Below are 57,671 nucleotides of genomic sequence, written 5' to 3'. Positions count from 1 at the left end.
AACTCCTGACACTACTTGTGAAATTACTCTACCACTATCTACTTTTAAACAATTTACCAATTCTGGGTGAGATGCTATCAAATTAATTGAATCTTCTACTAAATGACTTTGTATTATAGCAATAACGGTAGCTCCAACACATACTAAAATGTGTGTTATAAAACCAGCAGGTCTATTCTGGTATTCTCTTTCATACCCAATAATTCCACCTACAAATATTGATAGAATAAATCTAGCTATTATTTCTACATGCAACATATCCCCTCCATCGTCATCAATTTAGTGATTTAGTGTTTACTTTTTGGAAAACGTTTGCCATGTTTTGATTTTATTGATTAATTTTTATAATTATTATAACTCTCTAAATCATTAATGTTTGAAAATAATTATAACATAATCAACAATTTTGTCAAACAGCTTAAACTCAATTACAAACTTTACGTGCAAATAAAACAAAGAATTATATCAGTTGTTTGAACTAGAGTGAAAATAGTAGCAATCAAGAAGTTCGCATAGTTTATGTTTTGTCCTTTGCTCTAAAAATAAGTTTAAAAAATTTTTTGCGTCTTTTGTTTTTTAATAAACTATATTTTATCTAATTCTATAACTGAAAAAAGTTAATTAAGAGGTTTTCTCTAATAAAGACAAAAACTTAGAATATACTAACAAGGAAAAAGTTTAATGTGATAATATATGGGGTTCGGCCTATTTTAGTTTATATTTAATCAATTTGGCTTGCAATTTTGTATAAAAAATATTTTAATATCCTTGGCATTCTTAGTATCAAGAAGTTTACAGGGTTTATTTTACGTTTATAAACATTTAATATACGAACTATTTTAAAATATAACATACTGAACGTTCGCATTAATACATAAAAAAGAAAAAAATAACATATAAATATTCGTAAAACATATTGACTAGTATATAAGTCTTTGTTATTATATTAATATAATTTGCAAAAGGCATAAATTTTTATAATTAAATAACTCATATAATTTTCAGGATGTGGCTGATAAGTTTCTACCGAGCGACCGTAAATTGCTCGACTATGAGTGAAGAATACTTAGGGAGTATATAAACAGGTTTGTTTATATACAGCTATTATAATGACCCAAATGGTAGGTTTCACTTATGACCTCTATTTGGGTTTTATTATTTAGAATAAGGAATTTTATATTAGGAGGTAACTTTAATGCAATCTTTATTTAAGTTAAAGGAAAACAAGACAAATGTAAGAACAGAGATTATGGCAGGTATTACGACTTTTGTAACTATGGCGTATATAATCTTTGTTAATCCGAATGTTCTAAAGCTAGCAGGTATGAATTCACAGGGATTATTAGGAGACGCAGCAGCAAAAATAGGTTTTGATGATCCAGTAGTAGGAGCAATATTTGTGGCAACTTGTATATCAGCAGTTATAGGCTGTTTGATAATGGGTATATTCGCGAATTTACCTTTCGCATTAGCACCAGGGATGGGACTTAATGCATTTTTTACTTACGGAGTAGTTTTGACTCTAGGGTATACGTGGCAACAAGCGCTAGCAGCAGTATTTATATCAGGAATATTATTTATTATACTTACAGTAACAGGTCTTAGAGAAACTATAGTAGATGCTTTGCCAGATTCGCTAAAGAGAGCAATCGGTGGAGGTATAGGATTATTTATAGCATTGATAGGATTAAAAGGAGCACATATAATAATTGCAAATCCAGCAACATTAGTTGGATTTGGAGATTTTACTCAAGCGCAAGCTTATGTTCCATTAGCAGGATTAACATTAACAGGCATATTAATGGCTAGGAAACAAAAAGGTGCAATATTAATAGGAATCATATTTACAACACTTATAGGGATACCAGCAGGGATTACCCATATACCAGATACATTTAATTGGTCAATACCTAGCTTAAAGCCAACATTATTTGCACTTGATTTTAAAGGATTATTGAAATTAGGTGGCGAAGTATCACTAATCGGAGCAATAACAAGTGTTTTAACAGTAGTTATATCATTTAGCTTAGTAGACTTATTTGATACAATTGGAACACTTATAGGAACTGGCGAAAAAGCAGGATTTATAAATGAACAGGGTAAACTTAAAAATATGAATAAAGCATTATTTGCAGATGCTATAGCAACATCAGTTGGTGCATTAATAGGAACATCAACTACGACAACTTATGTAGAAAGTGCTTCAGGAGTAAGTGAAGGTGGTAGAACAGGACTTACATCAGTAACGGTAGCAGTAATGTTCTTGTTATCAATATTCTTAGCACCATTTGTTGGGATAGTACCTGGAGAAGCAACAGCTCCGGCGTTGATAATAGTAGGGGTATTGATGATGACATCAGTGAAACATATTGATTTTGAAGATTTTACAGAAGCATTGCCTGCATTCTTAACAATTGCAATAATGCCATTTAGCTATAGTATCGCTAATGGTATTGCAGCAGGTATAATATTTTACCCAATAACTAAATTAGTAACAGGCAAAGGCAAGGAAGTACATCCAATAATATATATTCTTGCAGCTCTGTTTATAGCACGATTCACAGTACTGCCACATTAGTATAAAAAGCCCGATATATCGCCTCGGGCTTTTTTAAACTCGATTTACTAAGTTAAACCTAAATTATTCATAGAAAATCAATAACTATACGCCATATTTGAGGCGTTCCATAAATAATTCAGGTTAAAGTGTTATTTATATAACCATTAGCAAAGGAGATTTAATATGACATTGTACAACAATAGGATTTATGTAGAAAAAAAAGAACAATACAGAGTAGAAGCAAAACATTTGCAAAATGACTTAAAGAAAGTTCTTGGTATAGAAGCAATAGAAGAATTGAGAGTTATCAATAGGTATGATATATCAGGTATAAATAAAGAATTTATTAAAGAAGTAACAAATACAATACTTTCAGAGCCTAATGTTGATATAGTATGCCAAGAATTAAAGTTAGAAGATTATGATGTATTTGCTGTAGAGTACTTACCAGGACAGTATGATCAACGCGCTGATCAGGCTATACAGTGTATTCAAATATTAACAAAAAATAAACCACTAGTTAAATCAGCAAAAATCATTGCTATAAAAGGAGATTTGAATAAAACAGATTTAGATAAAATTAAAAAATATATCATAAATCCAGTAGATTCTAGAGAAGCCTCATTAGATGGATATGAATCATTGTTAAGCGTGAATGAACAACCAGAGGAAATTTCTGTAGTAATAGGATTTATAGATAAAGATATGCAGGAGTTAGCTAGATATAAAGAAGATATGGGTTTTGCAATGAGCATAGAAGACATAACACTTTGTAGAGATTACTTTAGAGATACAGAAAAGAGAAATCCAACTGTAACAGAGTTAAAAGTAATTGACACATATTGGTCTGATCACTGTAGACATACGACATTTCAAACTAATATCAGGGAAGTAATAATAGATGAAGGAAAATATACACTTCCTATAAAGAAAGCATATGAAGAATATTTAAATTCGAGAAATTATGTATATGGTGATAAACAAAAAGATATGTGTTTAATGGATATTGCTACTTTAGCTATGAAAGAATTGAGAAAGAACGGTAATCTAGAGAAAATGGATATATCAGAAGAGATTAATGCATGTAGCGTTGTAGTAAATGCAAAAGTTGATGGAAAAGACGAAGAATATCTTGTAATGTTCAAAAATGAGACACATAACCATCCAACAGAGATAGAACCTTTTGGAGGGGCAGCTACATGTTTAGGCGGGGCTATAAGAGATCCATTGTCAGGTAGATCTTATGTATATCAAGCAATGAGAGTAACAGGGGCAGGAGATCCTACTTTACCAATAAATATGTCGATAGTCGGAAAGTTGCCACAAAGAAAAATATGTACAGAATCAGCTAGTGGGTACAGCTCATATGGGAATCAGATAGGACTTGCTACAGGTCAGGTAAGAGAATACTACCATGGTGGTTACGTAGCAAAAAGAATGGAGATAGGAGCAGTTGTTGGGGCAGCCAAGAAAGAAAATGTTATTAGAAAGACCCCACAAAATACAGATGTAGTATTGTTAGTTGGAGGAAGAACAGGACGTGATGGTTGCGGAGGAGCTACAGGATCGTCAAAAGCTCATACAGAAGATTCACTATTAACATGTGGCGCAGAAGTCCAGAAAGGAAATCCGCCAGAGGAACGAAAAATACAGAGACTATTTAGAAATCCTAATGTAAGTAGATTAATAAAGAGATGTAATGACTTTGGTGCAGGTGGAGTATGTGTTGCTGTTGGAGAGTTAGCAGATGGTTTAGATATAAACTTAGACAAAGTAACAAAAAAATACGAAGGACTAGATGGAACAGAGCTTGCTATATCTGAGTCACAAGAAAGAATGGCAGTAGTTATAGACAATAAAAATGTAGATGAATTTATTAAGCTCGCAGAGCAAGAGAATCTAGAGGCAACAGTTATAGCATCTGTAACAGATAACAGAAGATTAAAAATGAAGTGGAGAGGAACGTGTATACTCGATTTGAGTAGAGATTTTTTAGATACAAATGGTGCTAAACAACATACAAAAGTAGTAGTGACAAGTCCTAGCGGAGAAGACAATTATTTCAAAAAATCATGTATAGAGGAAAATGATTCAATAAAAGAAAGATGGATTAAGAATTTAAAACAGTTAAATGTAACATGTCAAAAAGGACTGGTAGAAAGATTTGACAGTACAGTAGGAGCGGGTACAGTATTGATGCCATATGGAGGGAAATATCAGCTTTCACCTGCAATAGGTATGGTTGCAAAACTTCCAGCTGTAGGAGAAACTAATACATGTACTATAATGTCACATGGTTTTAATCCTGAGATAGCGAGTTGGAGTCCATTTCATGGGGCAATGTATGCAGTAATAGAGTCAATAGCAAAGGTTGTACTTATGGGAGGTAACTATAATGAAATCTATCTTAGTTTCCAAGAGTATTTCGAGAAGTTAAATAATGATGAAAAAAAATGGGGAAAGCCTTTCAGTGCATTATTAGGAGGATTCTATGTGCAGAAGATGCTAGGTAAAGCTGCAATAGGAGGTAAAGATAGTATGTCAGGAAGCTTTAAAGACATACATGTTCCACCTACTTTAGTAAGTTTTGCAGTTGGAATAGGTGACAGTAATAAAGTAGTATCAACTGAATTTAAGAAACCGGGAAGTAATATTGTATTGATACCAGTAGAAAGAAATGAAGAAGAAGTGCCAAATCTAAAAATATTAGATAAAATATTTAAAACTATAAGTGAATTGATAAAGAATGAGAAAATACTATCAGCTTCAATAGTTAAGTTTGGAGGAGTAGCAGCAAGTATTAGTAAGATGGCGTTTGGAAATAAGATAGGTGTCAATATATCAAGTAAGTTAAATTACGATGTGTTTAGCAATGACTATGGTTCATTAATATTGGAAATAGATGATAAATACAACATAAACGAATTATTAACAGGCTTAGATTTTATAAAAATAGGAAAGACAACCAAAGAAAGTACAATAATTATAGATGGTGAAGTTATAACTTTAGACGAAGCTATAAAATCTTGGCAAGAAAAGTTATCAGATGTTTACAAAATAAAAGAAGATGCAGAAGGTGGTATTAATAATGTATCTTATAATAATGGTAATAAGATAAAGTCACAGATTAAAATTGCTAAACCAAGAGTCTTTGTACCAGTTTTTCCAGGGACTAATTGTGAGTATGATACTGAAAAAGCCTTCACAGGAGCAGGAGGTAAAGTATTATCAAGTGTATTTAAAAACTTAAATCCTAGTCTCATAGAAGAATCGATAGAAGATTTTATTTCTAAAATTAAACAAAGTCAAATTATAGCACTCCCTGGAGGTTTCAGCGCAGGAGATGAACCAGAAGGTTCAGCAAAATTTATAGCAACTATATTTAGAAATGAAAAAGTTAAATCAGCAGTAATGGAGTTGCTTTATAAAAGAGATGGTTTAATGCTTGGTATATGTAATGGCTTTCAAGCACTGATAAAACTTGGATTATTGCCATATGGAGAAATAAGAAACACTGATGAAAATAGCCCAACATTGACATTCAACAAAATTGGTAGACACATATCATGTATGGCTATGACAAAGATTACATCGAACTTATCTCCTTGGCTCAGCAACACAAAAGTAGGAGATATATATAATATTCCATTATCACATGGAGAAGGCAGATTTATAGCGACCGATGGTGTGATAAAAGAACTTATAGAAAGAGGACAGATATCTACTCAATATGTAGACTATGATGGCAATGCAAGTTATGATGGCGAGTTTAATCCTAATGGATCATATTTTGGAGTAGAATCAATAACAAGTCCAGATGGAAGAATACTCGGTAAGATGGGGCATTCAGAAAGAATAGGAAAAGACATAAGTAAAAATGTTTCAGGCTCAAAAGATCAACAATTGTTTAAAGCAGGTATAAATTATTTTAGCTAAGGAGGAATTATTATCATGAAAATTGCAGTAATAATGGGAAGTGATTCAGATTTTCCAGTAGTAGAGAAGGGTTTAAAAATCCTAAAAGAGTTCAATGTACAGGCAGATGTAAGAGTACTTTCTGCTCATAGAACACCATTTAAAGCCATAGAATTTGCAAACAATGCAGAGGATATGGGATATGATTTAATAATAGGGGCAGCAGGAAAAGCTGCACACTTACCAGGGGTATTAGCAGGCGTTTCTGTATTACCAGTAATAGGATTACCAATAAAATCATCAACTATGGATGGACTTGATTCCCTTTTATCTATAGTGCAAATGCCAAAGGGAATACCTGTTGCTACGGTAGCAATAAATGGAGCAGAAAATGCAGCACTTCTAGCTATTCAGATACTGTCAGTGAAACATGAAGAATTAAGAGAAAAACTGAAGCAATATAGAGTTGAAATGGCTAAACAAGTAGAAGAAAAAGATCAAGCTGTAATAGAGCTTGCTAAAAATGTGGGGTGTGAATAATGAAAAGAGCAGAGATGTTATATGAAGGAAAAGCAAAAAAGGTATTTAAAACAGATGATGAGTTAACGTATATAGTAGAGTACAAAGATGATGCGACTGCATTTAATGGAGAAAAGAAAGGCACAATTGCTGGTAAAGGTATGGTTAATAATAAAATGTCAGCTTTATTATTTAAACTTTTAGAAGAAGAAAATATACCAACACATTTCATAGAGCTTCTAAGTGATAGAGAAATGTCAGTAAAATCAGTAGAAATACTTCCATTAGAAGTTATAGTTAGAAATGTTGCAGCAGGATCTCTTGCAAAGAGATTAGGTTTAGAAGAAGGAACAGAGCTTAAAAGTACAGTACTAGAATTTTGTTACAAGGATGATGATTTAGGAGATCCAATGATTAATGAGTATCATATTGAATCAATAGAACTAGCAGCTAAAGATCAAGTTAAGATAATTAAAGAATATGCATTTAAAGTTAACGAAGTATTATGTGATTACTTTAAAGCTAAAGGTATGAAACTAATAGACTTTAAACTTGAGTTTGGTACTCATCAAGGAGAAGTAATATTGGCAGACGAAATATCTCCGGATACATGTAGATTATGGGATGTAGAGACTAATAAAAAGCTTGATAAAGACAGATTCAGAAGAGACCTTGGGGATGTAGAAGAAGCTTATACAGAAGTATTGAGTAGATTAAGCTAACCTATATTTCTACTTTGGGAAGAGCAAAGTGTTAAGGAATTACCCTCCTTCTAGTTAAAACGCTTTGCATTCCTAGAGTAGTAATGGTATCCTAGGTAAAAGAGGAGGCAAAAGCATGGAAGATAAGCTACATGAAGAATGTGGAGTTATAGGAATTTATTCAGAGAATAGTGATGATATAGCAGGTCATCTATATTATGGATTATACGCATTACAGCATAGAGGACAAGAAAGTGCTGGGATAGCAATAAACAGAAATGGTCAGATAGACTATCATAAGGATATGGGATTAGTACCAGAGGTATTTAATGATAAAATAATAAATAAATTAACAGGAAATATTGGAATTGGACATGTAAGATACTCCACTACTGGAGAAAGTTATGTAGAAAATGCACAACCATTGGTTGTTAAATATAAAAAAGGTGATATAGCTTTAGCGCACAACGGTAATTTAGTAAATGCTGAAGCTTTAAAAGGTATGTTAGAGGATTCTGGTGTAGTATTTCAGACATCTATAGATACAGAAGTTATAGCTAACTTACTAGCAAGACATCATAAAAGTGACGTAGTGGCATCTATTAGAAAAGTTATGGAAGTAGTAAAAGGTTCATATGCATTAGTTATGTTGTCAGATAACCAATTGATAGGGGTAAGAGATCCTCATGGATTAAGACCACTTTGTATAGGAAAATTAAGTGATGGGTATGTTTTAGCATCAGAAAGCTGTGTCTTAGATACTATAGGAGCTGAGTTCTATAGAGATATAGAGCCAGGAGAGATAATCATAATAGATAAAAATGGAATGCAAAGTTATAAGAGTGATAAATGGTGTAAAAAAAACCTATGTATATTTGAATTAATCTATTTTGCTAGACCTGATAGTACAATAGATGGTATTAACATGTATTTATTTAGAAGCAGGACAGGAAAGATACTTGCAAAAGAAGCTCCAGTTGATGCAGATATAGTAATTTCTGTTCCTGATTCAGGAACACCTGCAGCAATAGGATATGCAGAGGAGTCAGGAATACCATATGGTATAGGGCTTATAAAAAACAAATATATAGGGAGAACATTTATACAGCCGAATCAAGAGATGAGAGAACAAGGAGTAAAAATCAAGCTTAACGTATTAAAGCAAAACATAGAGGGGAAAAGAGTCATTATGGTTGATGATTCTATAGTAAGAGGAACTACAAGTAAAAGGATAGTAGAGATGCTAAAAAAAGCTGGTGCTAAAGAAGTTCATGTCAGAGTTAGTTCTCCACCAGTAGCGTATTCATGTCATTTTGGCATAGACACTCCTTACAGAAACCAATTAGTGGGTGCTAATAATACTGTTGAAGAAATTAGAGAACTTATTGGTGCTGACTCATTAGCATATATATCACTAGAAGGGTTATCTAAAGCAGGTGGAGATCAAGGATTTTGCAAGGCTTGTTTCAATGGAGATTATCCAATGGAAGTACCATTAGAAGGAAATAATAAGAAATACTAAGTAGTAAATTACCTATTGAGGAGGAATAGCATGAGTTTAACTTACAAATCTTCAGGAGTAGACATAGAAGCAGGATATGAGTCTGTAAAACTTATAAAAGAAAGTGTAAAAAAGACGTTTACAAAAAATGTAGTTTCTGATCTAGGTGGCTTTGGAGGATTGTTTGCGATAAATAAGGATGATTATGAAGAGCCTATATTGGTTTCAGGAACAGATGGAGTGGGAACAAAGCTCAAAATTGCATTCATGATGGATAAGCATGATACGATAGGTAGAGACTGTGTGGCAATGTGTGTAAATGACATACTATGCCAAGGTGCAAAGCCACTATTCTTTTTAGATTATATTGCTACAGGAAAACTAAAGCCAACAGTGGTTTCTGATATAGTGAAAGGCATAGCAGATGGCTGTATAGATTGTGGAGCTTCTCTAATAGGTGGAGAAACAGCAGAAATGCCAGGTTTTTATAGCGACGGAGAATATGATGTAGCAGGATTTTCAGTTGGTATAGCTGATAAGAAAAAAATAATTAATGGAGCTACTATAAAAGCAGGAGATGTAATAATCGGATTACCTTCTTCAGGACTTCATAGTAATGGATATTCATTAGTTAGAAAAGTACTATTTGATGTAAATAGATTAGATGTAAATAAGAAATATGATGGTCTTAAAGGGACATTAGGAGAAGAGATATTAAAGCCTACAAGAATATACTTTAAACCCGTTTATGATATTGTACAAAAGTTTAACGTAAAAGGAATCAGTCATATAACTGGCGGTGGTTTTTATGAGAATATACCTAGAATGTTTGAGGAAAATCTTACAGCAAAGATTGATACAAGCGTTATAGAAACACCACCAATATTTGATTTCATAAGAAAGTTAGGAAATATTGAAATAGATGAAATGTATAATACATTTAATATGGGTGTTGGGATGGTTTTAGTAGTGTCTAAAGATGATAGTAGTCAATTAATGAAGTATTTAGATGAAGTTAATGAAAAAGCATTTATGCTCGGAGAAATAGTAGAAGGCAATGATGGAGTGATATTATGTCACGAGTAAAAATTGGAGTTTTGGTTTCAGGGGGAGGAACGAACTTACAAGCTATAATAGACGCAATATATAACAATAATATAAATGCAGAGATAGCTGTGGTTATATCTAACAAATTTGGTGTTTACAGTTTAGAGAGAGCTAAAAAACACAGTATAGAGAGTTTAGTTATAGACAGCAAAAAATATAACAATATCTATCAATATAATGAAGACATACTACATGAGATGAAAGAAAGAGGAGTAGAGCTTGTAGTGTTAGCGGGATATCTTAAGATATTAACACCTAATTTTATAAAAGAGTATAAAAATAGGATTATTAATATTCATCCTTCATTAATACCTAGTTTTTGTGGTGGAGGGTATTATGGAGAGAATGTACATAAAGCTGTATTAAAAAAGGGTGTAAAGCTTACAGGGGCAACCGTTCATTTTGTAGATGAGGGTACGGATACTGGTCCAATAGTATTGCAAGAATGTGTTAAGATAAGTGACCATGAGACATTAGAGTCATTAAAGAAAAAGGTACTCAAGATTGAGCATAAAATATTAGTCGACGCGGTTAAGCTGTATTGTCAGGGAAAGTTAAGCGTGAAAGAAAATAAAGTTTATATAGAAAAATAGACTATACCTTAGGAGGATTAATATGAGAAGGGCGCTAATTAGTGTTTTTGATAAAACTGGCATAGTAGAATTTTCAAAAGAGCTAGTAAAATTAGGATGGGAAATAATATCAACAGGCGGTACTAAAAGAACATTAAAAGAAGCAGGATTAGATGTGATTGATATATCAGATATCACTGAGTTTCCAGAGTGTTTTGATGGTAGAGTAAAGACACTTCATCCAAGAATACATGGAGGATTGCTAGCAGTAAGAGATAACCAATCACATGTAGAAAAAATGAAAGAATTAGATATCAATACAATAGATCTAGTGGTTAATAACTTATATCCTTTTAAAGCTACAATATTAAAAGAAGGGGTTACCCATAATGAAGTTATAGAGAATATAGACATAGGTGGGCCTTCAATGCTTAGAGCAGCAGCTAAGAACTATAAGTTTGTAACAGTTGCAGTAGATCCTTCAGATTATGACATGATTTTAAATGAATATAAAAATGAAGGAGACACTTCATTAGAAACAAAAGAAAGATTAGCAGCTAAAGTTTTTCAGCACACTAGTCATTATGATACATTGATAGCAGATTATTTTAATAAAAAACTAAATATAGAACTACCGGATACAATAACTCTGACATTTGAGAAAAAACAAGAACTTAGATATGGAGAAAATCCACACCAAAAAGCTGCATTCTATGCTCAGATTGATAAAGTAGAAGGAACATTAATAAAAGCTAAACAGCTTCACGGCAAAGAACTATCCTTTAATAATATAAATGATACTAATGGAGCATTAGAGATATTAAAAGAATATGATGAGCCTACAGTAGTAGCTGTAAAACATGCAAATCCTTGTGGAATTGGAAGTGCAGATACTATATATCAAGCGTATAAGAAGGCATACGAGGGAGATACATTGTCTATTTTCGGAGGGATAGTTGCTTGCAATGGAGAGATAGATGCAGATACAGCTAAAATGATAAATGATATATATATAGAAGTGCTAGTTGCACCTAAATACAGTAATGAAGCATTAGAGATATTAAAATCAAAAAAGAACATAAGGATATTACAACTTGATAATATAAATAAAAATGATTATAACACATATGATGCAAAAAAAGTGTTAGGTGGACTATTAGTACAAGATAGAAACAATGGACTTTTAAACGGAGAATTAAAAGTAGTATCAAAGACAAAACCAACCCAAGAAATGTTAGAAGATTTAATATTTGCATGGAAAGCAGTTAAGAATACTAAATCAAATGGTATAGTACTTGCAAAAGATAAGGGTACAGTTGGCGTTGGTCCGGGACAAGTGAGTAGAATATGGGCGTTAGAGAATGCTCTAAAGCAAAGTAGTGGCAAAGCAGATGGAGCAGTTATGGCATCGGATGCATTTTTCCCATTTGCAGATTGTGTTTTGGCAGCTGCTAAAGCGGGGATAAAGGCAATAATTCAACCCGGTGGTTCTATTAGAGATGAGGAATCAATAAAAGCTTGTGATGAACATGGTATAGTAATGGTATTTACAAACATTCGACACTTTAAACATTAAAATAGTATAAAAGCTTCATATTACCGGGGAAATGACACAATTCATTGCTAAATTTAAAATAATAGGAAAAGAGGTGTTTAAATGAAGGTTTTAGTTATCGGAAGTGGTGCAAGAGAACATACTTTAGTTTGGAAGCTAAGTAAAAGCCCAAATGTAGATGAAATATTTTGTGCTCCAGGTAATGCAGGGATTAGTGATTTAGCTAAATGCGTGGATATAAAAGTAGATGATATAAATGGGCTATGTGATTTTGCTAAAAAAAGTGGTATAGATTTAACAGTAGTAGGTCCTGAAGGTCCTTTAGTAGCAGGAATAGTGGATTTGTTTGTGGAAAATAACCTATGTATATTTGGGCCTAATAAAAAAGCTGCAAAACTAGAAGGAAGTAAAATATTCGCAAAAGATTTCATGAAAAAGCATGGTATACCAACTGCAAGATATGAGGTATTTAGTGATGAAAAAGAAGCTATAAAAGAGTTAGATAACTTCGATATGCCAATAGTTATTAAAGCAGATGGTTTAGCAGCTGGTAAAGGAGTAGTTATTTGTAACAATAGAGATGAAGCAATAGTTACTATAAAGGAAATGGTTAATGATAAGAAATTCGGAGATGCAGGAAGCAATATAGTAATAGAAGAATTTTTAGAGGGAACAGAGATATCACTCTTATGTTTCGTAAATGGAAAAGATATAATACCTATGGAGAGCGCACGAGACTATAAAAAAGCATTTGATAATGATGAAGGACCAAATACAGGTGGTATGGGGTGCTTTTCACCTAATAATATATTGACACATGCTTTACATGATGAGATAAATGAAAAAGTACTAAAAAAATTTATGGCAGGTCTAAAAAAAGACAATATAGATTATAAAGGGATATTATTCATAGGTTTTATGGTAGGAGAGAACGGAGCTAAAGTATTAGAGTTTAATGTGAGGTTTGGAGATCCAGAAACAGAGGTTGTACTCAGAAGGTTAGAGAGTGACTTAGTTGATGTTTTACTTAAAACTATAAATGGAACTTTAAAACAAAGTGATTTAATATGGTCGGACAAAAAATCAGTATGTGTTATAATTGCTTCAGGAGGGTATCCTAAAGGATATGAGAAAAATAAAGAAATACAAAATTTACAAAGCAATATTGATGATATATTGGTGTTTCATGCAGGTACTAAGAAAGAGGATGACAAGATACTTACAAATGGAGGTAGAGTATTAGCAGTAACAGCGTTAGCTGATACATTAAAGGAAGCTAGAGACAAGGTGTATAATAAAGCAAAAGAGATAACATTTGAAAATATGCATTATAGAAGAGATATAGCTAAATTATAAAGATTTAGGATAAAAAAAGGAGCAATCTTAGTAAGTATTTTAAGATTGCTCTTATTGGATTCTTTAAAATCAAATTACATATAGGATTTGGTTTATAGAAAAGCAAAATAGATATGAATCTGTTTTAATTACCACTATAATGACATTAGATTACAAAATAAACTATAGTTTTGTATATTTATACGATTGATTCATACTTAATCTGAAAAATAATATCTCAAAAAGTAATCATATTTAAACAGATCAGATAACTATTATGTCGTTAAATGGTAATCTAAGCAAATGTTAATTTTTTTTAACATTGAGTTACAAAAGCTTAATTTATCATAAATCGACAATAAATTTGCGCTATTTTAGATTATTGAACTCTTCATCTAACTCCTTTTGACAAAATTTCATCGTATCAATAATATCACTACCGTTCTGTAATTTCCAAGGAAAAGTAAGTGCGTTAATTTGGTTTTCGATTATGGGATATTTATATTTGTTATAAGTGTCTAAAATTATATCGTATCCATTTGTCGAAATTTGCTTTTGTTTAGTATTGTGATTATCCATAGTTCCTCCTAAAAGTTGTTGAATATATAGTTAGTTAATGATAAATTATTAATATAATAAAACACTAATATTTAAACGTAGTATAATAATACATGAGTAAAACATATTGTGTTTTATAAAAATAGTATGAACAACACCTAGGTATAATATTACAAATTAATACAGATAGTGTGGAGGTGATCTTGTGGGATACCAATCAAAGGTTAAGGATAAGATGGTTGACGAACTATTTGAAGCTATTTTGCTATTAAATGATGAAGAAGAATGTTACAGATTTTTTGATGATATTTGTACTGTAAATGAACTGAAATCGATTGCACAGAGATTATATGTAGCAAAATTACTAAGAATGAATAAGACCTATAATTATATTGAAAAGGAAACCGGTGCTAGTACGGCAACAATTAGTAGAGTAAGTAGATGCTTGAACTATGGTTCAGATGGTTATAAGAGTATTCTAGATAGGCTAGGAATTGAAGAAGAATATTAATAAACGTAATCATAATTTATATTTTAACAAAAATACACCATGGCAAAATACAGCGTTATTGAAATTTAGACTATAATTACATATCTTTTATATGTTATATAATAAATTTCAATCTTTATAACTTAAATAATTAAAAAAATGAGAGGGGTGTCGATGGGGACATCCCTCTCATACTGCTTAAAAGCTCAATTTTTTGCATTGGTCTAACGTTGCTTGCTTACTTCTAAGTAAGCTCTGCTACTCAATTTTAACACGCTCCCGAATTAAACTCTTACTACACTTTGCTATCTTGATAACTTTGTCATCAAGATAAGCTAGATTACAATACTCAAAATAGCAGTTTTATTTTTTACCTGAACCATAGCAGTCAATTACTGGTACAACAAACATAAATCCAATGCCTTGTTTATTAAAGTTATCTAGTTTTTGGTTAATCTTTTCAACAGCTTCATCTAATACTTCTTTTTCTTTAATGACACTAACAATAGTTTTATTGTATGGCTTATTTCCGTCTATTAATTTTCTAATACTAGAGAAAAAAGGTACACTTACGTTATGTTCAAGTAAAACCTTACCCATTCCTATACTATCAAAAGAAGTAGCGCCAACCTTTAACTCATAGAAAATTTCAAAAATATCATCTAACATATAAACATCATTTAATATAAGAAAAAGTGCATACATTCTTGCTCCCTCCTATCTTGTTATGAATTAGTTTGTATATTAATCTCCTTAGCTCTTATTATAGCATTTTTTGTGGCAATAGGGCCAATTATTTCAGTAATAATTGTAGTAGCTAATAATATAGTGATAACAATTGTCCCTAAATTTGAAGAAGCAAAGTCATTGCTAACTGCAATGGCAAGTCCTATAGCAACACCAACCTGTGAAAATAAACCCAGACCTATATTTTTAGTTACAACAGCAGGTGATTTAGATATAATCCCACCTATAGAAGCTCCAAAAACTTTGCCTAAAATTCTAAATACTAAATAAGCTACACCTATTATACCTATATGAGGCAGCAGGGATATATCAAGCCTTGAGCCGGCAAGTATGAAAAATAGAGTTATAATTGGTGGTGAAAAATTTTCTATTATAGAGAATGTTTTGTGGCTCTTGCTTGATACATTTGATACCATTACACCCATAGCCATAGAGCAAAGAAGCGTGGATAAATCAAATTTCTGAGCTATTCCACTGATCAATAATATAATACCTACAGTAAAACATAAAAGTTCAGTTTCAGTTTTAGCCTTATTGACTAGATATGATAACATTATGCCACAAATAGCTCCAACAAATAGAGATAAACATATTTCCATTAATGGGTGAAATGCCACCTTATAAATAGTAATCATTTCATGCTTAATGAAAACCTTAGCTATTGCAGAAGCAACAGCATATATCATCAAACATATAGCATCATCTACAGCAACAACTCCTAATAAAGTACTAGTTAGAGGGCCTTTAGCTTTATATTGCTTAATTACCATAACTGTAGCAGCAGGAGCAGTAGCAGATGAAACAGCACCTAAAATAAGAGCTGTAGACATGTCTTGTTTTAATAAAAGCATTATACCAGTTACTAAAATAAAAGCTCCAGAGGCCTCACATAAGGCAATTATAAAAATTGACTTACCAAGTTTTTTTAGAGTAGTGATTTTAAGTTCACTTCCAATATTAAAAGCAATTATACTTAAAGCTATAGTGCTTAAAAAAGACAAATTGTTAATCATACTATCATTAATAATATTAAAACCTGAAATACCAACTATTAATCCGGTGATAACATAACCTGCTACAGCAGGTATTTTAAGTAAATTCATAGATTTGCCTATTACTATACCAATAAGTAACGCAATACCTATGCTTAAAAAAGAATTCATATCAATACACCTCACAAATATATAAAATAGTGCACATTACTTACTAAAATAGTTACAACTTATTATTTCGAATACTCACAAAAAACACAGTTGTATTATTTGGGCAAAGCTGAATTTATTGCCAATTATATGTGCAAACCTGTCTTAGACCATCTAATATAGTACTCCTGTATAAGAAATTAGTAAAACTCTGTTTGTATTCATAAAAGTTTAAATTAATTTATTGAACACAATAATAATCAAATAAGTCACTAGAGCTTACAAATGCTCAATATTTCATAGTAATTAAAAAATTGATATACATTAGTATAATATAAAAAAAGACAATGTACACAAGGAAAACATTTGCCTAAAACTTGTAATATTGAACGAATTAAAATAAAAAACATTTACTATATACATAATAATAAAAATAAGATATTATATCTAATTGGTAAGACATAAGTCATATGGGAAAAGAGGGAGTGAAAATGACAGAACAGGAAAAAAAGGAAATACTTAGAATAGCGCTATATGCTGGTGAAATAATTCTCGCAAATGGTGGAGAGACTTATAGAACAGAAGAGACTATAAATATGATTTGCAAATCAAAAAATATGAAGCATGTTAATTCATTTGTTACACCAACAGGCTTATTTATATCAGATGATAGATTAGATGGGATAAGCTTTATAAAAAGAGTAAAGAACAGAACAAATAATTTAGATAAAATAGCAAAAGTTAATAATTTTTCAAGGCAATTTGTTAACGGAGAAATTAAACAGTCAGAAGCAATAGAAATATTAAATGGTATTAATAATGAACAGAAGTATCCAGAATTAATAAGAATAGTATCTACAGGACTTGCTTCAGCGTTTTTTTCATTGCTGTTTGGAGCTAATATAATAGAGTTCATAGTGGCTTTTGTAGCGGGTGTTGTTGGGATATTTGTAAATTGGAAAATAGAACGAGTTAGCAATACGAGTTTTTTAGCCAACATGGTAAGCGGAGCTATAACAGCTTGCATAGTAATAGTTACAAAAAAGCTTCATATCGTTAATAATATAGATGTGATAATAGTAGGTGGGATAATGCCATTAGTGCCAGGAGTAGCACTAAATAATGGTCTTAGAGACTTTATATCTGGAGATTTAGTAGCAGGAATTACAAGAGTAGCAGAAGCTGTTATGATTGCTATATCAATAGCTGCAGGAGTAGGTGCAGTTCTTAAGCTATCAGTATATATTACAGGGGGGGTAATATAATGATATTTGTAAAAGAGTTTATATTTGCCTTATTTGCTACAGTTGGTTTTTCAGTTATGTTTAATGTGCCAAAAAAACTACTCTTTCATGTAGGATTTACAGGGGCTATAGGATGGGTGGTATACAGCTATATAAATAGTTTCGCAAATCCAATAATTGCATCATTTATTGCATCTATTGCAATCAGTATATTAGGAGAAATACTTGCTCGTATAAAGAAAACACCTGTCACGATTTTTGTGATACCTGGAATTGTACCGATAGTACCAGGTTTTGCGATGTATTTATCAGTTGCAAATATGATAAACAACAATTATTCAAAGGCTATCGACATAACAATACAAACAGCATTTACAGCAGTATCAATATCAGTTGGTATAATACTAGTAACATCAATCTCTAAGATACTCAAACATAGTAAGAGCAAATATTAATTTAAATTAATTTGAAGGATTAAAATAAATTATATATAATAGATTGTGATAATAAATCAACTGGAGGTGTATAGATGAAAAAAGGTGATTTTGTATGGGGATTGGCATTAATCGGATTTATACTTATTATGGTTTTACCAGCAACTCATGTAGTATTTGTTAAATTAACTACAGAGCATAAATTTATTGGAGGATTTATCAAATTTGCTATACTTTCAACTATGGGTGAATTATTAGCTATAAGGATTACATCATCAGAGTGGAAGATACCTAAAGGAATAATTTATAGAGCGTTAATATGGGGATTATTAGGTATGATTATAGTTTTAATGTTTGCAACTTATACAGGAGGAGTTAAGGGACTATTAATAACTGGTTTATTACCAGGAGGAGACTCGAAATTCTTATTTGCATTCTTTGTAAGTACAATAATGAATCTTACATTTGCACCAACTATGATGGCTTTTCATAGGATTACAGACACATATATTGACCTCAAATATGAACGTAAAGGTAAAGTATCTTTAAAAGAAGTAGTAACAAAAGTAGAATGGAGTAGTTTTGTTTCTTTTGTAATTTTAAAAACTGTACCATTTTTCTGGATACCAGCTCATACTATAACGTTTTTATTGCCAGAAGAATATAGAGTATTAGTAGCAGCAAGTCTATCTATAGCGTTAGGAGCTATACTTGCTTTCAGTAAAAAGAAAGCACAAACTGTAGAGCAATAATAAGCTATGGAAATTAAGACATGAAGCGAAGTAAACAGCTCGCTTATACATGTCTTTTTTTATTTGCTATAATAATAAAATATTACTCAAAAAAAATACATAATTATGATATACTTAACTTCAGAAGTAGCCAAGAGTTTTAGGAAGGAGTATGAAATGAATTGCTTAGAAGGCCTTAATGATAAACAAAAAGAAGCTGTCATGAAGACAGAAGGAGCAACATTAATACTGGCAGGAGCAGGTTCTGGTAAAACTAGAGTACTGACTCATAGAATTGCATATTTAATAACAGAGAAGGGGGTACGCCCCAATAATATATTAGCTCTAACATTTACAAACAAAGCCGCAAAAGAGATGAAGGAAAGAATAGAAAACCTATTACAGATGAACACATATAGCTTATGGGCAGGAACATTTCATTCAATATGTGTTAGAATTCTTAGAAGAGATATAGAAAGACTAGGATATAATACTAACTTTGTTATCTTCGATTATACAGATCAAAAGACAGTAGTGAAAAATTGTATAAAAGAATTAGATGTAAACCCAAAACATTATGAAGTAAAATCGATGATTAGCTTTATAAGCAATCAAAAGAATAAACTAACTAGTCCACAGGAGTACATCAAAGAGTTTTTTGGCGATTTTAGAGAACGCCAAAAAGGAGAAATATATGAGCTATACCAAAGCAAATTAAAATCAAATAATGCACTCGATTTTGATGATTTGATTACTAAAACTATAGAGTTATTTATAAATAATGAAGATATTTTAGACTATTATCAAGAAAAGTTTAGATATATACTTGTAGATGAGTACCAAGATACAAATTCAGCACAGTATGAGTTGATTAGATTGATAGGCAAAAAATACAAAAACGTTTGTGTAGTAGGAGATGCAGATCAATCAATATATGGGTGGAGAGGTGCTGATATCTCAAATATACTAGAGTTTGAAAAAGAATACACTAATTCAAAGATAATAAAACTAGAGCAGAACTATAGATCCACAAAGAATATACTGAACGCCGCAAATTATGTTATAGATAATAATATGAACAGAAAGAAAAAAAATCTTTGGACAGAACAAGAAGATGGTAAACCACTATGTTTATATAATGCAGAAAGCGAATTGCAGGAAGCTAGTTTTGTAGTAGACAGAATACAGAATATCAGAGATATAGAGAACTACTTTTATAAGGATTTTTGTATACTTTACAGGACAAATGCACAGTCTCGTATACTAGAGGAAATGTTAATAAAGAGAAATATTCCATATAAGATAGTTGGAGGGCTAAAATTCTACGATAGAAAAGAAATAAAGGATATAGTAGCATATTTGAGATTAATACAAAATCCACTTGATGATGTAAGTTTTAAGAGAATAGTTAATACACCAAAGCGTGGTATAGGATTAAAAACAGTAGAAAAAGTTCAGGATTATTGCAATAATACAGGAGAAAGTTTATATAGCGCTATATTAGACGTACAAGATATAGGAGGTCTATCAAAAGGGGCAATAGCCAAGCTTGAGAAGTTTTCATTATTAATAAGCAAGTTCATTGCGATGAAAGAAATAATGGGAGTAAAAGAACTAATCGAAGCAATAATAAATGATATAGGATATATTAAAGAGTTAGAAGAACAGCAAACGTTAGAAGCAGAAAGTAGGATAGAAAATATTAAGGAATTTATATCAGTTGCAGTTAACTATGAAGAAAATGAAGGAGAGAAATCTTTAGAAGATTTTCTAGCAAATATTTCTCTGTTATCAGATATTGATAAAACCGATGAAACAGTGAACAATTCAGTTACACTCATGACTTTTCATAGCTCTAAAGGGTTAGAATTTCCTATAGTATTTATGACTGGAATGGAGGAAAATGTCTTTCCGTTGTCTAGAGCTATATTTGAAGACGATGAGCTAGAAGAAGAAAGAAGACTCTGCTATGTGGGAATAACAAGAGCAGAAAAACAACTGTTTCTAACTCATACAGATAGAAGAATGTTGCATGGGAAGAGTCAATTTAATGCACCCTCAAGATTTTTAGAGGAAATACCTAGAAATTTGATAGAAGAGTATCTAGGAGAAAAAGCAAATAAAAGAAAACAGATAAGAGAAGGAATGAAAAAACGAGAAGGAAAACTCTTTAAAGGTCATGTATATAGGCATGAAACCATTAAACCAGCAATAAATGATATAGAAAATAGTACTAACATAGCAATAGGTACAAAAGTTAACCATAAAGTGTGGGGAATAGGAACGATTGTTCAAGTTAAAGGAGAAGGAGAAAAAACAGAAGTAACAGTTGCATTCAAGAACAAAGGTATAAAAAAGCTAATGCTTTCATTTGCACCTATTGAGATAATATAGGTCACACGTTAACAAGAGGAGGTTGAGTAAAATAGATAAGATGGATAGAGTAAACTGGCTAATAGATAAATTAAACACATACAATTATCATTATTATACATTAGATAACCCAATAGTCAGTGATAGTGAATATGATGCATTATATGATGAACTAGTTAAATTAGAGAAAGAGACAGGATATATAGCAAACAATTCTCCAACACAAAGAGTAGGAGGCAACATCCTAGAAAAATTTCAAAAACACAACCATTTAGCACCGCTCTTTAGTCTTGACAAAGCCCAAAGCTATGAAGAACTTAAAGACTGGGATAAACGCGCAAAAAAATTAATAAACCAATATAATACATCAAACGAAGACAAACTTCCTAGTCCTATATATATTATGGAGTATAAGTTTGATGGACTCAGATTAATTTTGACATACCAAAACGGATTGTTAATCCAAGGTGCGACAAGAGGGAACGGTATAACAGGAGAAGGTATATTACCACAGATAAAAACAATAAAATCAGTTCCTCTAGATATAGATTTTAAGGGTACAATTGAAGTACAAGGAGAAGGAATGATGCCACTTTCTGCCCTAGAAGAATACAACAAAATAGCTGATGAGCCTTTAAAAAATGCTAGAAATGGTGCAGCTGGTGCGCTGAGAAATTTAGACCCTAGTGTTACAGCAAAGAGAAATTTAATAGCATATTTTTATAACATAGGTTATATAGAAGGTAAAGAATTTAAAACACATTTAGAGATGATAGATTTCTTAAAAGAGAATAGATTTAACGTAAGTAAATATATTAAGAAATTTGACAATATAGAAGATGTAATAAAAGAAATAGAGATAGCTAAAGAAGAAAGAGAAAAATTAGATGTATTAACAGATGGCTTAGTAATCAAAGTAAACGATATGAAAACAAGAGAGATATTAGGTTACACACAAAAATTCCCTAGATGGGCAGTTGCATATAAATTCAAGGCAGAAGAGGTAACTACAGAGCTTTTAGATGTAGTATGGAATGTTGGTAGAACAGGTAAAGTTACACCTACAGCATTGTTAGAACCTGTAGATATTGGAGGGGTTACAGTTAAAAGAGCCACTCTCAATAACTGTGATGATATAACACGAAAAAAAGTTAAAATTGGATCTAGAGTATGGATAAGAAGATCAAATGATGTTATTCCTGAAATTATGGGAATCGTACAAGAAGACGAAGCTAGGACTACAGATATTAAAAAACCAAATCATTGTCCTTCTTGTGGGAGTGAGTTAGTTAAAGAAGGAGTGCACATTTTTTGTCCTAACTCATTATCATGTAAACCACAATTAATATCAAGATTAGTTCATTTTGCAAGTAGAGATGCAATGAACATAGAAGGATTTAGTGAAAAAACTGCAAGACAGCTATTCGAAGAAATACACTTAAAAGATATACCTGGGTTATATGAGTTAAAAATTGAGGACTTAATAGGACTTGAACGATTTGGAGAAAAGAAAGCAGATAATTTAATAAATGCTATAAATGCAAGTAAACAATGCAAATTGGAATCATTCATATACGCACTGGGGATTCCAAATGTAGGAAAAAAGACAGCTAGTGATTTGGCAAATAACTTTAAATCATTAGAAAATATTAAGAAATCTTCATATGATGAATTAATATTAATAAACGATATCGGTAATAAAGTAGCTGAAGATATCATAGAATTCTTTAACGATGAAAAAATAAACAAGAGCATAGAAAAAATGTTACAAATGGGTATTAAACCGGTTTACGAAGAAATAGAGAAGAGTACTGATTCGATTTTCTCAGGAAAAACTATAGTTGTTACAGGGACATTAGAGGGGATTTCTAGAAAAGAAATCAAAAATATCATAACTAAATTAGGTGGAAATGTCTCAAGTAGTGTCAGTAAAAAGACAGATTATGTTATAGTTGGAGAAAATCCAGGATCTAAATTCATAAAAGCAGAACAACTAGGAATAAAGATAATAGACTTTGATGAGTTCACTGGTATTATGAGAAATATAGACAGATAAAGATAAAGGGCTAATATGCCGTGGCGAATTACGACTAAATCAGACAAAATTCAAGAATATATATTAAAATAAATGTATTAATATACCTTCAATAAGCCTAAATTACGCATATTAGCTCATAAATTACGAAAAATTAATAAATATTTAAAGAAAATTCTATTGTAAAATCTTCAAATTTACAGTATCCTTAAATAAGGATGCACTAATCAAATTTATTTCGACGCATAGTTAAAAGGAGTGTCTGTTGTTTGTTTTCAGAAAATTTGAAACTTACAATCAATTACAAGGTTTAGACATATGGCTGTCTATTTATCTGATTGACACATCAAAATTTAGCTTTTTTTAACGTACGAAATATTCAGAAATTTTTTAATTTTTCAAACTTTATAAAAATGGAGGGGTGTTATATGTTATGTTAAGGTATATTATTAAAAGAACTTCAATTGCAATTCTAACTCTTTGGGTAATAATAACGATTACCTTTATCTTAATGAATTCAATTCCAGGTGATCCTTTCACAAGCGAAAAGAAAATTGATCCAGAAATACTAAAACTAATGAAACAAAAGTATGGACTGGACAAGCCGCTAATTCAGCAGTATGGAATTTATTTAAAAAACTTATTAAAAGGAGATTTAGGGCATTCACTAAAGTATAAGACAAGAACGGTTAACGAGATGTTGCTAGATGGTTTTAAAAATTCTTCTAGGCTTGGAGTGCTTGCATTGTCATTAGGTTTATTAGTAGGAATAACCTTTGGTATTATAGCAGGTATAAATCGGGGGAGATTTTTTGACTTTTTTGTAATACTAATAGCCATAGTAGGAGTATCCGTTCCAAACTTTGTTTATTCGGCATTGTTCCAATATTTCTTTGCAGTAAAGATTAGATTATTTCCGGTTGCCAGATGGGGAACAAAGATGCACTATGTATTACCAGTACTTGCATTAGGTTCAAGGTATATAGCAAGTATAGCTAGGATGATGAGAACTAGTATGTTGGATGTACTAGGACAAGATTACATTAAGACTGCAAAAGCTAAAGGATTATCAAAATTTGTAGTTATAACAAAGCATGCAATAAGAAATGCGATATTACCAATAATCACAATGGTTGGAGTTTATTTAGCGGGTATACTTGTAGGTTCATTTATCGTTGAAAAAGTATTTGCAGTACCTGGTATGGGTAAATATTTGATAATGGCAATAAAACAGAATGACTACACAGTTATTATGGGTACAACTATTTTCTATGCAGCAATACTGGTATTCATGATGCTTGTTATAGATATATTATATGGGTTGATAGACCCACGTATAAAACTGGACTAAAGGAGGGATAAAGGAATGGAAAATGTTAAACTGGAAAAAGACATGTTTAAAGTAATAGGAAAAGATATAGAAAAGGCTGACAAGATAGTTAGACCAAGTATGACATACTGGCAAGATGCAAGAAGAAGATTAAAAGCAAATAAGATGGCAATGTTAGCTTTGGTAATACTTAGCGTGGTCATTCTATTTACAATATTTGCACCGATGTTATCAGAACATACCTATGATCATCAAGATTTTGCCCACAAAAACGAGTTTTCGTCCTCTAGTCACTTCTTTGGAACTGATAATTTGGGTAGAGATTTATGGGTAAGATGTTGGAGAGGTGCAAGAGTTTCATTGTTTATAGCTGTTGTTGCAACAGCGATTAACGTAACAATTGGAATACTATATGGAGGTATAGCTGGATATCTAGGAGGATATGTAGATATAATCATGATGCGTATAGTAGAGGTAATATACTCAATACCATCAATGCTATGGATGATACTTTTACTGTTAGTTTTAAAACCGGGTTTAAAAACTATAATAATCACAATATCAGCAACGGGTTGGGGAGGAATGGCTCGTTTAGTTAGAGGGCAGGTACTCCAAATTAAACAAATGGAATTTGTAATGGCTTCAAAAACTTTAGGGGCTAGCTCGATTAGAGTTATATTAAGGCATCTAATACCGAATGCAATGGGGCCAATAATAATCAGTCTTACATTCCAAGTACCTGGAGCTATTTTTACTGAAGCTATGCTTAGTTATTTAGGACTTGGTATACAGCCACCAAATACAAGTTGGGGATCACTTGCTAATGCAGGAACAAAAATGTTACTTGTTTTCCCTTATCAATTATTTTTCCCAGCACTTTTAATCTGCATAACAATGCTAGCTTTTAATCTTTTTGGTGATGGATTAAGAGATGCGTTAGATCCAAGGTTGAGGAAATAAGGAGGGAGGACAAATATGAGTAAAGGAAAACAATTATTAAAGGTAGATAATCTAAAAGTGTCCTTTGACACTTATGCTGGAGAAGTTCAAGCAGTAAGAGGCGTTAGTTTTTATGTTAATGTTGGAGAAACATTAGCTATAGTTGGAGAATCTGGGTGTGGAAAATCGGTAACAGCTCAGAGTATAATGCAATTAATCCCTATGCCTCCAGGACGTATAAAAGAAGGTAGTGCAGTATTTAACGGCAAAGATCTGGTGAAGTTTTCAGATAGACAGATGGAGTCAGTAAGAGGAAGAGACATCAGTATGATTTTCCAAGATCCTATGACGTCTTTAAATCCAACAATGAAAATAGGAGATCAAATAGTAGAAGGCCTTATAAAACACCAAAAAATGAAAAAATCAAAAGCATGGAAGAAAGCAGTTGAAATGTTACATCTAGTTGGAATACCAAAGCCAGATAAGAGAGCTAAACAATATCCACATGAATTTAGTGGTGGTATGAGACAGAGAGCAATGATAGCTATAGCACTAGCTTGTAATCCGAAGTTATTAATAGCTGATGAGCCGACTACTGCATTGGATGTTACTATTCAAGCTCAGATAATAGATTTAATGCAAGATTTACAAAAGAAAATGGACACCGCAATAATAATAATAACACATGACTTGGGTGTTGTAGCAGATATAGCTGATAGAATAGCAGTTATGTATGCTGGAATAATTATAGAAACTGGTACTGCAAACGAGGTGTTTTATAACCCACAGCATCCTTATACATGGGGATTATTACAATCAGTTCCTAGATTAGATATAGGAGATAAGATGAGGTTAGTTCCAATAGATGGAACACCACCAGATTTATTCGCTCCTCCAGTTGGATGTCCTTTTGCTGCAAGGTGTGATTATGCAATGCAAATTTGTAAAAAGGAAATGCCAGATCATACAAACATGACTGATAGTCACAGTGTACGCTGTTGGTTAAAACATGATATGGCACCTGATGTTGAAAATCCATTCAGTAAGGGGGCGAAATAATGAGTTTGGATATAAATAAGATTGAGTACGAAAATAATGAAACACTTATACAGGTAAGAAATCTTAAGAAATATTTTAACGTAGGTAGAGGCTTAAAGCTAAAAGCAGTGGATGATTTATCTTTTGACATAAAAAAAGGAGAAACTTTAGGTCTTGTTGGAGAATCAGGTTGTGGTAAATCAACAACAGGTAGAACAATAATCAGGCTATACGAGGCAACAGGTGGAGAAGTAATATTTGATGGAATGAACGTTCATAAATTGAATGATGATCAACGTATAAATTTCACAAGAAGTGCACAGATGATATTTCAAGACCCGTATGCTTGTCTAAATCCTAGGATGACCGTTACAGATATTATTGGTGAAGGAATAGATATACACAGACTGTATACTGGTGAAGAGAGACAAAAGAGAATATATGAATTGCTAGAGTTAGTTGGTCTTAATAGAGAGCATGCTAGTAGATTCCCTCATGAATTTAGTGGTGGTCAAAGACAGCGTATAGGTATAGCAAGAGCGCTAGCTATAGAGCCAAAATTTATAGTTTGTGATGAGCCTATATCAGCGTTAGATGTTTCAATACAAGCTCAGGTTGTAAACTTACTAGAGGATTTACAAAAAGAACTTGGTTTAACATACTTGTTTATAGCGCATGACTTGAGTATGGTAAAACATATATCCGATAGGATTGCAGTTATGTATCTAGGTTCTATGATGGAACTTACTACAAGTGATAAGTTATATAACAATCCGATGCATCCATATACTAAAGCGCTATTATCAGCAGTACCGATACCAGACCCTGAGAAATCAAAATCACGTAACAGAATCATGTTAGATGGAGACGTACCAAGTCCAATAAACCCACCGCCAGGGTGTAAGTTTCAAGCAAGATGTAGCTTATGCAGTGATATATGCAAAAAAGAAGCTCCAAAACTAAAAGAAGTAGAAAGTGGTCATTTTGTGGCGTGTCATAAAGTAGGATAGTATGTGTAGAAACACATGTCATAAGAAGCCTAGTGAAACCTAGCTTCTTATGGTGTTGATTATTACGCTTTTGTAACAATGATATGAATGTTACGATACAAAACTATTTGTATATGCAACTTAGAACTGATGGAATTCATTATTTTGGCAAAATTTGTTACATTATGAGATTCTAAACGCGGTAAAGCGCCTTATAAACATGTTTTTAGAATAAGCTAAATTTTTCAACAATTCTAAAAATTGAAACATTAGCTTGACAGCATTTAAAAAAATACCTATAATAATCTTATATGGTGTAGTATTATTAAATGTATTATATACGTAAATGCTGAAATAATAAATATCAATCTTGTGAATAGACCAAAAGTCGCTAGGAGGTGGATACTTATTACAAAAATGTAACTTGATTTGCAGATTTGTAACAAAATAATTTTATGAATTTTAAGGGGGATATTATTATGACAAAAAGCAAAATAATGGCTTTGATGCTTGTTTTTGTTATGTTATTTACTGTAGTATTAGTTGGATGTGGAGAAGACAAACCTGTTGATAAACCAAATAACCAACCATCAGGAGATGACAAGGATAATAATGATAATAATGATGAAGAAAGTAACACAAATCAAGATGGTGAAGAACTTGCGGAAGAGCAAGTATTAAGAATTAACTATGGAACAGAACCTCCAGGGTTAGACCCACAAGTAGTAACTGGAACTACTTCTTTCTCAATTATAAAGGCTACAAGAGAGGGTCTTATAAGACTAGGAGCAAATGGTGAAATAACAAAAGGTTCTGGTCTAGCAGAAGATTGGACAATAAGTGAAGACGGTCTGAAATATACATTTAAATTAAAAGATGTTAAATGGTCAGACGGAACACCTATAACATCTGAAGATTTTAAATTTGCATGGTTAAGAGCACTTTCACCAGAGACAGCTTCAGAGTATGCATATATGTTATATCATATTAAAGGTGGAGAGGCATATCACGACAAAAAAGGAAGCAGAGAAGATGTTGCAATAAAGACTCCGGATGCTAAGACTATTGAAGTTGAACTAGTTAGACCAACTCCTTTCTTCTTAGAGTTGACTGCTTTTGGTACGTATGTTCCAGCACAAAAAGCTGCTGTTGAGAAATACGGTGACCAATATGCTGCAGATGCAGACAAGATGGTATATAGTGGTCCATTTATTATAAAAGAGTGGAACCATGATCAAAATATAGTACTTGAAAAGAACCCTAATTACTGGGATAAAGATTCAGTTAAATTAGAGCGTATCGAAGGAGATATGATTGGAGATAACAACTCTATAGCAAACTTATATGATACAGGCGGATTAGATTTTATAGCTGTAGCTGATGAATTTATAGATAAGTATAAAAGCACTGATGAATACGCTATAGTTCCATCTGCAACTACTTGGTGGTTACAATATAACTTAACAGACAAAATCATGTCAAACTACCATATAAGAGCAGCTTTATCTCAAGCACTAGATGCAGAGGGATTTGTTAAGAATGTTAAGAATGGTGTTGGATTAGCAGCTAAAGGGTTAACTGTTCCGACGTTTGCAGGAAAAGGTGGCAAGACTTTTGGTGAATGTTTAGAGAGTAAGAGACTACCATTTGATGTTGCAGCTGCAAAAGACCATCTTGAAAAAGGTTTAGCAGAGTTAGGTATGACTAAAGAAGAGTTACAAGAAGAGTTAACATTCTTAGCTGGAGATACTGGTGGATGGATGTTAATGACAGAAGCATTCCAACAAATGTGGAAAGATAACTTAGGTTTAGATATATTTGTTCAAAATGTTTCCTTTGCAATCAGACTTGATAAATACAACAAGAAAGACTATAAATTTAGTTTAGCTGGTTGGGGAGCTGACTACAATGATGCATTGACATTTATGGATATGTTTGTTACAGATGGAGGAAACAATGATGCATACTTCAGTAACAAAGAATATGATGAATGTATAAAAACTGCTATAGAAGGTACAGGAGACGAGAGAATAGATGCTATGTTAAGAGCGGAAGATATATTATCAGAGGAACTTGCTATATATCCTGTATACCATACAGTAGCAGATATAGTTCAAAGACCATACGTAAAAGGTATAATAAGACCTGCATGTGGTACATCTGAATACAAGTGGGCATATTTATTAAAGCATTAATTTGAGATTAAAGGATCCCAAAAAATTTGGGGTCCTTTTTATTGCTTATTAGTATAGAAACATTATTAATATCACAAATTAGCATACTGATTATGAAACATTAAATAGAGTGACACCCTGTCACTCTATTTAATGTTTCATAATAAAAAAATATACTTAGTTAATAATAAGATTAAATGATAGTTTAGAGGTGATAAATTGTTTAAAGAAAGATTATACGAGAATATAGTTTACCATATAGCACCAATACATGATTTAGATAAGATATTGACAAAAGGTATAGTTTTTGATGATAAAATTACATATGAAGTAAAATACAAGAAATTTCATGAATTTATTGATAACTGTAAGACAGATTATGTACCAGAGTGGGTAATACGAAAAAAAGCAATTTTCGCAAGTTTAGAGCTTAGTGATCATTCAGGGTGGCATTCACATAGTGTCATATTAGCTTTAAAAGTTGATCCTAAAAAATGTTGGATAGCTAATGAAAATATAGCAAATGAATGCTATGAACCATTTATTCTAAAAAACGTAAAAGACTTTAGCAAATCCGAAAATTATATAATAGAAACATGCAAACGCAAAGCAAAGTCGTATTGGAGTACGTCATGTAGCTACGAACAAAATCTTAGTGAGAGACATGACATGAAGTGTGGCTATGATTGTGAAGTAATGGTATTTCATGAAATTAAGCCTGAAAATATTATACCTCTTGCAATAGTTTCAGATCATAAAATTATGAGTATAGATCAATGGAAAGAATTGCTGTATGTGTAAAATACAATACGATTCATAACGAATACATTACAAATATATCAGAATATTACAAATGGTCGCAAAACAGTTAAGATACCGTTACAAACTAAGCATATTGATTGACTGTAATAAGTAGAAATGTTATAAGTAATTAAAGAAGTATGTAATTAAGTTAGCATATTATCCCATATACAAAACAATTGGATAGGTGATGATATGAAAAAAATATTTATAACAGCTTTACTATGTATAGTAATGATATTTGCTTTTTCTGTAATGAGTTATTCTGCATATAATCAATCTTTTGAAGAAGTTCAGGTTGATGGGCAAAATGTCAAGTTAGAAAAGATTGATGTGTTAATAAATGGAGAAATGCTAAACTCTGATGTACCTCCACTCTTATACCAATCCAGAACTATTATTCCAATAAGATTCGTTGCTGAAAAACTCAATTCGAAAGTTTACTGGGATAATAAAAGCAAAGAAGCAACTATAATAACTGCAAACAAAAACATTGTAATCAAAATTGACAGTAAATACATATTAGTCAATGGAAAAAATAAAACACTTCCTTATGATGTTCCTGCAAAAATTATGAATAGTAGAACAATGATACCTTTAAGATTTGTTGCTGAGGAGTTAGGATATAAAGTTGGTTGGGATAACAATTTAAGAAAAGGGTTAATAACTAGCGCCCCTATTATAAAACCAGTAGCTAATACTATAATAAATATTGACAATAAAATGGTAGATGATAGAAGAGCGGTTATTATAGAAAGTACAAGTATGCCACTATATAATGTTTTAATGCTTGGAAATCCAAATAGACTAGTCCTAGACATGCTAGATACATCAATAGGAAAAGCTAAAAATCAATATGAATATAAAACAGACAAGCTCAAAGGAGTAAGAGTCTCTCAGTTTGAACCAGATAATTTATATGATAGCGATGATATAATCGTTAGAACGGTATTTGATTTAGATAGTAATCTAAATAATACTAATTTAATAATAGAACAAGATCAAAATAAAATATATTTTTATGCGGATAATAAGCTATTAAAAGGACTTAATTACAAAAACAACAATGATATTGGTAGATTAATAATAGACAGCAGAACATCTAGTGATGACATAGTAGAATATAACGCAAATACAAACTCACTAAGCTTGATTATGAATAGTAATGATAATAATCTAAATAACAGTGTACTTATTCTAAATGATTCTATGATTGAAAATATTGTAGTAAAGAATAAAGATGGTCAAAAAAACATAAATATTATATTAAAAAATAATATAAGTTACAATATTAAAAAAGCAGATAATAGTATAGAGTTAGAATTTAAAAAGATAACTGATACAAAGAATAAATATACTATAGTAGTAGATGCTGGACATGGTGGACAAGATCCAGGAGCTATTTCGCCAATCAATGGTGTAAAAGAAAAGGATTTAAATCTAAAAACAGCATTGTTACTAGAAGAAAAGCTAAAAAGTATGGGTTTTAATGTAATTATGACTAGAAGAACAGATGTATTGATAAATCTGTATGAGAGAGCGTATATTGCAAATAGAAATAATGCAGATGCATTTATAAGTATCCATTATAATTATAACAATGATAGTTCTATAGATGGCATACAAACTCTCTATTGTCCATCGTACAAAAGTGAAGTCAAGCAAAATGACCAATATCCTTTTGCAGAGTATATGCATAGAAACTTATTGACTGGATTAAATGCGCAAGATAAGGGGATAGAAAGAAGACCAGAATTAGTAGTAACTAGAGAAACAGCAATGGATGCAGCGCTTTTAGAGCTTGGATTTCTGAGTAATGCATCTGATACGTATAAGGTATGTTCGCCCCAATATAGAAAGAAAATAGTCAATACTATAGCAGATGCAATAGCAAGAAAATTTAAAATTAAATAATTCATATAAAAGAGCGTTGTACTGCAAATTTTATTTGTTAATGCAATAGCTCTTTTTTCATCTAAAAGACATATTGCAGTAAGATTATGCATATTATAAAAAAAGTGTACAAAGCCTGAATTATATAGATTCATCAAAGTTCCATTAATAATTCAGGCATAGTATTTGTTGTTGCTTAATATAATTTATATATAGTGTAGTAAATTCCAAGGGGGGATAGCATGAATATTAAGAAAATAAGCATATTTTTACTGTTAATCGCTATGATGGTATCTTGTATAAGTGGTTGCAATATTATTAATAAGGCAGATGATGTAAGTGACAATGAAGAAGATATCAAGGTAGTAAAAAGTGATGATGAATTTGAAGTAACAACTGATGAAAACATGAGAAACACAGTATTATACTATAAGAATGAAAATGGTTTTATAGTACCTGTTATGAGAAAAATACCTTGGGAAGAAGGAATAGCAAAGGCAGCGTTAAGAAATATAACGGATAGTCCTACAGTAAGAGAGGATATTAATGCAATAGGTTTAGAACCAATAATACCAGCAGGAGTAGGTATCAAAGGTATGTCTATAGACAAAGAAACAGGGGTATGTAATGTTGATTTTACAGATGATATATTGAACTATGATACTGAAGACGATGAGTACAATCTTGTTAAAGGTATTGTTTACACATTAACAGAGTTCCCATCAATTTCAAAAGTAAAGATATTAATCAATGGTAAATCAAATACTATGAAATTTGGAACAAAACTTTCTCAGGCTCTATTAAGAGAAGATATAAACTATATGGCTGCAGAAGGTGAGCATGCTTCAAAAGTTGTAGTATATTATAAAAGTACTACAAATGGAGAATATGAATATTATGTACCTGTAACAATACCGATACTTGCACCTAATGCTAATGTAAGTTCAGCACTTCAAGCTTTGTTTGATGGGCCACCTGAATTTTCAGGATTATACACAGATATACCAGGTGGAGTTGCTTTGCAAGGGATAGAAGTTAACAATAGTATTGCATATGTTGATTTATCAGTTGAAGATATAAGCTTATTGAAAGATCAAGCCACTTATGATGCTATGTCAACAAATATAGGTTTGACATTAGAACAGTTTAATGAGATTGCAGAGATTAAGATAATGATAGATGGCCAGACACTAGAAGAAGCAGGACTTGATTTAGTTGATGATAATGCAATTCCAGTATTCGCAAATGAATATTAAACAAAATGGGTAAAATAAAAGTGGCAGTAGCTGTCGCTTTTATTTTTTTGTATATTATTAGATATGTTATCTAGAAAAAAGTACAAACATTTGTTATTATATTAGTAATAAAGAAGATAGGAGAGAAATTGATGAACAGGATAGATGGAAGAAAATTTGATGAAAAAAGAAAAGCAAAAATAACAAGAGGGTATTTGAAGCACCCAGATGGATCGGTGTTGATAGAGATGGGAGATACCAAAGTTATATGTACAGCAATGCTTGAGGAAAAAGTGCCTCCTTTTTTAAGGAATACAGGAAAAGGATGGATAACAGCAGAATATTCAATGCTACCAGGTTCAACTATAACTAGAAAAGTGAGAGAAGCAAGTAAAGGTAAGTTAGAAGGAAGAACACAAGAGATAAAAAGACTAATTGGCAGATCGCTTAGAGCAGTTGTTGATCTAGATGCACTTGGAGAAAGAACAATTTGGATAGACTGTGATGTTTTACAGGCTGATGGAGGGACTAGAACTGCTTCTATAACAGGAGCATTTGTTGCTTTAGTAGAAGCACTATATAAGCTGAAAGAAAAAGGAGATATAGAAACAATACCTATCAAGAATTATATATCTGCGATAAGTGCAGGAATAGTTAATGGCGAGGCAATACTTGATTTATGCTACCATGAAGATTCTAATGCAGATGTAGACATGAATGTAGTAATGACTGGAGACGGAGATTTTGCAGAAGTACAAGGAACTGGAGAAGGTGACACATTTAATATGGGGCAACTAAACAAAATACTAACATTAGCTATAAAGGGAAATAAAGAATTGATAGAGCTTCAAAAAGAAGCATTAGGAGATATCTCAAATTACATATAGGGGAGAATAATATGATAAAACTAGTTGTTTCAAGTGGTAATCAACATAAAATACAAGAGATTAAAGAAATTCTTAGAGAACTGCCTATAGATATAGTATCGAAAAACGATGTCGGCTTTAAAGATTTTGAGGTAGTAGAAGATAAAAGTACGTTAGAAGGAAATGCAATAAAAAAAGCAGTTGAGCTATCAAGGAAAGTTGAAGGTTTAGTAGTAGCAGATGACACAGGACTATTTGTAGATGCGCTTAATGGAGCTCCAGGAGTATTTTCATCAAGATATGCAGGAGAAAACGTAACATACGAAGATAATAACAAAAAGCTCCTAAAAGAACTTGAAAACATTCCTATCAATAAAAGATCAGCAAAATTTAAAACGATAATAGCTATAGCTAAAAATGGAGAAATAATTAAAACTATAGAGGGTGAATGTAAAGGGAGGATAGCAAATACTAAATCAGGAAGCTCAGGGTTTGGGTACGATCCACTTTTTATTGTTGATGAATATAATAAAACATTTGCTGAATTAGGAGATGAAATCAAAAATAAAATTAGCCATAGAGCAAATGCATTAATAAAACTAAAAGGTGAGTTAACTGTGCTTTTGGGGGAAAATACTAATGAAGATCATTGTAGTAAGTGATACACACGGAGCAACGCATAAAGTGACATCTCTATTATCAAAGTTAGACGGAATAGATTTAGTGATACACTTAGGAGATTATTTAAAAGATATGGTTAAAATAGAAAATACTACAAAAATAAAGAATATAAAGATAAAAGGTAACTGTGATTTGTTTAGTGCTAATTTTGATGAAATAGAAGAGAAGGTAATAAAACTAAAAGATAAGAAGTTTTTGTTGACTCATGGGCATAGATATAGTGTAAAAAACGGACTTGGCAATTTATACTATCGAGCAAAAGAACTTGATGTAGATGTAGTGCTATTTGGACACTCTCATATTTCCTATAATGAAGTCCATGATGATATTTTGTTTCTAAATCCTGGTAGTCCGTCTATACCAAAGGGAGGGACAAAAGCAAGTGTAGCATTAATTACGATAGATGATATAATAAAAAGTGATATAATAGAACTAGAAGATTATAATATATAATAACTGTAAAGTAAGACATAGCAGAAATTAAGTTATATAGATAAAATCAGCATGACAACAATAGTGTAATATAGCTTTATAAAATTGACATATAAATGCAAAACTGTTATAATGGTTTATTGTCAGAATAATATTAAAGACAGAGATGTAATGTTTAATTTATTTTCTAAGAAGATATGCACCATTAGCTCAATTGGATAGAGTAGCTGGCTTCGAACCAGTTGGTTGGGGGTTCGAGTCCCTCATGGTGCACCATGCTAATGTAAGTGAAATAGCGAATCGTACGAATAGTGCGGTTTGCTATTTTGTTTTATATATTAGTCTTTGGGGACGATTTGGGGACAGAATTAGATAAACAAAAAAGGCTATTCCCCGAACATAATCCCTCCATTTTTTCAGCTGCTATTTTATCGACGGACTTCAATGAATGTGAGTAGATATTTAATGTAGTAGATGTGTGGCTATGCCTAAGACGTGATGACAAAGCTTCTACCTTTGATTGCACCTTTTACAGCCAAAGTTGTGTATTGCAAGGCTAACAGAGGTGGAAGCCATAAACGCGTGGGTAACTATCTAGTTCTCGGAGATATAAACAGCACCACACGAGTTATGTTTGCACACCTAGTCGAGATACCTAAACTGACTAAAAGACAAACAGTTAAACAAGGGGAGATAATTGCTCATACTAGAAATAGTGGAGAGTCAAAAGGAGCGCACGTCCACATGGAAATTCACCAAGAAGGATTCAAGTTCGAGAGTCAAGCCAAAAGAACACTGGGGGAAAGCACAGAGACAGAAGCTTATCGACAGGGGCATTGATATTAACGAAGGAAGATATGACGAACCAATGACACGTGCTGAGGGAATGCTCTTAACAATAAAACACTAGACAAAGTAGAAGAAATGATAAGCAGGGTAGAAAAAATGATAAACAAGTAAAAGATCACTAACAAGGCTAGTTAAAAACAACTAGCCTTTTAATAATGATACATTATAAATAAATTGAAGAATGTTGCATAAACATAATATCCCCCCGTACATAAATAAAGGAATTTAATAACATTTATAGAATAAAAAATAGTATGAAATGGTGTGAAAATGGTATAAATTTGGTGTAAAAATTGACTTGGGGGGATTTACAAATGTCGTACTTTATGAATACAGTACCTAATATTGAGGGAAACAAAGGATTAAGAATACCTCAGAAAGAATATACGCTATAATGGCAAAATCGCCTATATCTTTTAAATCAATTATCGGGGAAGATAATAAATTTAAGTAAAAGATATAAGCGACTTCTACACTAGCATATTACAATCAATAATCAATCATGTTAGGAAAAATGTTCCTACAAGTGATTATACAACACATCGAATCAGCAATTCAAGCAAGATACCGATACTTAATAAACGTGCAATAGGCGTGTAACAAACGTCTTATTTCTTTAACTTTCTTTGTCAATAATAAACAAAGCCACTCAAAGAGTGGCTTCTATTAATATTATAGCTTACATAACCAGTATAAGTATAGCATATAGGGCTAGCATAAGATAGTCTTTTTAATACGGCGGATTTTTTTCAACAAAAACAGTTGCGCTCCCTTCTATTAAATTTTCACGGTTGTTGCATTTGCAGGGGCCACAATACTTTCTACACGCAATGATAGAACTTGTACTGATTTTCTTTTTTAGATTCTTCATACAAACCCTCCTTTCCAATAATATCTAATTAAATTATACATTATATGGGTGAGAATGTAAATATATTCCAAATCGACAACTAACACTGAACTACATTAATGTTTATGTAAAGTAGCTTTTCTCTACAAAATAAAATCGCCTATATCCAGGTAATAGGGAAAAGAATAGGCGATTTATATAATAAACATATAATTCATACATATTAGGAATTTCCTAATAGAATAATTATAACATACCTAATTGGCACTTCAAGACTTAAAAATAAACATAATTGGTAAAAATACTTTAAAATACAAAGCTACAATGGCACTATAAAAGACAAGCTTATGCTAGTCTTTTCTCATACAATTAATTACATAAATTAAAAATAAAGGAATTAAAAATATAAAAATAGAACTCTATATAATAGTTAAAAAAATAAAGGGAGATGTTTTATATGAAAAAAAATAACAAAAGATTAGCATTATTATTTATTGTTATAATGACAATGGCATTTAGCAGTATTGCGACATATGCAAGTTCTGAGACTCATTTGCGGTCATGGCCACTTCTTAAACAAGGCCATAAAGGAACTAACGTTAGAACTTTACAGTATCTTTTAATATCCAAAGGTTTTGATTTATGCCCTGATGGCGATTTTGGCGGAGCCACAAGATCAGCAGTAAAAAGATTTCAGGAATTAAAAGGATTAAAACAGGATGGTATAGTTGGGAAAGATACATGGTCAAAATTAATAGTCCTGTTAAGGTACGGGGATCAATGCAGTGCTGTTAAAGGCTTACAGTATCAGTTGAGAATGAAATATGGGTATGGATTGACTATTGATGCAGATTTTGGACCTAGAACAGAACTTTGCGTTAAAGATTTTCAACGTAGAGTAGGGGTTGTGGCAAATGGCGAAGTTGGTCGTTTAACATGGTACTATCTTATCAGTGGTAGCGGATTCTAATATTAATAAAAGTGAACCAAAGAACAACCAAGACTAGCATATGCTAGTCTTTTCTAATACTTTTATGTATTACCAGTCAATCAAAACAGATGATCTCCCTTGTAAAAAATCTGTACGTTGTTTGCAATTGCAGATACACGGCATGCTACACCCAACGATAGAACTTGTGCTAATTTTCTTCTTTAGATTCTTCATACAAACCCTCTTTTCCAATAATATCTAATTAGATTATACATTATATAAAAAATGTAAATATATTCCAAATCAACAATTAATACTTAACTACATTAATGTTTATGTAAAGTAGCTTTTTTCTACAAAGCAAAATCACCTATATCATTTTATCTAAGTAGGGGCAAAGGCAAAAGATATAGGCGACTTCATACACTAGCTAATATATTACTCATCATGTTTAGGAAGAATGTTCCTACAGTGATTATATAACACATCTAATTAGTAATTCAAGCAAGATTACAATGCTTAACAAACATGCAACAGATATGTAATGAACGTCTTATTTCTTTAACTTTCTTTGTACACGTACAACATTTAGAACAGCATTAAACAACTCTTGCACTTGTTCCATTTCATCAGATGTCAACCCCTCGCCATCCAGTGTCAAATCATTTTCAAACAGTTCATTTAATTCAATATTCAAGTCAAAACCCCCTTGTTGAATATGTAAAACAAAAGCCACTCAAAGAGTGACCTTTATTTATATTATGCTTACATGACCAGTATAAGTATAACACATAGAATAGCTAAAAAACAGTTGGTTTACATAATTTTTAGTCATTAAGAAAACTTGAAACTAGTCACGTATGAAGAAATACGCTCCTATCTTCAAGATTTTTTATTCCTTAAACTTCACAAATTTTGGAACAATCAAGTAAAAAAATACTTGTTCATAAATTAACTCTGTAAAAGTTAATACTTAGGCAATAATATCTGCTACATATATTAATAATGAGTTAACAAAAATTAGGAATTAACCGTTTAAAAATAGAGATTGGGCTTATATCCTTCCCAATCTCATTTGCTATCTTAATTCTAAGTCTCAATTAAAACTATTTAACAACTTCTACTTTATAACCTTCTTTAGTAAGATTGGCAATTACGGTATTGTCTAGCGTTAAGTGGCCAGAACCTATTACTACCATATATGTTTTAGACTCTTTACTGTCAAGAAGTTTAATTATTTTTTCAGCCATACCTTTATCTCTTTTTCCAAATAACATTTTTGAAAATTCATCTAACTCACTAGAGGTTGAGTCATTCATTCCTTTGAAGAAAGTTGTAAACTCTTCTGTATTTCCATCTATCCAAAGTTCTTGTAATTTCTTTATTGACTGGGCAGAATCTTTTTCATCAGAATCTCCATCTTTTTTATCAGAAAGTATTTCATCTACTGCAACTGAAAGATATTTTTCCTTAGTTTCGTCGCTTAAGGAATCGAATAATTTTACTTGAGCCATTAATCCTTCAAGTTCAAGTATTGGCTTTCCATTAATAAGCGCTTTTGATAATAAATACATATCAACTCCAGTAGAAGCTGCTGTAGTAATATCAGATTGATTTTTGGATTTTGTAGATGACACAATAGTTAAAGTGCTAGCAATAGACCAAGGTTTAAATTGAGTCATTGTCTCAGGAAGATTGGCCTTTTTTAGTGCTTTCAAGCATTTTTCATAAGTGTCTTTACTAACGTGGTCTTTTAATGTTGTTCCATCACTATACATAGAGTATTTTTGAGCTTCAACAACAGCTTTCGTATTCGTTAGGTTAGCTTCAACTATCAAAGCATCAGATTTGTTAAGTGCTTCTGTTATTCTGCTGTTAACTGGGTACATATCATAAGTTCCAACATGTATAGAACCTAATAAATAAATAGTAGTATCATTATTTGACACTTTCCATAACAAACCTTTAGAACCTTTATCTAGAGAACTATATGTATCAAGTATAAATCTTGTAGCTAAAACAACTGCTTCCTGTGTAGTGCATGATCTGTCTAACTCTAATCCTTTACTAGTACCTTTTATTATTTTTCTTTCTTGCATATATGACAGTGCACCATTGCTAGTATTGAGTTCTTCTGGTAGTTTGTACTTTGCTAAAGAATTGAATAAGTTAATTAATAGCGCTTCTCTAGAAGTACCTGCTTTTTTTGTAGAATTAAATTCTTTATTTTCTTCTAGTTTTAAACTTTCCAGTTTTTTTGCAGTTTTATCTATGATATACTGCATTCTTTCTTCGCTTATTTTAGACTTAAATCCATCGTAATACCATTCTGATGAAAAAATACCTAATCTTTCAGCTTCATTTAGGGTTTCTATTGCCCAATTGCTTATTTGAGGAACTCGAGTTTCTTGAGCAAAGCAAGGGAAAACATTAATTACTATAATCGCTATTAATAGTAAACATAACAGTTTTTTATTCTTTCTCATATTTCTCTCCTTTAATTTTTATTTTGCATAGCAAGCTTTGCATTTTAGTATAATTCACTCTTTATAAAATGTCAAGTATAATTGAAATTTTCATCAATATTAATTGAAAAAACCAATTATAACAGTCTATTATCTAAATGACTTTGTCATCAATCTAAGAGTGTTTAACACAAGTCCAAAAAAGTGAATAATATATAGTAGTATTACTAACGAATGAGTCAACAAAAAATAGGCAGGAGTGAAAAAGATGGCTGTTAAATTATTTATATTGTTGATGATATCAGTGTGCGTATATGTAGTTTTTGCTGTCAAGAGCTTTAAGAATATACCTGTTGACTATGATATAAAATTTATCAGACGAATATATTACTGTTATTCACTAGTGTGGATAATCGTCTTTAATATAATGTTCTATGATATCATAAAAACGGTGCAAATAATAAGAGTTAGTGCAATAATGTCCACGCAATTTGCAGTAAATGTGTTTATAGTATCGACAGTATTGTTTATAGGCTGTCTAATATGGGAATATTTATTTATCTCGTGTAAATCAATTAGGATATTTAGATTCAAAAACCTTGCATTAAAGCTTGAGCGAGAAGAAAGAGAAAAAATAAAAAGTATTGCATACTATGGAAGATTTGTAAAACGTGAAAAAGATACTCTTTATGCAGTGTTAAATGCAATGCTTGAAATGGAAGAGTATATTAACCAATATATAAAAGAGGAAGATTTAAGCCCGTATGTATGTTATGAAAAAATATTAAAAGAGTATAAAAGTAAAAGAAAGAATATTGATGTTAATGTATATTATGAAAACACAAGTCAATTTGACTTGATGAAAAGACAACTAGGCTTAACAGAACATCAACTATCTTCAATCATATGTACAATGAATATATTCGGATTTTGCTCAAAAGATGGATTTAGAAAGAAGGATTATATTTTTGGCAAAATAGAAACAAAATATTTACCAGAAAACATTATAGTAGTATTAAGAAGCAAGCATTTAATTGATAAAGAGTTTCTCATATTATTTGACATTATTAATTATTTTGAACTCAGACTTGAATTAGAGATGCTTAAAATGTAGAAATGATACAATACTGACGTAAGAAGGGGTGTGTTATTTTGATGACAGATGACAGAAAGAGCAATCTTGACAAAATGGTTATTATAGCTAAAAGTAAAACGTGCAACGCATACAAAACAAAGCTTAGATTTGCTTCGAATTCAAAAGTATTAAGTGATAGAAAAGCATTAGAAGGACAAAGAGCATTAAAAGAAAGTTTTATTTAATACCTATTAGTGGTATAATTTATTAAGGAGCTGTAGTTTTTATTAACAGCTCCTTTAAATTTAAGTTAGTAGTAAATAATAATAGTGAAAGCTAATATAATTATACTTTTCATAAGGAGGAATAGTATGAAAAAATTCGGAATAATACTAATTGTTTCATTATTAGTTTTTGTTGGATGTGATAGACAGCCAATAAAGCCAATAGCTAAAAAAAATCTATTGCTAGGAACAATAGTAAATATAAAAATATACGATGATGTAGATGATAAAATATTTAATGAAATATTTACTAGACTAGAAGACATTGAAAATAAAATGAGTGTTAATATAGAAGATAGTGAGGTATCAATGATTAACAAACAAGCGGGAAACAGTGCGATTAAAGTTTCAGATGATACATATTATGTTGTTAACCAAGGAAAAGAGTTTTCAAAGATGTCAAATGGTAGATTTGATATTAGTATATTACCATTAGTTGAGCTTTGGGGTATAGGAACTGAAAAAGCAAAGTTACCTGCTAAGGAACAAATACAGCAAAAATTAGCATTAATTAATTATAGAGAGATAATAACCAACGATAGTGAAAAAACTATAAAACTAGATAAGAGAAATATGGCGTTAGATTTAGGAGGAATAGCAAAAGGTTTTGCAGCAGACGAAATAATAAAAATCTTAAGTAAGCATAAAATTAAAGGTGCAATTATAGATTTAGGAGGTAATGTAATAGTATATGGAAGTAGTCCAAATAACAAATATTGGGGAATCGCTGTACAAAACCCTTTCAAAAATAGAAACAATTATGTTGGTATAATATCAGCAAATAACAAATCTATAGTTACATCTGGTATTTATGAGAGAAATTTTGAGTATAGGGGTAAGGTTTATCATCATATATTGGATACTTACACAGGTTATCCAGTAGAAAACAATCTAGCAAGTGTTACAATAATTAGTGACAGTTCAATACAGGCAGATGCATTATCTACGGCAACATTTTCAATGGGGCTTGATAAGGGAAGGGAATTTATTAATTCAATAGATAATGCTGAAGCATTGTTTATAACAAAAGATTCGAAGATTTATATTACAAAAGGCCTAAAAGATAACTTTGAACTTGTAGACGAGGGATTTGTGCTTATAGAATAAAATATACTAAATATTTAAAAAGGCTGGTGGAATTGGATTTTATCATTTATAATTATATGTAATAATATACTGTAATTTGGCATTATAGTTAGCCGTATGTAAATATGGTTTGTTAAGGGCGGTGTGGAATGATAAAAATTGTAGAGGTGAAATCAAAAAAGCAAATAAAAGAATTTATAGAAGTGCCTTTTCATATATACAAAAATGATCAAAATTGGGTACCACCACTAAGAAGAGATGAATTAAAAAAGTTGATGGGTATAAATAACCCGCTTTTTACACAAGGTGAACATGCCTTATTTATTGTATATAAAGACGGTAAAGGTGTAGGAAGAATAATAGTTGGAATAGAAGAAAAACTGAATAAGAGCAAGAACAAAAGAGAAGGATATATAAGTCTATTTGAATGTATAGAGTGTGAGCAAGTGTTTAAGTTGTTACTACAAACGGCAGAGCAATGGCTTAAAACTAGAGGGATGAAAACAGTTGTAGGGCCTATATCACCGACAAAAGGTGATGATTCTAGAGGTATTTTGGTTGAGGGATTTGATGGACCTCCAGTGATTATGAATTCGTATAACCCTAAATTTTATGGAGAATATTTTCAGACAAACAGATATAATAAATACAGAGATTATTTAGCGTATTATATTGATACAAGTAGTATGCCTATAGAAAGATATAAAAGAGTAGTAAAATATGCTAAAAAGAGATACGGATATTATGTTGAAAAGATGAATTTAGACGATGTAGAAGGACTTGCAAACGATCTTAAAAAAATCGTGGACTTATCACTTCCGCAGGCAGAACATAGAATCCCACCTTCAAAAAAAGATTTGATGGCAGAAATCAGAAGTCTTAGAAAATATGCGGATAGGGATTTGTTACACATTGCAAAATCAAAAGAAGGAGAGCCAATAGGCTTTGCAGTAGCAGTGCCTAACTATAATGAAATTCTAATAAGAATGAAAGGTAGATATTTTCCTTTTGGTATATTAAAATATCTATATTATAAAAATAAGGTGAAAGGTGTTAGGGTTTTCATACAACACGTGATACCAAAATACAGAGATAAAGCTGTCAACGGAGCAATATTTTATAACATGATTATAAAAAGTATAGAAAAAGGTTATACCTATGGCGAAGGATCTACAATAAATGAGCACAATAAGAAATCTATACTTAGTGTAGAAAAATTAGGTGGGAGAAAATACAGAGTCTATAGAATGTATAAAAAAGACTTATAAAGTAGGGATTAGATGAAGAAATTAGATATAATAATAGTAATTGCTGTAATATTTGTAGCTGGTTTATTTTATATAGTTAATAACTTAATAAATAGTGATTATGATTTTAACATAGTAAAAATAACGGTAGATGGTAAGTTATATAGAGAAATAAAATTGAAAGATAATAATAATGAGAAAATAGTTATAGAAAAAAATGGACATAAAAACATAATAGATATAACAGGTAATGAAGTTAGAATGATACAAGCTAATTGTAGTGATAAGGTATGTATTAAAATGGGAGCAATAAGCGAACCGGGAGAAATGATAGTATGTCTACCTAATAAAGTCATTATAGAAATACAAGGTGATAAAAAGAAAGACATAGATGGATTAACATATTAGAGGAGTATAACATGAGTAAAACAAGGAAAATGGTATTTTTATCATTGTTGGTGACTGGAGCGATGATACTTAGTTATATAGAAAACAGTATTCCAATAGGTTTTTCATATTTAGGAGCAAAGTTAGGATTAGCAAACATTATGAGTATAATTGCATTGTACTTATTCGGTTTTAAAGAGGCGTTAAGTATTGTATTTCTAAGAACGTTTTTAACTGATACCTTATTTGGATCAATGGCGAGATTTTTATTTAGTATTTCAGGAGGAGTACTTAGTGTATTGGCTATGTTTATAGTATTGAAAATAGCTAAAGATAAAATGAGTATTATAGGGGCAAGTGTAGTAGGTGCAGTTTTCCATAGTATCGGGCAAATAATTATAGCATCAATAATAGTCAAGAATACTGGAATAATAATTTTACTACCATATCTTGGAATCATATCGGTTGTTACTGGATTATTTGTAGGTATTAGTGCTCAATATATTATATACAAATTGCAGAAAATATATAGTTAAAAGGTGTTTAGCGATTTATGAATCTAGATTGTAAACATATACAAAAAACAGAAAAAATGTGGTATAATAGCAATATATATAAACAAAGGAAGGTTACATGTCATTAAAGCGTTTTGTCAACTATAAAAGAGAGCATTATCCACAATGTTATGAGTTCAAATAAAATTATGCAATAATGAGAAAAAAGCTCTTACGATTACTTAGTAAAAAAACATAAACCCAACTGATTTTCCACAGTTAGTTGGGTTTATTATATTGTAGTTCTGTTTAAATTTTGTTAACATATAATCTTTGTTTTCTAGAACTATAATTTTTAATAAGATTTTATTCGCCCATATAACCTAATATTTTAGACTGGTCAACAATCCATTTATTTATTCCCAAAATGGCAAATATACTTATAAAAATTGCTAGAAACATGAATCCACCACGCTCAAATAAAATCATAAATACACCTTCTAATAATATGTTATATAATACTAATATTTAATATATAAAGAATGTGTGAATGATTATAGCTTAGATAGTAGTCGCATCAAAGGAGGTCTATATATATCTACAGCCTTTTGAGGGCATAGTTCATGACAGCAAAAACAGCGTATGCATTTGCTTAAATCAACAACAGGACGATTAGATTTCATTTCTATGATTTTCGGAGGGCAACTTTCATAGCATTTGCCACAACCTGTGCAATCATCGTGTAAAAATACTGGTTTTGGTTGTAGGAGTGTATTGCATAGATTCGCAACAAATTTAGGGACTCTATCACTTACAAAATCAACACATCTAATCATTGGCATTTTAAAATCTCTAATAACAAAATCTTCAATTTTATTCCCTACCAATTGAATATCATCTAGAGTACCAGAGCATATACCTCTATCAACACAGCTAGCTATAGTTGGTATTTTCAGAGGATCAAGGTTGATTATTTTACTAGCAACTATGTCTAGATGATAAGGGCTATTTGAAGCAATAACAGCGCCGATATTTCTTGGCTGTCCGCTCGTTGGACCATCTCCTTGCATACCTACGATTCCATCCATAAATGATAAAACTGGGTTTGCGTACAGACATATATCAACCAGAGCATCAGCAAAATCTTTGACCTCAGGCATTTTAAAATGATATTCTCCTTTAAGAGAACCTGGGATTATACCAAATTGGTTTTTTACAGCACCTGTAAACAACATCATACAATGAGTCTTTAATTTAGACACAGAAATAACCTTATCAACGTCATTTAGCATATCCGTTACAGTTAATCTCTTTAATAATTTTCCTTTAGAAAAAGATACATCCATAGATTTTGTATTATAGTTTAATATGGCACCCGTTTCATTTGCTATATCTGTTATTTGACATGTTTTATAAAGTCCTTTAAGTAATGTTTTATTAAAAGGGCCTCCTGGGCTGTCTCCTATAATAACAGTAGCTCCGTAATCTATTAGAATCTCGGCAAGTGCTTTAACAAATATGGGGTGAGTAGTAGCAGCTTTTTCAGGGCTTTTTTTAATGATTAGATTTAACTTTAGCAAAACCTTATCATTTTTATCTATATATTTTTCTATTCCTCCTAGATTCTCAAAAGATGCTAAAATGCTTTGCTTTACACTTGAGAAAGAATAGTTTTTACATTGTTTTAATGAAACGATATTCTCCATTGCAGTCTCCTTAGTTTAATTATATACATAATATATCATTATAGTAATACAAAATCAATTACAAAACAAATGTGATATACTATTTATTTTATATCATATAATATAATGAAACAGTTTGTTATCATGGCAAATTATACCACAAATTTAGTGAAGATAATATGTCTTTAATTATGATGGTTACATAGTTGATAGAGGTATGCTTTTAGTAATAAAATAAACATACAAAATGTTGACAACTAAAAATAAATAGGCTATACTGTTTAATATAATAAGATACACAACATATTAAATGTGACATACTATATATTATGGATATTACATATATTAAAAATAGAAGGGGAGAAATGACATTATGCCTAAATTTGTTTATGCATTTGAGGAAGGGAATAAAGACATGAAATCACTACTAGGAGGAAAAGGTGCTAATCTGGCAGAGATGAAAAGAATTGGATTACCAGTTCCTTCAGGATTTACGATTACAACAGACGCATGTAATGCATATTATAAAAATGGTAAAAAATTAGGGAAAGATTTAGAGAAGCAAATATTTGAGCTATTGGAAAGATTAGAAAAGGTAACAAATAAAACCTTTGGAGATATAAAGAATCCTTTATTAGTATCAGTTAGGTCTGGTGCAGTAATATCTATGCCAGGTATGATGGATACTGTCTTGAACTTAGGATTAAATGATGAATCAGTAAAGGGGTTAGCGGTCTTAACTGAAAATGAGAGATTTGCCTATGATAGTTATAGAAGATTTATACAGATGTTTGGTGACGTAGTACTAAGTATACCTAAGTATGAATTTGATAGAGTACTAGATGACGTAAAGCATACTACAAATGCTAAAAATGATACAGATCTAACAGTAGAAGCGCTACAAGAAATAATAAGAAAGTATAAGGGAGTAATAAAAAGACATGCAGGGATAATGTTCCCTAATGACCCGAGAGAGCAACTGATAATGGCAGTTAGAGCTGTGTTTGATTCATGGAATAATCAAAGAGCAATAATATACAGAAATATAAATGATATTCCGCATGACCTTGGGACAGCTGTAAACGTACAATCCATGGTTTTTGGAAACATGGGAGAAACGTCTGGAACAGGAGTTGCATTTACAAGAAATCCAGCAACAGGGGAAAATAAAGTGTTTGGCGAGTATTTATTAAATGCACAAGGTGAAGATGTAGTTGCGGGGATTAGGACACCAAAAGGGATAGATGAATTAAAAGATTTCATGTCAGGAAAGATTTATAATCAATTTATGGATATAGCAAAGGAACTAGAGATACATTATAGAGATATGCAAGACATAGAATTTACATTTGAAAAGGGTGAGCTTTTCTTATTGCAAACAAGGACAGGAAAGAGAACTGCTAAAGCAGCTATGAATATAGCAGTAGACTTAGTGGAAGAAGGGAAAATAACTAAAGAAGAAGCTATTATGAGAATTGATCCAAAACAAATAGATCAATTACTACATCCAACATTTGACCCAGACGGGTTAAGTAAAGCCAAAAAGTTAGCTAAAGGTTTAGCTGCATCGCCTGGAGCTGCTTCTGGAAGAGTATATTTCACATCAGAAAAGGCAGTTGAAGTTGCAGATAGCGGAGAAAAAACGATACTTGTTAGAATAGAAACATCACCAGAAGATATAGAAGGTATGGATAAATCCCAAGGGATATTAACTGCAAGAGGTGGAATGACATCACACGCAGCTGTAGTAGCTAGAGGTATGGGTAGATGCTGTGTTGCTGGATGTGGTGAGTTAAAAATTGATGAGGAACAAAAGCAGTTTGTAGCAGGTGGTGTAGTAATAAAAGAAGGAGACCATATTTCAATAGATGGAAATACAGGTTTTGTATACAAAGGAATTATAGATACAAAAGACATAGAGCTTACAGGTAGTTTTGGAGTTATAATGAAATGGGCTGATGAAAAAAGAAGATTGAAGATTAGAACAAATGCAGATACACCAAGAGATGCAAAGACAGCAGTAGACTTCGGAGCTGAAGGAATAGGACTATGTAGAACAGAGCATATGTTCTTTGCAGAAGATAGAATATCTATAATGAGGCAAATGATACTTTCTGATACAAAAGAAGATAGAATAAAAGCGTTAGATAAGTTATATATATTTCAGAAAGAAGATTTTGTAGGTATATTTAGAGCTATGGGAGAGAGGCCAACGACAATAAGGTTGCTAGATCCTCCATTGCATGAATTCCTACCACATAATAATGAAGATATAAAAGCATTAGCAAATGCAATGAATATAGATTATATAAAGCTTAAGAACAAGGTATTGGAGTTAAAAGAGTTTAACCCTATGTTAGGACATAGAGGTTGTAGGCTTGCTATAACTTATCCTGAAATATATCAAATGCAGGCAAAAGCAATAATAGGAGCAGCAATAGAAGTGTCTAAACTAGATGGATCAAATATAAAACCAGAAATAATGATACCACTAGTGGGTCATGCAAAAGAGCTAGAAATATTGAGAGAGCTAGTTGAAAAAACAGTTAATCAGACATTAGAAGATGGTTGTTATAAGTTAGAATATCTTGTTGGTACAATGATAGAAATACCAAGAGCTGCTTTAACAGCTGATGAGGTTGCTAAACATGCAGACTTTTTCTCATTTGGAACAAACGATTTAACACAAATGACATTTGGTTTTTCAAGAGATGATGCTGGTAAATTTATAGAAGAATATAAGAATAAAGAAATATTCGAAAATGATCCTTTTACTACATTGGACGTTTCAGGTGTGGGTAGCTTAATAAACACAGCGTATAAGTTAGGTAGGTCAGTAAAAGAGAATTTTAAAATAGGAATATGTGGAGAGCATGGTGGAGATCCAAGATCAATTCAGTTCTGTGAAAATATTGGTTTAGACTATGTATCATGTTCACCGTATAGAGTTCCTATAGCAAGATTGGCTGCGGCTCAGTCTGTAATAAACAAAAACATATAATGTAAAAATATGCGCCTAAGCAATTTGCTTAGGCGCTGTTAGATTATAAGAAGGAAAAAATAAAATTTGCACAAAAATAAATATCGTATCAGTGATATATGGTAAAATAAAAAAAACAAAAAGAATGGATGAGGTATTATGAAACTAAAAGTTCAAAAGCACGTAAAAGAAATAAAAGATGAATTAATACAGCTTAGTAACTATATACATGACAATCCAGAGTTAGGCCACCAAGAGTTCAAAGCAAGTAAGGCACATTGTGTTTTGCTAAAGAAGCATGGGTTTAGAGTTGAAAGAGAATATTTAGGTATGAAGACTGCTTTTAAGGCAACCTATGACAGTAAGAAAGAAGGCCCGACTATTGCATATTTAGCAGAATATGATGCATTGCCGGATATAGGGCATGGGTGTGGACACAATATTCTGGGAGCTACAAGTACAGGTTCAGGTATAGTTCTAAGTAAAGTAATTGGTGATATCGGTGGAAAGGTAGTAGTTTTTGGAACTCCAGCAGAAGAAACGTGTGGCGGGAAAGTTGTAATGGTTGATAAAGGGGCATTTGATGATATTGATGTAGCACTTATGGCTCATCCGTCTGATAAATACTATAAAAGTGGAGGATCATTAGCTATGGAAGCAGTTCAGTTTGAATTCTTTGGAAGAACAGCTCACGCAGCTTCAGAGCCTCATAAAGGTATTAATGCATTAGATGCAGTAATTGCTACATTTAATAGTATAAATGCACTTAGAGAGCATATCAGACATGATGCTAGAGTACATGGAGTCATAAAAGATGGAGGTAAGGCTGCTAATATAGTACCTGATTATGCAGTAGCACAGTTCTATGTAAGAGCTACGACTAAGAGTTATTTAATAGATTTAGTAGAAAAAGTGAAAAATTGTGCTAGAGGAGCTGCCTTAGCTACAGGTGCAAAAGTTAACATAACAAATTATGAGACATCATATGATAATCTTGTCACAAATTCAGTATTAAATGACCTGTTTGAGCAGAAAATAAAAGAAATGGGGGTAGAACACATTTCAAAATTGAGTGAAAATTTTGGATCACTTGACGCTGGTAATGTAAGCCATGTATGTCCTACAATACATCCATATTTCAGTATTAGCACAAGAGAACTTGTAGGCCATACAAAAGAGTTTGCAAAAGCTTCTATATCAACATATGCTAACGAACAAATGTGTAAGACAATAGGTGCACTTGTGTTAGTTGCTGTTGACGTTATAGAAGATAAAGAATTATTTATGAAAATAAAGAATGAACATCAAGAAAAATAAAATATAAATAATTAAAATAGTGTAATTGAAGCTTTTTTAGAGCAAACTCTATAATAGTATATATTTATTTAATTTGGTATTATATTTTTAAAAAAAAGTGTTGACAAACTCTACAATAAATCGTATAATAATCAATGTCAGTATTGGCAAAAACAGATTTAGCGGGAGTGGCGGAATTGGCAGACGCGCTAGACTTAGGATCTAGTGCCCTTGGCGTGGGGGTTCGAGTCCCTTTTCCCGCACCATAACATTTCAAAGCCAATGGTTATACCATGGGCTTTTTTTCTAATATTTAGAGTTTTAATTTGTAGTTTGTTGTGGAGTCATCTTTTAATTATTGCAAAAGAAGGCTTTTTTAATGTATAAAGTGAATTAATATTGCCAAATATCAGAAAATAAATATAATATTTATTATTATTGGATAGAAAAAATTTTTATGATATAATGTAATGGTTAATTTTAAGTTGACGATATACGTTAATAACTAGGGATGTTTAAGCATATATATATAAAGCTTATACTAATTTGATGGGTATAACATTGTATGAGCTATTTGAATATACTAATAGAAGTATAAATATGTTCGCTAATATAAATAAACAAAACTCAGGAGGAGGAGCAATTATGAGTTCAAAAATTGAGAAAAAAGAAAAAAATACAGTAACTTTAAGTATTAAAGTTGAGTGGAATGAATTCGAGAAAGGAATCCAAAAAGCTTATATAAAAAACAGAAAAAGATTTAATATTAACGGATTTAGAAAAGGGAAAGTTCCAAGAGCTATAATTGAAAAAATGTATGGAATAGAAGTATTTTACGAAGATGCTATAAACTTCGTATTGCCAGAGGTTTATGACAAAGCTATAGAAGAATTAGATTTACATCCAGTTGATAGACCTTCAATAGATTTTGAAGATATTAACAAAGGAGAAGCAATAGAGTTTAAAATAGAGGTAGACGTTAAACCAGAAATTACATTAGGCGAGTATAAAGGTGTAGAAGCAGTAAAAGCAGAGTACACTGTAACAGATGAAGATGTCTTAAATGATATCAAGAGAATGCAAGAGCAGAATGCTAGGATAATAGAAGTAGAAGATAGAGAAACAAAAGATGGCGACATATTGACTATTGACTTTGAAGGATCAATAGATGGAGAAAAATTTGAAGGTGGAACAGCTCAAAATCATAGCTTAACGTTAGGATCAGGATCATTTATACCTGGGTTTGAAGATCAACTAATAGGTAAGAAAAAAGAAGAAGAAGTGGAAGTTAAGGTAACATTCCCAGAAGATTATCAAGCGGAAGAATTAGCATCAAAAGAAGCAGTGTTTAAAGTTAAAATACATGAAATAAAAGAAAAAGAACTTCCAGAGTTGGATGATGAGTTTGCTAAAGATGTAAGTGAATTTGATACTTTAGATGAGCTTAAAGCAGATTCAAAGAAGAGATTAGATGAGCAAGCTGATAAAAGAGCTAAAGGTGAGACAGAAAACAATGTTATAACAAGTGTTGTAGACAAAGTAGAAATCGATATTCCAGAGGCAATGATTGACAGACAAGTAGAAAACGAAATAAGAGATCTTGACTATAGATTAAGATACCAAGGATTAGACGTAGAAAAGTACCTTCAATTTACAAATAGTACAATAGAGAGTTTAAAAGAACAAGTTAGACCAAATGCTCAAAAAATTGTAAAAACAGAGCTTGTGTTGGAAGAAATATCTAAACAAGAAGGAATTTTGGCAACAGACGAAGAAATTAATAATGAGCTTGAAAAAATGGCTAAACAATACAAACAAGAATTAGACAAATTAAAGAAAAATATGAGAGAAGAAGATTTAGAATATATTAAATTGGGTATAATTAAAAGCAAGACAGTTGATTTCCTTGTAGAAAATGCTAAATATACGCAAGCAGATAAATAAGCAAAGCTAGAAGATATTTCACGTCTGCTGAAAATAGGAGGGGTTTTTATGGCACTAGTACCTGTTGTCGTTGAACAGACAAATAGGGGAGAAAGATCATATGATATATATTCAAGACTTTTAAAAGACAGGATAATATTTTTAAGTGATCAAGTAAATGATGTTACAGCAAGTTTAGTAGTTGCACAATTATTATTTTTAGAAGCTGAAGATCCTGACAAAGATATTCAATTGTATATAAATAGCCCAGGAGGTTCTATTACTGCTGGTATGGCTATATATGACACAATGCAGTATATTAAGCCAGATGTATCAACTATATGTATAGGTATGTGTGCAAGTATGGGAGCATTTTTATTAGCTGCAGGAGAAAAAGGTAAAAGATATGCTTTACCAAATGCAGAAATAATGATTCACCAACCATTAGGTGGTACACAAGGTCAGGCAGAAGATATTAGAATCCATGCAGAGAGGATTATTAAAGCTAGAAAGACATTGAATCAGATATTAAGTGAAAGAACAGGTCAATCTCTAGAAACAGTAGAGAAAGATACAGATAGAGATAACTTTATGTCTGCTGAAGAAGCTAAAGAATATGGATTGATAGATAAGGTAATCACTTCTAGAAAATAACATATTGAAAGAGGTGACATAATGTCAAAATATAATGATAAGCAGTTAAAATGTTCATTTTGTGGCAAGTCACAAGATCAAGTTAGAAGGTTAATAGCAGGACCAAATGTATATATATGTGATGAGTGTATACTGCTATGCCAAGAAATCATAGACGAAGAGTTTGATGATTCAACAGATTTTGAAATGACAGACTTATTAAAGCCTATAGAAATAAAAGATGTATTAGATCAGTACGTAATAAAACAAGATAGAGCCAAAAAAGCTTTAGCAGTTGCTGTATATAATCATTACAAGAGAATTAATAAGAAAATTTCAAATGATGATATAGAGCTTCAAAAAAGCAATATAGTAATGCTTGGACCTACAGGTTCTGGTAAAACATTACTTGCTCAGACTCTAGCTAAAATATTAAATGTTCCTTTTGCAATTGCAGATGCAACATCGCTTACTGAAGCAGGGTATGTAGGAGAAGATGTTGAGAATATTCTGTTAAAATTAATTCAAGCTGCTGATTACGATATTGAAAAGGCAGAAAAAGGGATAATCTATATAGATGAAATAGATAAAATAGCTAGAAAGTCTGACAATCCATCAATAACAAGAGATGTTAGTGGAGAAGGAGTGCAACAAGCACTATTAAAGATACTAGAGGGAACTATAGCAAGTGTACCTCCGCAGGGAGGCAGGAAACATCCACATCAAGAATTTATACAAATTGACACTACTAATATTCTATTTATAGTAGGTGGAGCTTTTGGAGGCGTAGAAAAAATTATCCAAAAGAGAATTGGTGAGAAAGCAATAGGATTTGGAGCAAAGCTTCAAAGTAAAAAGATAAATAATATTGGAGAGCTGTTAAAGCAAATTAGACCTGATGATTTATTAAAATATGGTTTAATACCTGAGTTTGTTGGTAGACTTCCAGTAATAGTTACTCTTGAAAAATTAGATAAAGAAACACTAGTGGACATATTGACAAAGCCTAAAAATGCGCTAGTAAAACAGTATAAAGAGCTTTTCAAAATGGATAGTGTTGAACTTGAATTTGATGATGATGCATTAGAGGTAATAGCACAAAAAGCGATAGATAGAAACACAGGAGCAAGAGGATTAAGAGGGATAATAGAAGAAGTAATGATTAATATTATGTATGATATACCATCTAGGGATGATATCAAAAAATGCATAATTACAAAAGATACTATATCAGATAACTCTGATCCAACATTTGTTTTAGCTGACGCAAAGAATAAGTTAACTAAAACCAAAGTAAGTAAAAATGATGACAAGGAAGAAACCGCTTCCTAAAAATGGGACACAGGGGCATCTCAATAAGCATCTTGAGAATGCCCCTTATTATGTACTACTGATTAATTTACATATATATGGGTAAATAATACATATCAGCACTATAAATAATTATTGACTTTAACAGTACAAATAGTTTAAAATTAACAGAGAATTTTAAATTGTTAAAGTATGTAATTAAGGATTGTAAACTTGACAAAGGAGCTGTTGAGATGTCAAAAGATAAATATAAAATAAAGAGTCAAAAAAGAACTATACCATTGATTCCATTAAGAGGTATTTCAGTATTTCCCTACATGATAGTACACTTTGATGTAGGTAGAGATAAGTCAATAAAAGCATTAGAAGAAGCTATGGTAAATGACTCACTAGTTTTTCTAACAACACAGAAAAAGGCGAATATGGATGTGCCGACTAAAAAAGATTACTACCAAGTGGGAACAGTGTGTAAAATAAAACAGATGTTAAAATTACCAGGCGAAACTATAAGAGTATTAGTAGAAGGAATAAATAGAGGTAGAATTAGTGAGACACTAAGAGAAGAACCGTTTTTTGAAGTAGAGGTAGAAGAATATGTTTACGAACTTAACAGTGAAGATGATAAAAATATAGAAGCTATGATGAGACTAGTTTTGCACAATTTTAGTGAATATGCAAAATTAGAAAATAATATATCATCAGATGTAATAACATCGATAGCAGAAATAAGTGAAGCAGGAAGATTTGCTGACGTAGTGTCATCATATTTGTTTTTGAAATTAGAAAATAAGCAGAAAATATTAGAAGCATTTAATCCATATAAACGACTTGAATTAATAAATGTTTTAATTGAAGAAGAATTGGACGTTTTAAAAATAGAAGAGCAGATAGCACAAAGAGTGAAAAGTCAAATAAACAAGGTACAAAAAGAGTATTACCTAAAAGAACAGATAAAAGCTATATATAAAGAACTTGGTGAAGACGAAGACATAGAGCAAGAAGTAGAAGAATATATACAGAAGATAAAGAAGAGTAAAATGCCTAAAGGCGTGAAAGAAAAAGCTACAAAAGAAGCAAATCGACTACTTAAAATGTCACCATCATCTTCAGAATCAGGAGTTATAAGGAATTACGTGGAATGGCTTATAGAATTGCCTTGGGGCAAGCAAACAAAAGATAGATTAGAGCTAAAAAAATCAAGAGAAATATTAGATGCTGATCATTATGGCTTACAAGATGTTAAAGAGAGAATATTAGAATTTTTAGCAATAAGAAAACTTTCAAATAGCATGAAAGGACCGATACTTTGTTTAGTTGGACCGCCTGGAGTAGGAAAAACATCTATTGCAAAATCAATAGCAAGAGCATTGAGTAGGAAATTTGTGCGAATGTCATTAGGTGGAATGAGAGATGAAGCCGAAATAAGAGGACACAGAAGAACCTATGTCGGAGCAATACCTGGAAGAATAATATCATCATTAAAGAAAACACAGTCAATTAATCCAGTATTCTTGTTAGATGAGATAGACAAAATCAATAGTGATTTTAAAGGTGATCCAGCATCTGCGCTTCTTGAAGTTTTAGATCCAGAGCAAAATAATACATTTACAGATCATTTTTTAGAAGTGCCGTTTGATTTATCCAAGATAATGTTTATAACGACAGCTAATACTCTATCAACAATACCAAGACCGCTATTAGACAGGATGGAAGTAATACACGTAACAAGTTATACAGAAAACGAGAAGTTTGAGATATCAAAAAGATATCTAATACCAAAACAAAGAAAAGAGCATGGATTAAAAGAAGATAATATAAGTATATCTGATAAAGTAGTAATGGAGATAATTAGAAGATATACAAGAGAATCAGGAGTACGTGGATTAGAGAGACAAATTGCTAATATCATGAGAAAATCTGCTAAAAATATGCTAGAAAATAAAATAGATAACATTAAGATAACAAGTAAGAATATAAAGAAATATTTAGGCATACCAAAATATTCCTATGATGTAGCAGAAAAAGAGCCTCAAATTGGTATAGTAAATGGCTTAGCATGGACATCTGTAGGTGGAGAGACACTTAATATAGAAGTAAGTGTTATGAGCGGAAAAGGTAAAGTTCAGCTTACAGGTAAGCTTGGTGATGTAATGAAAGAATCAGCAATGACAGCAATAACATATATACGTTCAATAGCAAGTGAATATGATATAAACGATAAATTCTATGATGAAATGGATATTCATATCCACGTTCCAGAAGGAGCGATACCAAAAGA

General features: G+C 31.5%; 49 protein-coding genes, 2 tRNA genes and 1 riboswitch (2 of these 52 cut by a window edge). Of the genes, 42 read left to right on the top strand and 9 right to left on the bottom strand.

Going from position 1 to position 57,671, the window contains the following annotated elements:
* On the bottom strand, window positions 1–258 hold the 5' portion of the coding sequence (locus tag P3X86_RS18700; RefSeq protein WP_483294249.1) for an MgtC/SapB family protein. The gene continues 225 nt to the left of window position 1, outside the view; 258 of the gene's 483 nt are visible here — the first part of the coding sequence; it begins with the start codon at window positions 256–258; the stop codon falls past the left edge of the window.
* A gap of 712 nt (window positions 259–970) precedes the next feature.
* Window positions 971–1,072: riboswitch (purine riboswitch) on the top strand.
* A gap of 123 nt (window positions 1,073–1,195) precedes the next feature.
* On the opposite strand from P3X86_RS18700, the gene P3X86_RS18695 reads away from it, so the two are divergent.
* The 9 genes from P3X86_RS18695 (at window position 1,196) to purD (ending at window position 13,786) form a co-directional block, all read left to right on the top strand.
* A complete protein-coding gene (locus P3X86_RS18695) occupies window positions 1,196–2,578 on the top strand; it encodes an NCS2 family permease (RefSeq protein WP_483294248.1) in 1,383 nt (460 codons plus the stop codon).
* Window positions 2,579–2,743: 165 nt separating this feature from the next.
* On the top strand, window positions 2,744–6,496 hold the full coding sequence (locus P3X86_RS18690; RefSeq protein ID WP_483294247.1) for a phosphoribosylformylglycinamidine synthase: 3,753 nt from the start codon (window positions 2,744–2,746) through the stop codon (window positions 6,494–6,496).
* A 15-nt stretch (window positions 6,497–6,511) separates the two neighbouring features.
* Entirely contained in the window at window positions 6,512–7,015 is a 504-nt protein-coding gene (gene purE, locus P3X86_RS18685) for a 5-(carboxyamino)imidazole ribonucleotide mutase (protein ID WP_483294246.1), read from the top strand.
* A complete protein-coding gene (gene purC, locus P3X86_RS18680) occupies window positions 7,015–7,716 on the top strand; it encodes a phosphoribosylaminoimidazolesuccinocarboxamide synthase (protein WP_483294245.1) in 702 nt (233 codons plus the stop codon). Before purE ends, purC begins: the two co-directional genes overlap by 1 nt.
* A gap of 115 nt (window positions 7,717–7,831) precedes the next feature.
* The gene (gene purF / locus P3X86_RS18675) at window positions 7,832–9,217 is read left to right on the top strand and encodes an amidophosphoribosyltransferase (protein ID WP_483294244.1); all 1,386 of its coding nucleotides are present in this window, start codon (window positions 7,832–7,834) and stop codon (window positions 9,215–9,217) included.
* A 30-nt stretch (window positions 9,218–9,247) separates the two neighbouring features.
* Window positions 9,248–10,282: a phosphoribosylformylglycinamidine cyclo-ligase gene (purM, locus tag P3X86_RS18670; RefSeq protein ID WP_483294243.1), complete on the top strand. Its 1,035-nt coding sequence runs from the start codon at window positions 9,248–9,250 to the stop codon at window positions 10,280–10,282.
* Window positions 10,270–10,896 (top strand): phosphoribosylglycinamide formyltransferase, encoded by a 627-nt coding sequence (purN, locus tag P3X86_RS18665; protein WP_483294242.1) that lies wholly within the window; start codon window positions 10,270–10,272, stop codon window positions 10,894–10,896. The genes purM and purN overlap by 13 nt, the downstream gene beginning before the upstream one ends.
* A 22-nt stretch (window positions 10,897–10,918) precedes the next feature.
* Window positions 10,919–12,451 (top strand): bifunctional phosphoribosylaminoimidazolecarboxamide formyltransferase/IMP cyclohydrolase, encoded by a 1,533-nt coding sequence (gene purH, locus P3X86_RS18660; protein WP_483294241.1) that lies wholly within the window; start codon window positions 10,919–10,921, stop codon window positions 12,449–12,451.
* Between the two features lie 81 nt (window positions 12,452–12,532).
* Window positions 12,533–13,786: a phosphoribosylamine--glycine ligase gene (gene purD / locus P3X86_RS18655; RefSeq protein WP_483294240.1), complete on the top strand. Its 1,254-nt coding sequence runs from the start codon at window positions 12,533–12,535 to the stop codon at window positions 13,784–13,786.
* 348 nt (window positions 13,787–14,134) lie between these two features.
* Here the strand turns inward: purD and P3X86_RS18650 are convergent, their stop codons facing one another.
* Window positions 14,135–14,344 (bottom strand): hypothetical protein, encoded by a 210-nt coding sequence (locus P3X86_RS18650; protein ID WP_483294239.1) that lies wholly within the window; start codon window positions 14,342–14,344, stop codon window positions 14,135–14,137.
* Window positions 14,345–14,558: 214 nt separating this feature from the next.
* Here P3X86_RS18650 and P3X86_RS18645 point away from each other — a divergent pair, with 214 nt between their 5' ends.
* A complete protein-coding gene (locus P3X86_RS18645; protein ID WP_483294256.1) occupies window positions 14,559–14,834 on the top strand; it encodes a YerC/YecD family TrpR-related protein in 276 nt (91 codons plus the stop codon).
* 342 nt (window positions 14,835–15,176) lie between these two features.
* On the opposite strand, the gene P3X86_RS18640 is transcribed toward P3X86_RS18645, so the two are convergent.
* Window positions 15,177–15,518, bottom strand: a complete 342-nt coding sequence (locus P3X86_RS18640) for a hypothetical protein (RefSeq protein ID WP_483294238.1) — start codon at window positions 15,516–15,518, stop codon at window positions 15,177–15,179.
* Window positions 15,519–15,538: 20 nt separating this feature from the next.
* Window positions 15,539–16,723: a cation:proton antiporter gene (locus P3X86_RS18635; RefSeq protein ID WP_483294237.1), complete on the bottom strand. Its 1,185-nt coding sequence runs from the start codon at window positions 16,721–16,723 to the stop codon at window positions 15,539–15,541.
* 470 nt (window positions 16,724–17,193) lie between these two features.
* On the opposite strand from P3X86_RS18635, the gene P3X86_RS18630 reads away from it, so the two are divergent.
* From P3X86_RS18630 to P3X86_RS18545, 18 genes are all read left to right on the top strand, one after another.
* Window positions 17,194–17,967, top strand: a complete 774-nt coding sequence (locus P3X86_RS18630; protein WP_483294236.1) for a threonine/serine exporter family protein — start codon at window positions 17,194–17,196, stop codon at window positions 17,965–17,967.
* The gene (locus P3X86_RS18625) at window positions 17,967–18,401 is read left to right on the top strand and encodes a threonine/serine exporter family protein (RefSeq protein WP_483294235.1); all 435 of its coding nucleotides are present in this window, start codon (window positions 17,967–17,969) and stop codon (window positions 18,399–18,401) included. Before P3X86_RS18630 ends, P3X86_RS18625 begins: the two co-directional genes overlap by 1 nt.
* Before the next feature lie 74 nt (window positions 18,402–18,475).
* Window positions 18,476–19,132 carry an Mpv17/PMP22 family protein gene (locus tag P3X86_RS18620; RefSeq protein WP_483294234.1) on the top strand — a complete coding sequence of 219 codons (657 nt, stop codon included), beginning with the start codon at window positions 18,476–18,478 and terminating at the stop codon, window positions 19,130–19,132.
* Between the two features lie 156 nt (window positions 19,133–19,288).
* Complete coding sequence (pcrA, locus tag P3X86_RS18615) at window positions 19,289–21,505, top strand: DNA helicase PcrA (RefSeq protein WP_483294233.1); 2,217 nt, start codon at window positions 19,289–19,291, stop codon at window positions 21,503–21,505.
* Window positions 21,506–21,545: 40 nt separating this feature from the next.
* Window positions 21,546–23,540, top strand: coding sequence for an NAD-dependent DNA ligase LigA (gene ligA, locus P3X86_RS18610; RefSeq protein ID WP_483294255.1), 1,995 nt, complete (start codon window positions 21,546–21,548; stop codon window positions 23,538–23,540).
* Window positions 23,541–23,952: 412 nt separating this feature from the next.
* Window positions 23,953–24,870 (top strand): ABC transporter permease, encoded by a 918-nt coding sequence (locus tag P3X86_RS18605; RefSeq protein ID WP_483294232.1) that lies wholly within the window; start codon window positions 23,953–23,955, stop codon window positions 24,868–24,870.
* A 15-nt stretch (window positions 24,871–24,885) separates the two neighbouring features.
* Window positions 24,886–25,809 (top strand): ABC transporter permease, encoded by a 924-nt coding sequence (locus P3X86_RS18600; RefSeq protein WP_483294231.1) that lies wholly within the window; start codon window positions 24,886–24,888, stop codon window positions 25,807–25,809.
* 15 nt (window positions 25,810–25,824) lie between these two features.
* The gene (locus P3X86_RS18595; RefSeq protein WP_483294230.1) at window positions 25,825–26,847 is read left to right on the top strand and encodes an ABC transporter ATP-binding protein; all 1,023 of its coding nucleotides are present in this window, start codon (window positions 25,825–25,827) and stop codon (window positions 26,845–26,847) included.
* Window positions 26,847–27,836: an ABC transporter ATP-binding protein gene (locus tag P3X86_RS18590; RefSeq protein WP_483294229.1), complete on the top strand. Its 990-nt coding sequence runs from the start codon at window positions 26,847–26,849 to the stop codon at window positions 27,834–27,836. The genes P3X86_RS18595 and P3X86_RS18590 overlap by 1 nt, the downstream gene beginning before the upstream one ends.
* A 458-nt stretch (window positions 27,837–28,294) precedes the next feature.
* Window positions 28,295–30,010 (top strand): peptide ABC transporter substrate-binding protein, encoded by a 1,716-nt coding sequence (locus P3X86_RS18585; protein ID WP_483294228.1) that lies wholly within the window; start codon window positions 28,295–28,297, stop codon window positions 30,008–30,010.
* A gap of 198 nt (window positions 30,011–30,208) precedes the next feature.
* Entirely contained in the window at window positions 30,209–30,790 is a 582-nt protein-coding gene (locus P3X86_RS18580; protein WP_483294227.1) for a hypothetical protein, read from the top strand.
* A 195-nt stretch (window positions 30,791–30,985) separates the two neighbouring features.
* On the top strand, window positions 30,986–32,704 hold the full coding sequence (locus P3X86_RS18575) for an N-acetylmuramoyl-L-alanine amidase family protein (protein WP_483294226.1): 1,719 nt from the start codon (window positions 30,986–30,988) through the stop codon (window positions 32,702–32,704).
* Window positions 32,705–32,925: 221 nt separating this feature from the next.
* On the top strand, window positions 32,926–33,939 hold the full coding sequence (locus P3X86_RS18570) for a GerMN domain-containing protein (RefSeq protein WP_483294225.1): 1,014 nt from the start codon (window positions 32,926–32,928) through the stop codon (window positions 33,937–33,939).
* A gap of 131 nt (window positions 33,940–34,070) precedes the next feature.
* Complete coding sequence (gene rph, locus P3X86_RS18565) at window positions 34,071–34,805, top strand: ribonuclease PH (RefSeq protein ID WP_483294224.1); 735 nt, start codon at window positions 34,071–34,073, stop codon at window positions 34,803–34,805.
* Window positions 34,806–34,816: 11 nt separating this feature from the next.
* Window positions 34,817–35,446, top strand: coding sequence for an RdgB/HAM1 family non-canonical purine NTP pyrophosphatase (rdgB, locus tag P3X86_RS18560; protein ID WP_483294223.1), 630 nt, complete (start codon window positions 34,817–34,819; stop codon window positions 35,444–35,446).
* A complete protein-coding gene (locus P3X86_RS18555; RefSeq protein ID WP_483294222.1) occupies window positions 35,424–35,918 on the top strand; it encodes a metallophosphoesterase in 495 nt (164 codons plus the stop codon). The genes rdgB and P3X86_RS18555 overlap by 23 nt, the downstream gene beginning before the upstream one ends.
* A gap of 178 nt (window positions 35,919–36,096) precedes the next feature.
* Window positions 36,097–36,173 (top strand) — tRNA-Arg (locus P3X86_RS18550).
* Window positions 36,174–36,395: 222 nt separating this feature from the next.
* Window positions 36,396–36,737 carry a M23 family metallopeptidase gene (locus P3X86_RS18545; RefSeq protein WP_483294254.1) on the top strand — a complete coding sequence of 114 codons (342 nt, stop codon included), beginning with the start codon at window positions 36,396–36,398 and terminating at the stop codon, window positions 36,735–36,737.
* 739 nt (window positions 36,738–37,476) lie between these two features.
* On the opposite strand, the gene P3X86_RS18540 is transcribed toward P3X86_RS18545, so the two are convergent.
* A complete protein-coding gene (locus P3X86_RS18540; RefSeq protein ID WP_483294221.1) occupies window positions 37,477–37,617 on the bottom strand; it encodes a hypothetical protein in 141 nt (46 codons plus the stop codon).
* Window positions 37,618–38,053: 436 nt separating this feature from the next.
* On the opposite strand from P3X86_RS18540, the gene P3X86_RS18535 reads away from it, so the two are divergent.
* Window positions 38,054–38,566 carry a peptidoglycan-binding domain-containing protein gene (locus P3X86_RS18535; protein ID WP_483294220.1) on the top strand — a complete coding sequence of 171 codons (513 nt, stop codon included), beginning with the start codon at window positions 38,054–38,056 and terminating at the stop codon, window positions 38,564–38,566.
* Between the two features lie 69 nt (window positions 38,567–38,635).
* Here the strand turns inward: P3X86_RS18535 and P3X86_RS18530 are convergent, their stop codons facing one another.
* From P3X86_RS18530 to P3X86_RS18520, 3 genes are all read right to left on the bottom strand, one after another.
* Window positions 38,636–38,761, bottom strand: a complete 126-nt coding sequence (locus tag P3X86_RS18530; protein ID WP_483294219.1) for a hypothetical protein — start codon at window positions 38,759–38,761, stop codon at window positions 38,636–38,638.
* 319 nt (window positions 38,762–39,080) lie between these two features.
* Window positions 39,081–39,224 carry a hypothetical protein gene (locus tag P3X86_RS18525; protein WP_483294218.1) on the bottom strand — a complete coding sequence of 48 codons (144 nt, stop codon included), beginning with the start codon at window positions 39,222–39,224 and terminating at the stop codon, window positions 39,081–39,083.
* Window positions 39,225–39,633: 409 nt separating this feature from the next.
* On the bottom strand, window positions 39,634–41,013 hold the full coding sequence (locus P3X86_RS18520) for a TraB/GumN family protein (protein ID WP_483294217.1): 1,380 nt from the start codon (window positions 41,011–41,013) through the stop codon (window positions 39,634–39,636).
* Between the two features lie 247 nt (window positions 41,014–41,260).
* Between P3X86_RS18520 and P3X86_RS18515 the strand changes: the two genes are divergently transcribed.
* From P3X86_RS18515 to P3X86_RS18490, 6 genes are all read left to right on the top strand, one after another.
* Window positions 41,261–42,106 (top strand): hypothetical protein, encoded by an 846-nt coding sequence (locus tag P3X86_RS18515; RefSeq protein WP_483294216.1) that lies wholly within the window; start codon window positions 41,261–41,263, stop codon window positions 42,104–42,106.
* Between the two features lie 41 nt (window positions 42,107–42,147).
* Window positions 42,148–42,312 (top strand): hypothetical protein, encoded by a 165-nt coding sequence (locus tag P3X86_RS18510; protein ID WP_483294215.1) that lies wholly within the window; start codon window positions 42,148–42,150, stop codon window positions 42,310–42,312.
* A gap of 126 nt (window positions 42,313–42,438) precedes the next feature.
* Window positions 42,439–43,458 carry an FAD:protein FMN transferase gene (locus P3X86_RS18505; protein ID WP_483294214.1) on the top strand — a complete coding sequence of 340 codons (1,020 nt, stop codon included), beginning with the start codon at window positions 42,439–42,441 and terminating at the stop codon, window positions 43,456–43,458.
* Between the two features lie 128 nt (window positions 43,459–43,586).
* Window positions 43,587–44,705, top strand: a complete 1,119-nt coding sequence (locus tag P3X86_RS18500) for a hypothetical protein (RefSeq protein WP_483294213.1) — start codon at window positions 43,587–43,589, stop codon at window positions 44,703–44,705.
* A 12-nt stretch (window positions 44,706–44,717) separates the two neighbouring features.
* Complete coding sequence (locus tag P3X86_RS18495) at window positions 44,718–45,092, top strand: NusG domain II-containing protein (protein WP_483294212.1); 375 nt, start codon at window positions 44,718–44,720, stop codon at window positions 45,090–45,092.
* 11 nt (window positions 45,093–45,103) lie between these two features.
* Window positions 45,104–45,607: a Gx transporter family protein gene (locus tag P3X86_RS18490; RefSeq protein WP_483294211.1), complete on the top strand. Its 504-nt coding sequence runs from the start codon at window positions 45,104–45,106 to the stop codon at window positions 45,605–45,607.
* A 512-nt stretch (window positions 45,608–46,119) separates the two neighbouring features.
* On the opposite strand, the gene P3X86_RS18485 is transcribed toward P3X86_RS18490, so the two are convergent.
* Window positions 46,120–47,271, bottom strand: a complete 1,152-nt coding sequence (locus P3X86_RS18485; protein ID WP_483294210.1) for a DUF362 domain-containing protein — start codon at window positions 47,269–47,271, stop codon at window positions 46,120–46,122.
* 352 nt (window positions 47,272–47,623) lie between these two features.
* Here P3X86_RS18485 and ppdK point away from each other — a divergent pair, with 352 nt between their 5' ends.
* The 7 genes from ppdK to lon form a co-directional block, all read left to right on the top strand.
* Window positions 47,624–50,251, top strand: coding sequence for a pyruvate, phosphate dikinase (ppdK, locus tag P3X86_RS18480; protein WP_483294209.1), 2,628 nt, complete (start codon window positions 47,624–47,626; stop codon window positions 50,249–50,251).
* A 138-nt stretch (window positions 50,252–50,389) separates the two neighbouring features.
* Window positions 50,390–51,547, top strand: a complete 1,158-nt coding sequence (locus tag P3X86_RS18475; protein ID WP_483294208.1) for a M20 family metallopeptidase — start codon at window positions 50,390–50,392, stop codon at window positions 51,545–51,547.
* 161 nt (window positions 51,548–51,708) lie between these two features.
* Window positions 51,709–51,792 (top strand) — tRNA-Leu (locus P3X86_RS18470).
* Between the two features lie 379 nt (window positions 51,793–52,171).
* On the top strand, window positions 52,172–53,470 hold the full coding sequence (gene tig, locus P3X86_RS18465) for a trigger factor (protein ID WP_483294207.1): 1,299 nt from the start codon (window positions 52,172–52,174) through the stop codon (window positions 53,468–53,470).
* A 48-nt stretch (window positions 53,471–53,518) separates the two neighbouring features.
* Window positions 53,519–54,103, top strand: a complete 585-nt coding sequence (clpP, locus tag P3X86_RS18460; protein ID WP_483294206.1) for an ATP-dependent Clp endopeptidase proteolytic subunit ClpP — start codon at window positions 53,519–53,521, stop codon at window positions 54,101–54,103.
* 21 nt (window positions 54,104–54,124) lie between these two features.
* Window positions 54,125–55,414, top strand: coding sequence for an ATP-dependent Clp protease ATP-binding subunit ClpX (clpX, locus tag P3X86_RS18455; protein WP_483294205.1), 1,290 nt, complete (start codon window positions 54,125–54,127; stop codon window positions 55,412–55,414).
* A 212-nt stretch (window positions 55,415–55,626) separates the two neighbouring features.
* Window positions 55,627–57,671, top strand: the 5' portion of a protein-coding gene (lon, locus tag P3X86_RS18450; RefSeq protein WP_483294204.1) for an endopeptidase La. Its footprint extends 313 nt past the window's final position; the window shows 2,045 of its 2,358 coding nt (coding positions 1–2,045); its start codon is at window positions 55,627–55,629; its stop codon lies beyond the right edge, outside the window.

Source organism: Abyssisolibacter sp. ZYX002 (assembly GCF_056892235.1).
Note: the sequence above shows the minus strand (reverse complement) of the source record. Positions and strands in the feature narration are given on the sequence as shown.

What these genes read in the sequence shown, in the direction of transcription:
- rph (WP_483294224.1), top strand. Translation starts at nt 34,071, where the DNA reads ATGAACAGGATAGATGGAAGAAAATTTGATGAAAAAAGAAAAGCAAAA.
- P3X86_RS18505 (WP_483294214.1), top strand. Translation starts at nt 42,439, where the DNA reads ATGAAAAAATTCGGAATAATACTAATTGTTTCATTATTAGTTTTTGTT.
- P3X86_RS18500 (WP_483294213.1), top strand. Translation starts at nt 43,587, where the DNA reads ATGATAAAAATTGTAGAGGTGAAATCAAAAAAGCAAATAAAAGAATTT.
- rdgB (WP_483294223.1), top strand. Translation starts at nt 34,817, where the DNA reads ATGATAAAACTAGTTGTTTCAAGTGGTAATCAACATAAAATACAAGAG.
- clpX (WP_483294205.1), top strand. Translation starts at nt 54,125, where the DNA reads ATGTCAAAATATAATGATAAGCAGTTAAAATGTTCATTTTGTGGCAAG.
- P3X86_RS18630 (WP_483294236.1), top strand. Translation starts at nt 17,194, where the DNA reads ATGACAGAACAGGAAAAAAAGGAAATACTTAGAATAGCGCTATATGCT.
- purE (WP_483294246.1), top strand. Translation starts at nt 6,512, where the DNA reads ATGAAAATTGCAGTAATAATGGGAAGTGATTCAGATTTTCCAGTAGTA.
- P3X86_RS18535 (WP_483294220.1), top strand. Translation starts at nt 38,054, where the DNA reads ATGAAAAAAAATAACAAAAGATTAGCATTATTATTTATTGTTATAATG.
- P3X86_RS18595 (WP_483294230.1), top strand. Translation starts at nt 25,825, where the DNA reads ATGAGTAAAGGAAAACAATTATTAAAGGTAGATAATCTAAAAGTGTCC.
- ligA (WP_483294255.1), top strand. Translation starts at nt 21,546, where the DNA reads ATGGATAGAGTAAACTGGCTAATAGATAAATTAAACACATACAATTAT.
- P3X86_RS18515 (WP_483294216.1), top strand. Translation starts at nt 41,261, where the DNA reads ATGGCTGTTAAATTATTTATATTGTTGATGATATCAGTGTGCGTATAT.
- P3X86_RS18620 (WP_483294234.1), top strand. Translation starts at nt 18,476, where the DNA reads ATGAAAAAAGGTGATTTTGTATGGGGATTGGCATTAATCGGATTTATA.
- purF (WP_483294244.1), top strand. Translation starts at nt 7,832, where the DNA reads ATGGAAGATAAGCTACATGAAGAATGTGGAGTTATAGGAATTTATTCA.
- purH (WP_483294241.1), top strand. Translation starts at nt 10,919, where the DNA reads ATGAGAAGGGCGCTAATTAGTGTTTTTGATAAAACTGGCATAGTAGAA.
- P3X86_RS18635 (WP_483294237.1), bottom strand. Translation starts at nt 16,723, where the DNA reads ATGAATTCTTTTTTAAGCATAGGTATTGCGTTACTTATTGGTATAGTA.
- tig (WP_483294207.1), top strand. Translation starts at nt 52,172, where the DNA reads ATGAGTTCAAAAATTGAGAAAAAAGAAAAAAATACAGTAACTTTAAGT.
- purN (WP_483294242.1), top strand. Translation starts at nt 10,270, where the DNA reads ATGTCACGAGTAAAAATTGGAGTTTTGGTTTCAGGGGGAGGAACGAAC.
- P3X86_RS18530 (WP_483294219.1), bottom strand. Translation starts at nt 38,761, where the DNA reads ATGAAGAATCTAAAGAAGAAAATTAGCACAAGTTCTATCGTTGGGTGT.
- purM (WP_483294243.1), top strand. Translation starts at nt 9,248, where the DNA reads ATGAGTTTAACTTACAAATCTTCAGGAGTAGACATAGAAGCAGGATAT.
- pcrA (WP_483294233.1), top strand. Translation starts at nt 19,289, where the DNA reads ATGAATTGCTTAGAAGGCCTTAATGATAAACAAAAAGAAGCTGTCATG.
- P3X86_RS18510 (WP_483294215.1), top strand. Translation starts at nt 42,148, where the DNA reads ATGACAGATGACAGAAAGAGCAATCTTGACAAAATGGTTATTATAGCT.
- P3X86_RS18575 (WP_483294226.1), top strand. Translation starts at nt 30,986, where the DNA reads ATGAAAAAAATATTTATAACAGCTTTACTATGTATAGTAATGATATTT.
- P3X86_RS18695 (WP_483294248.1), top strand. Translation starts at nt 1,196, where the DNA reads ATGCAATCTTTATTTAAGTTAAAGGAAAACAAGACAAATGTAAGAACA.
- purC (WP_483294245.1), top strand. Translation starts at nt 7,015, where the DNA reads ATGAAAAGAGCAGAGATGTTATATGAAGGAAAAGCAAAAAAGGTATTT.
- P3X86_RS18645 (WP_483294256.1), top strand. Translation starts at nt 14,559, where the DNA reads ATGGTTGACGAACTATTTGAAGCTATTTTGCTATTAAATGATGAAGAA.
- P3X86_RS18690 (WP_483294247.1), top strand. Translation starts at nt 2,744, where the DNA reads ATGACATTGTACAACAATAGGATTTATGTAGAAAAAAAAGAACAATAC.
- P3X86_RS18490 (WP_483294211.1), top strand. Translation starts at nt 45,104, where the DNA reads ATGAGTAAAACAAGGAAAATGGTATTTTTATCATTGTTGGTGACTGGA.
- purD (WP_483294240.1), top strand. Translation starts at nt 12,533, where the DNA reads ATGAAGGTTTTAGTTATCGGAAGTGGTGCAAGAGAACATACTTTAGTT.
- ppdK (WP_483294209.1), top strand. Translation starts at nt 47,624, where the DNA reads ATGCCTAAATTTGTTTATGCATTTGAGGAAGGGAATAAAGACATGAAA.
- P3X86_RS18605 (WP_483294232.1), top strand. Translation starts at nt 23,953, where the DNA reads ATGTTAAGGTATATTATTAAAAGAACTTCAATTGCAATTCTAACTCTT.
- P3X86_RS18485 (WP_483294210.1), bottom strand. Translation starts at nt 47,271, where the DNA reads ATGGAGAATATCGTTTCATTAAAACAATGTAAAAACTATTCTTTCTCA.
- P3X86_RS18590 (WP_483294229.1), top strand. Translation starts at nt 26,847, where the DNA reads ATGAGTTTGGATATAAATAAGATTGAGTACGAAAATAATGAAACACTT.
- P3X86_RS18520 (WP_483294217.1), bottom strand. Translation starts at nt 41,013, where the DNA reads ATGAGAAAGAATAAAAAACTGTTATGTTTACTATTAATAGCGATTATA.
- P3X86_RS18495 (WP_483294212.1), top strand. Translation starts at nt 44,718, where the DNA reads ATGAAGAAATTAGATATAATAATAGTAATTGCTGTAATATTTGTAGCT.
- P3X86_RS18540 (WP_483294221.1), bottom strand. Translation starts at nt 37,617, where the DNA reads ATGAAGAATCTAAAAAAGAAAATCAGTACAAGTTCTATCATTGCGTGT.
- P3X86_RS18640 (WP_483294238.1), bottom strand. Translation starts at nt 15,518, where the DNA reads ATGTATGCACTTTTTCTTATATTAAATGATGTTTATATGTTAGATGAT.
- P3X86_RS18650 (WP_483294239.1), bottom strand. Translation starts at nt 14,344, where the DNA reads ATGGATAATCACAATACTAAACAAAAGCAAATTTCGACAAATGGATAC.
- P3X86_RS18475 (WP_483294208.1), top strand. Translation starts at nt 50,390, where the DNA reads ATGAAACTAAAAGTTCAAAAGCACGTAAAAGAAATAAAAGATGAATTA.
- P3X86_RS18625 (WP_483294235.1), top strand. Translation starts at nt 17,967, where the DNA reads ATGATATTTGTAAAAGAGTTTATATTTGCCTTATTTGCTACAGTTGGT.
- P3X86_RS18555 (WP_483294222.1), top strand. Translation starts at nt 35,424, where the DNA reads ATGAAGATCATTGTAGTAAGTGATACACACGGAGCAACGCATAAAGTG.
- P3X86_RS18600 (WP_483294231.1), top strand. Translation starts at nt 24,886, where the DNA reads ATGGAAAATGTTAAACTGGAAAAAGACATGTTTAAAGTAATAGGAAAA.
- clpP (WP_483294206.1), top strand. Translation starts at nt 53,519, where the DNA reads ATGGCACTAGTACCTGTTGTCGTTGAACAGACAAATAGGGGAGAAAGA.
- P3X86_RS18570 (WP_483294225.1), top strand. Translation starts at nt 32,926, where the DNA reads ATGAATATTAAGAAAATAAGCATATTTTTACTGTTAATCGCTATGATG.
- P3X86_RS18585 (WP_483294228.1), top strand. Translation starts at nt 28,295, where the DNA reads ATGACAAAAAGCAAAATAATGGCTTTGATGCTTGTTTTTGTTATGTTA.
- P3X86_RS18545 (WP_483294254.1), top strand. Translation starts at nt 36,396, where the DNA reads ATGACAAAGCTTCTACCTTTGATTGCACCTTTTACAGCCAAAGTTGTG.